The sequence below is a fragment of the Oceanicella sp. SM1341 genome (genome assembly GCF_003448965.1).
GTDB lineage: Bacteria > Pseudomonadota > Alphaproteobacteria > Rhodobacterales > Rhodobacteraceae > Paroceanicella.
In genome coordinates this window covers 57,306-113,753 of record NZ_QRGC01000015.1, presented here as the reverse complement: position 1 = coordinate 113,753, position 56,448 = coordinate 57,306, and the positions used below count along the sequence as shown (strand labels likewise).

Below are 56,448 nucleotides of genomic sequence, written 5' to 3'. Positions count from 1 at the left end.
GCGGGATCGCGGCCCTGGTCGGGCTGATCGAGCTGCTGGCCCGGCGTGGCCTGCGCGGCGACGCCCATGCCTGGATGCACTGGGCCGGCATCGTGGTGGCGCTGCTGCTCGCCCTCCTCAACAGCCTGATCCACGCCGGAGACGGCTGGAGCGCGGTCGTGCCCGGCGGCCTGGTGGTCTCGGCGCTCACCGTGGTGGTGCTGGTCTTCACCGCCTGGCTCGCCCGCCCGCCCCGCCGCTACACCGACACGGGAGCACGCATCGATGACTGACCCCGCCCTCACCCGCCCCGCGCCCGCCACGCCGCCCCGGGGCCGCGCCCCGCGGCCGGTCCTGCTCGCCGCGCTGGGGCTGCTCGCTCCGCTCGCCGCCGCGGCGCAGGAGGATTTCGACATCACCAGCCAGATCGGCCCGGACCCGGTGCTGCCGGAGCCGCAGACCTCGCTCCTCGCGGAGATGAACGTGGCCGAGGTGGTCGGCTGGCAGGAGGGCGAGGCGCCGGAGGTTGCGGAGGGACTGCAGATCTCCGCCTATGCGACCGATCTCGCCAACCCGCGCACGGTCCACACCCTGCCCAACGGCGACGTGCTGGTGGTGCAGTCGCGCGGGCCGGGCGAGCCGGTCTCGCGCCCCAAGGACTTGGTGCGCGGCTGGATCATGGCCTATGCCCACGGCCAGGGCGGCGAGAGCCGGGAGAGCAACCTCGTCACCCTGCTGCGCGACACCGACCGCGACGGCACGGTCGACGAGCGCACCGACCTGCTCACCGGGCTCGCCTCGCCCTTCGGGGTTGCCTGGACGGAGGGCACGCTCTACGTCGCGGCCACGGACGGGATCCTCGCCTACCCCTACGAGCTCGGCGACACCGAGATCGGCGGCGAGCCCCGCATGCTCACGCCGCTGCCGGGCGGCCCGATCAACCACCACTGGACCAAGGACCTCGCCCTCTCCCCCGACGGCGAAAGGCTCTTCGCCTCCGTCGGCTCGAATTCGAACGTGGCGGAAAACGGCATGGAGGCCGAGAAGGGCCGTGCCGCGATCTGGGAGATCGACCGGCAGAACGGCGCGGCGCGGGTGTACGCCTCCGGCCTGCGCAACCCCAACGGGCTCACCTTCCACCCCGAGACCGGCACGCTCTGGACCGTGGTGAACGAGCGCGACGAGCTCGGCCCGAACCTGGTGCCGGACTACATGACCTCGGTCGAGGACGGCGCCTTCTACGGCTGGCCGTGGAGCTATTTCGGCGACCACGTGGACGCGCGGGTCCACCCGCCGCGGCCCGACATGGTCGCGCGCGCGATCGCGCCCGACTACGCGCTTTCCAGCCATGTCGCGGCACTGGGGATGGTCTTCTCCCGGGGCGCGGCCATGCCGGACGCCTTTGCCGCCGGCGCCTTCGTGGGCGAGCACGGCAGCTGGAACCGCGACACGTTCAACGGCTACAAGGTGGTCTACATCCCCTTCACCGACGGCCGGCCGGACGGCATGCCGGTGGACGTGGCCACGGGCTTTCTCGGCGACGGCGTGGTGCACGGCCGGCCCGTCGGCCTCGGGATCGACGGCACCGGCGCCCTGCTGGTGGCAGATGACGCGGGCAACACGGTCTGGCGCATCTCGGCGGCGGACGGCTCCATCACCCCGCAGCCCAGAGGCACCGACGGCCAGACTCTCTCCGCCGGCGACACGGGCCCCCGCGAGGACACCGGCAGCCCCCCCGCGCCGGGCGGTGAAACGGGCGCAGCCCCCTCCCAGCCCGAGATCGCCCCGGCCACCGGCGAGTGATCGACACGCCCGCGGAGGCCCTCCCCGCGGCCGCGGACACGCGCCGCTAGCCCGGCCCCGGGGCCGGCAGCGCTCTCGGCGCGTGCCTCCCCGCGGGCACGCGCGCCTTCGTGTTCCGGCAGGACCGGGCGAGGCGGGGCCGCCTCGCCGGCGCGGCGACCGTCCGCCGAAGGCACCATGGCCGCCGGCATGTCGGGCGGCGTTCCGGCCGGGGCGGGCGCGCCAGCGGGTGCGGGGGCCTATTCGCCCCCCGCCGCGGCCCCGCCGCCGAACGGGTTGAAGGTGACGCGCCCTTGCGCGTTGGGGTCGACCAGGAGGTGGTCCGTCAGCGGCGCGCCGCGCAGCACCGAGGCGGCGCCGGCATTGTTCTCGTCGCGGTTCTGCTGGCGGCGGCTGTTGGAGTGGACGCCGACAACCGCGATCTCGCCGTCGATGGCCAGCACCGGCCCGCCGCTGTTGCCGCCCCAGGTGACGCAATTGCTGCGGAACGAGGCGTATTCGCCGACGGAAGTCACCTCGCAGCCATAGTCGAGCTGCAGGAAGAAGCCCTGGTTGAGGTCGCCCGAGTAGCCCAGGGCCATCAGCCGCTCGCCCGGGCGCACCTCCCGCGCCAGGACCGGGAGATAGCTGTCGCTCGGCTCGTTGGTGACCAGCAGGGCAAAGTCGAAGGGACTGTAGTCATGGTCGGGGCCCAGCGGCTGCCTGGCCCAGGGCTCCGGCTGAGTCTGGAGGTGAGGGGTGAACAGCTGCAGGTCATTGGTCATGAAGGCCTCGCCGTCACCCGGACGCTGGCGATAGGCGGCCATGATTTCCCCCAGCCGGAAGCAATGCGCGGCGGTCGCGATCAGGTAGGGTGCCACGAAGAAGCCGGTGCAGAGGGTGTTCCGCGTCTCGTTGTGCAGCCGCACGATGCTGCGGGCGATCCGGTGGTCGGACACCACCGGCGCGCGCCAGCGGTCGCGGTCCACCCGGCGCACGGCGGAGGAGCCGGCCTGCGCCGCGCTGATGTCGCTGTGCAGCATCTGGTTCATCGAGCGGTTCATGTCCATGAACCGGGAGAGGTTGCCGATGATGGCGTTGTTCTGCGCGGTGCTGCCCGCGCTGCTCATCGCGTTCGTGGCCGCGAGGGTGCCGGCGACGCCGAGCCCCACGGTGAGCAGGTCGGCCAGCAAGCGCTGCTCGGCCGCCCGGTCGGCTGCGTATTCCGCATGTTTCGCCACGCCCTCGACGAGGATCCCGGTGGAGGTGGCGAAGCTCTCGCGCGCGGCCTCGCCCCGGTGCGCCATCACCTCGGCAAACCCCTGGTTGCCATGGGCCATGGCGGCGCGGACATAGTCATGATCGAGGAAATACGAGCGGTCCTGCGTGGCCGCCTGCAGCGATTGCGGCGTGACCGAGCCTCCGGGCGGCACCGGCCTGTCGGCGATGCTGGCGGTCTCGCAGGCGGCAAGCGCGAGCAGCGCGAAGCCGCAGAGCCGCGGGCCGGGCCGGAAGCGCCGCCCCGGGCGGCTTCTGCAAATCACTGGCGAAATCGTTCTCAAGGCACACTCCGCAACGCTGACCGGGCGAAAAGATCGTCCCGAGGGTAGCAGCGGACGGCCCGGGGCTCATGATACGCTCGTACCACCCGGCCCCCCGGGCCCTTCGCGGGCCTCGGGGCCGGGCAGGCCCTGCCGCGCCAGCCACGCCACCAGGGCCGCTATGCTGCGGGTGCCGGTCTTCTCGCGCAGCGCGAGCACCTGGTTGCGCACCGTGTGATAGCTGGTGCCGCGCAGCGCCGCGATGGCGCGCAGGTCGAGCCCCTGCAGCAGCAGCGCGGCGACCGCCCTCTCGCCCGGGGTCAGCCCGACGGCGGCGGGGCCGCCGGGGCGCAGGCGCACCACGAAGCAGCGGCGGCGCGACAGGAGCGTTTCCCCCAGGACGGGGGTGACCTCGACGCAGGGCACGCCCGTCGTGCGCCAGGGCGCGTGCCGCAGGGGGCCGCCGGCCGCCATCGCCTCCTCCGATCCGAGCGAGCCTCCCGGCCCGGCGACGCTCCATCCCCCGTCGCGCCGGACGCGGAAGCCGGCGAGCGCCGCACGCTCCGAGGCGTGCAGCACCCGCCCCGCCTCGTCGCACAGCAGCCAGGCCGACGCCTGTCCCGGCACCTCCGCGAGCAGCGCCTCGACGAAGGGCACCCCACGCAGGGCATGGTCCCTCAGCGACAGCGCGGCGGCGAGGAACGGGTGCAGCTCGCGCGCCAGCGCCACGTCCTCCGCCTCGAGGATGCCCCGGTCGAGGCGCCGCCCCACACCGAACGCCCAGGTGGAGCCATCCCCCTCGGGCACGTGGAAGACGAGATTGTCGCAGATCCCGGCGTCGCGGGTGTACCAGTCATAGAACTCCGTCTTCCGGAAGCGGTCGCGCTGCAGGATCATGCCGTCGACCATCACCGGCAGGCCGGGGTCTGCCACCGACAGCTTGGGGTTGCAGTGGTGGAAATGCGCCAGGTAGGCGCTCTCGATCGCGGGGTCGTAGACGGAGGTCCAGTGGTCGGAGATGCTGAATTCCCCGTCGAACCGCATGATCTGGACACCGGTTCCGCCGAAGACATCGCAGAACATCTCCGAAATCGCCATGTCCCCGCACAGGGCGGAGCCGCGCGCCAGACTGAGCTTCAGCTTCTCGATCTTGTCACGCATGAACACCCGACTGCCGCACCTGCCCGAAATACACGCTCACCTTCCGCCAGCGTAGCCCGAATATCCCCGGTCCGGGCATGCTGATTGCGCCGCTCAGCCGCGCGGGGTGCAGATTCCGCCCCGCCGTGCCGGCACCGGCGCCACTTTCCCGCCGCCCGTTCCCCGAAGCGCGACACGGTTGCGCGGCTGTCGTGGCTATTCAGCCCGGGGCATCGCCGCTACCAAGCCCGGTGAGCGAACCGGAGGGCGGGGGTGAGAGATGTCCCGCGCCGGCCTCCGGCTGCGCGTCAACGCGATATCGGGAGGGCCGTCGCATGGCAGAAGCGAGCTTGGGAGAGGCGATCGGGCCGATGGTTGTCCTGATGGGGGCGGCCGTGGTGGCCGTGCCCCTGTTCCGGCGGCTCGGCCTCGGCTCGGTCCTGGGATACTTCGCCGCCGGCCTGCTGGTCGGGCCCTCGGTGTTCGGGCTGTTCGCCGATGCGCTGACCATCCTGCATTTCTCCGAGCTCGGGGTGGTGATGTTCCTGTTCGTGATCGGGCTCGAGCTGCGCCCGCACAAGCTCTGGGCCATGCGCGGGCAGATCTTCGGCCTGGGCCTGGTGCAGGTGGCGGCGGCCACGGCGGCGCTCGGCCTCGCGGGCATGCTGGTGTTCGGGCTGCCCTGGCCGGTGGCCTTCGTGGCCGGGGCGGGCTTCGTGCTGTCCTCCACCGCCGTCATCATGTCGGTGCTGCAGGAGCGCGGCGAGATCCCGACGGCGGAGGGCCAGAAATCGGTGTCGATCCTGCTGTTCGAAGACCTGATGATCGTGCCCTTCCTCGCCGTGGTCGCCTTCCTGTCGCCGCTGTCGCAGGGGCAGTCGGGCTGGGCGGAGTTCGCGCTCGCGCTCGGCGCGCTGCTGGTGCTGCTGGGCGTGTCGAAATGGGGGCTGAACCCGTTTCTCGCCCTGCTGGCGCGCGCGCGCACCCGCGAGGTGATGACCGCGGGGGCGCTGCTGGTGGTGCTCGGCGCGGCGCTGCTGATGGCGGCGGCCGGGCTTTCCATGGCCATGGGCGCCTTCCTCGCGGGGGTGATGCTGTCGAGCTCCAGCTACCGCCACCAGATCGAGAGCGACATCGAGCCGTTCCGCGGCCTGCTGATGGGCCTGTTCTTCATGGCCGTGGGCATGTCGCTCGACCTCTCGGTGGTGGCGGCGGAATGGCCGCTGCTGCTGGGCATGCTGGCCGCCTTCACGGTGGCGAAGGGGGCCGTCGTCTGGGCGGTGGCGCGGGGCTTCGGCGCCTCCGGCCGGCAGGCGCTGCACCGCACCTCGATGTTCCTGCAGGGCGGCGAATTCGCCTTCGTGCTCTATACCGCGGCCAGCGCGGGCGCGGTGATCTCGCCGCGCGAGAACGCGCTCTTCACCACCGTGGTGATCTTCTCCATGGCGCTCACCCCGCTGCTGATGCTGGCGGCGGAGCGGCTGCTGCGCGAGGAGGCCTCGATGGAGGGGGTCGACCCCGCGCACAACCTCGAGGGCCGGGTGCTCATCATCGGCTTCGGCCGCTTCGGGCAGATCGCCTCGCAGCTCCTGCTGTCGCGCGGCGTGAGCCTCTCGGTCATCGACATGAACCCCGACCGCATCCGCGAGGCCGAGCGTTTCGGCTTCAAGGTGTTCTTCGGCGACGGCACGCGGCTCGACACGCTGCGCCACTCGGGCGCGGCCACCGCCGAGGCGGTGATGCTGTGCATCGACGACCCGCGGGCGGCGCTGCAGATCGTCGAGCTGGTCCAGCACGCGTTCCCGCAGGCCCGGGTGCTGGTGCGCAGCTACGACCGGGGCCACGCGGTGGAGCTGATCCGCGCCGGGGTCGACTACCAGGTGCGCGAGACGGTGGAATCGGCCTACCTGATGGGGGCGGAGGGGCTGCGCGCCCTCGGCTTCGCCGAGCTCGATGTCGAGGAGGCCGCCGAGGACGTGCGCCGGCGCGACAACGGCCGCCTCTCCGAGCAGGTGCAGGGCGACGACATGTCCGGCCTCGGCCACCTCCACGTGCGCCCGGTGCCCGAGCCGCTGAGCCCGGTGAAACAGGCCCCGGCCCCCACGGCGGGCTGAGCCGCCGGGGCGGCGCGGCGTGCGGGCTCCGACGCCGCCCGCCGCGCGGAGCGGGCGTCAGGCGAGGCCTTCGAGCCAGTGCAGCAGGAGGGCGTTGAAGGCCTCCGGCCTGTCGATCATCACCATGTGCGCGGCCCGCGCGAAGACATGCAGGTCGGCGCCCGGCATGCGCTCGTGCAGCCGCAGCGCGCGGGCCACCGGCACCGTCTCGTCGCAGGCCGCCCAGGCTAGGAGCGCCGGCTGCGACAGCCCGCCCAGCCGCGGGAACAGGTGTTCCTCCTGCAGGCGCACGTAGTCGCGCCAGGTGCCGCCCGCCGCCGCCGCGGCGGCAAGCCGCTCGCGCTGGCCCGAGGCGATGGCCGTGCGGTAGTTGCCGCGCATCAGCGCGAGGTAGTCCGGCGGGTTGGTGAGGCTCAGCGGCGCGATGGTGCGCAGGAACCCCGCCTCGGTGTCGCAGGGGCGCAGGTCGTAGACCCGGGCGCCGGCGGCGGCCCAGGCCGCGTCCTGCGCCGCGTCTCCCGTGGCGGGGGCCGTGGCCCCGCTCGCCACCACCACCAGCGCCCGGCACAGATGCGGCGCGTCGAGCGCGAGATGCGTGGCGACGAAACCGCCCTCCGAGTGGCCCACGAGCACGCAGCCCGAGAGCCCCAGCGCCTCGAGAAAGGCCCGGACGAAGGCGCTGCGCCGCGGGCGCGACATGTGCGCACCGTCGGCCGCCGCCTCCGTGCCGCCGAAGCCGGGCATGTCGGGCGCATGCACCCGGTAGCGCGCCGCCAGCGCCGGGATGGTGCGCAGCCAGGTGGCGCGGGCGTCGATGCCCAGCGTGGTGCCGTGCAGCAGCACCAGCGGCGGCCCCTCGCCGGCCACGAGGTAGCGGGTGCGCAGCCCGTCTGCCATCACCTCGGCCACGCGGGGCGCGGCGCTCATACGGCGACCATGTGCCCCGGCCCCACCTCGCGGTAGCTGCGCGGCGGCGGCACGAAGCCCGGCGGCCGGATCGGCGAGGGCAGCTCGGTGACCGGGGCGCCGATCAGCCGGTGGCGGTCCTCGGCCGGGTCGGAGGCGGGCACCGCGCCCATCAGCCGCCGGGTGTAGGGGTGGCGCGGATTGCCGATCACCTCGGCGCGCGGCCCGATCTCGACGATCTCGCCGAGATACATCACCGCCACCCGGTGGCTCACCCGCTCCACGATCGCCATGTCGTGGCTGATGAAGAGATAGGCGAGGCCCATCTCCTCCTGCAGGCCGATCATCAGGTCGATGACCTGGCTCTTCACCGACACGTCGAGAGCGGAGACCGCCTCGTCGGCCACCACCACCTTCGGGTCGAGCATCAGCGCGCGCGCGATGCAGATGCGCTGGCGCTGGCCGCCGGAGAACTCGTGCGGCAGCCGGTCGATCATGCCGGCCTCGAGCCCCACCCGCTCCAGCAGGTGCCGCGCCTTCTCGCGCGCCTCGGCCGGGCTGACGAGCCGGTGGCACAGCAGCGGCTCGGCCAGGGTGGCGCCGATGCGCTGCCGGGGGTCGAGCGAGCCGAAGGAATCCTGGAACACCATCTGCACGTTGCGGCGCAGGTGCGAGAGATCGGCCGGGGAGCCGGGGTCGATGCGCCGGCCCTCGAGCCGGATCTCGCCGCGCTCCGGCGGGTTGAGGTAGAGCAGGCTGCGCCCGGTGGTGGACTTGCCGCAGCCCGATTCCCCGACGAAGGACAGGGTCTCGCCGGGCAGGATGTCGAAGCTCAGCCCCTCCACCGCGTGCACCCGCCCGACCCGGCGGTTGAAGTATCCGCCCCGCACGTCGAAGCGGGTGACGAGGTCGCGCACGCTCAGCACGGGGCCGGGAGCGGCGCGGGGGGCCGTGCGCGGGCCGGAGCCCTGGCCCAGTCGCGGCACCGCGTCGATGAGCATCTTCGTGTAGGCCGCCCGGGGGGCGCGGAAGATCTCCTTCACGGGGCCGGTCTCCACCGTCTCGCCGCGGCGCATCACCATCACCCGGTCGGCCATGTTGGCGACCACGCCCATGTCGTGGGTGATGAACAGGATGGCGGTGCCGGTCTCGCGCTGGACGTCGTTGAGCAGGTCGAGGATCTGCGCCTGGATGGTGACGTCGAGCGCCGTGGTCGGCTCGTCGGCGATGAGCAGCTTCGGTGCGCAGGCCAGCGCGATGGCGATCATGATGCGCTGGCGCATGCCTCCGGAGAACTGGTGGGGGTAGTCGTCGAAGCGCCGGGCCGCGTCGGGAATGCGCACGCGCTCGAACAGGCGGATGCCCTCGGCCCGGGCCTCGGCGGCGCCCGTCCTGCGGTGCTGGCGGATCATCTCGACGATCTGGGCGCCCACCCGGTGCACGGGGTTGAGGCTCATCATCGGTTCCTGGAAGATCATGCTCACCGCCGGGCCGCGCAGCCGGCGCAACCGGCTCTCCGGCGCGCCGAGGACCTGCTGGCCGTCGAGCGTGATCGACCCGCCGAGACGGGTTTCGCGCGGCAGCAGGCCCATGATGGCGAGAGAGGTCACGCTCTTGCCCGAGCCGCTCTCGCCCACCACGGCCAGCGTCTCGCCGGGCCGGATCTCCAGGTTCACGTCATGGACCACCGCATGGTCTCCGAAGGCGACGTTGAGCCCCTCGATGCGGAGCACCGGCTCTCCCGCCCCGCTCATGACGCGGGCACCGGCCGGGGGGTGAAGCCCGCCTGCGCGCGCGAGCGCTCCGAGGTCGGAGCCCAGGTGACGGTCTCGAGCGCGTAGAGCGCGGCGAGGGTTTCGGCCGAAACCGGGATGCCGCGGGCGAAGGCCTCCGCCAGCGCCGCCCCGGTGTCACGCGCGTCCTGCGGCAGGCCGAGCGCGCCGGGGGCCGCGGCGGCGAGGATCACGATCTCCGCCCCCGGCGCGGCGGCGCGCCGCGAAGCGGCCTCGCCCAGCGGGCCGGAGAGGGCCGCGGCACCGCGCCCCGTGGCGAGGCGCGTGCCGGCGGCCGCCTGCCAGCCGCCCTCCGCGAGCGCCACCACGCTCAGCCCGTGCGCGGCGCCGGCGAGCAGGGCCGCGCCCAGCAGGAAGGGCTCCGCCGCGGCCGTGAGCCGCGCCTCGACCACCGGCGCCTCCCCTGCGCGGGCGGCGAGGAAGTCCATCACCGCCGGGCCCGCCTCGAGCAGCGAGAGGCCGGCGGCATCGTAGTGCAGGCAGCCCTCCGCGAAGGTCCAGCGCGGGGTGCCGGCGGCCCGCGGCGCCGCGGTGGCGATGCGGTCGAGCAGCGCGGGGTCGACCGCCGCGGCATCGGTCACGAGGCGGGCGGCGCGGTCGGCGGTTCCGAAGGCGTAGCCGAGGGCGCGGATGGCCCAGGGCAGCACGCGGGTCAGCTCGCCATGGGCGACGGTCAGGCTCATGCTCGGACCTCCTCGGTCTGGTCGGCCGCGGCGGGGGCCGTGGCGGCGATGTCCTCCGGCAGCACCTCGCGCTGGAAGAAGGTGCCGCGCACGTAGCGGATGCTCAGCGGCACGGCGCCGCGGATGCCCAGCGAGCCGAGGAAGAAGCGGATCAGGTCCGCCGGGCGGAAGTCGCGGTGGGCGATGCTGTCGCGGATCTCGGCATAGGGCAGCCCGTCGAGGTACTGCACCCGGCTCATGGCATAGTGCAGGTCGGGGTGGGCGAGGGCGACCTCGCCGGCCCGCGCCCCGTCGGGAAACGCGGTGAGCACCGAGGCGAGGCGCTGGATCAGCCCGACATGGTCGATGAAGCTCTCGAACGCCTCGTGGGGGTCGATGATCCGGTCGCCGCGGCGCTGCTCGCCGTTGTCCACCGAGTGGTACCAGAAATGCTGGTGGGTGGCGGCGAGGCTGCGGTCGGTGGTGAGCGCCCAGCCGTAGTTGCGGCGCAGGATGTCGCGCAGCCCGGCCACGCTCATGCACGGGTCGAACCGCCGCTGCCGCCCGGCGCCGATGGCGAACCAGGGCGCCACCGCGTCGCAGAACTCCGGCACGGTGTCGAGCAGCAGGCTGTGGAACTGCTCGCGGGTCTCGCCGTCGAGCTGCTCCTCCACCCGGCGGGCAAGGCTGTCCCACGTGCCGGCGGCGGTGGCGAGCCAGCCCTCGATCCGGGTGAGCCCGGCGATGATCTGCCCGTTCGGCACCACGTAGTCCTCCACCTGCGGGTCGGAGCTGCGGTAGATGGCGATGGTCCGCGCGAGGCTTTCGGAGAGCGTGGCGCGGCCGGCCGGGGTGATTTCGCGGCTCTTCGCGTAGGCGAGGGCGAGCTCGCGCACCAGCACCCATGTCGCCACCCAGTGCGGCCAGCGCTGCAGCGCCACGCACATGCCCTGGCCGGAGGAATTGCCGATGCCCAGGGAGCGCGCCGCGTCGGGGGCGAGCCGGGCCGCCCCGGGGTTGCGCCGCCGGGCCACCGCGTTCACCAGGTCGATGGAGAACACCCGCACGAGCCAGATCGCGAAGATGTCGGCGAAGAACGGGTGGCTGAGCGGGTTGTCCTCGGAGATGCCCTGGAAGGAGATCGAGCCATTGCGCCCGCTGGCCTGGAAGCCGCCGTTGCGCATCAGGTAGGCGAGGTCCTCCTCCGGCTGGCGGCCGGCGGCGAGGGCGTCGACCGCGGCGTCGAAATGCCGGCTGCTGCGGTTTGCGGGGGTCCAGCCGATCACGTCGGCATCGGTGCGCATCACGCCCTCGGACTTCACGTCGAAGGTGGCGAACTCGCGCGCGATGCGCGCCGCGTCCGGCCGGCCGACGAAGAGCGCGCCGAACATGTCGCGCAGCGCGCCGTCCGAGCGGCGGCCCACCTTCTCCACCCCGTCCCAGGGGTAGGCGCGGGCGATGTAGGTCATCTCGTGGCCCTCGGCCTCGATCTCGTAGACGAACTGGCCCGCGCCCTCGTCGTCCACCTCGCCGGCGACGCGGCGGATCTGCCAGCCCCGCGTGGCCATCCGCCGGCAGAACATGTCGGCGAAGCTCAGCCGCGAGGCCTTGAACAGGCGCAGGGTGTCGACGCGCATCACCTCGTCTGCCGGGCGCATCAGCGCGATGACCCGGTCGTGGTCCGCCGCGTCGGCGGTGGCCTCGCGCAGGCGCTCGGCGAGGAAGTCGGGCAGCGCGGGAGAGAGTGTCGGCATGGGCCTGGCTCCGGTGTCGCAGTGAGGGTCAGTCGGCATCGTTCATGCTCGATCCGATGAGGTAGAAGGTGAAGACGGTGAGGGCGACGGCGCCGCCGGGGGCGAGGCTGAGCGCCGGGCGCAGCGGCAGGAACATCGAGCCGTCGCGCACCATGCCGCCCCAGTCCGGCGCCGGGGGCGGCACGCCGAGGCCGAGGTAGCTCAGGCTCGCCGAGGTGAAGATGGCGAGCGACACGTTGATGGCGAACTGCGCCCAGACCACGCGCATCGTGTTGGGCATGATGTGCTTGCGGATGATCCAGCCGGCGCCCGCCCCGGTGGCGCGGGCGGCCTCCACGAACAGCGTCTCGCGCACCACGAAGACCTGGCCGCGCACCAGCCGCGCCACCGTGGGCGCGGTGACGATGCCGAGCGTGACCGAGAGGTTGAGCACCGAGGTGCCGAGCATCGCGGTGATGATGAGCGCCAGCACGAGGCCGGGCAGGGCGATGAAGATGTCGATCACCTGCACCAGCACGAAGTCGACCCGGCCGCGGAAGAACCCGGCGACGAGCCCGATCGGCGCGCCGATCAGCACCGCCACCACCGCCGCGGCCGCCCCCACCTGCAGCGAGATCCGCGTGCCCCACAGGATGCGGGAGAACACGTCGCGGCCGAGCTGGTCGGTTCCGAGCCAGTTCTGGGCGCTGGGGGCGCCGAGCACGTTGGTCGAGGTCGCCACCGGCGAGTAGGGCGCGATCATCGGGGCGAAGGCGGCGCAGGCGGTGATGATCACCAGCAGCGTGAGCCCGAGGAGCATGCGGGGGGAGAGGCGTTTCATGCGTGTCTCCTCAGCCCGCTGTCCGGACCATGGGGTTGACCAGCGAATAGGTGAGATCGGCCAGGAGGTTGAGCAGCATCACGCCCACGATGATGACCATGCCCACGGCCAGCATCACCGGGAAGTCGCGCGCCGAGATGGCGGTGACCAGCAGCCGCCCCATGCCGGGCATGGAGAAGACCGTCTCGGTCACCACCGCGCCGCCCACGAGCTGGCCCAGCGACAGGCCGGCATAGGTGATGAGCGGCAGGATGCTGTTGGGCAGGATGTGGCGGTAGGAGACCCGGGCCTCGGATATGCCCTTGGCGCGGGCGGCGCGGACATAGAGGTTTCGCTCCACAGAGCGGTACTCGGCCTTGTAGACCAGGCTGAAGGAGCTGAAGTAGAAGGTCATCAGCGTGAACACCGGCAGCACGAGGTGCAGCAGGTGCCTGCCCGCCCCGCCCGACCAGGGCACCCAGCCGGTGGTGGGCAGCATGCGCAGCTGCACCGAGAAGACGTAGATCAGCAGCAGACCGAGGAAGAAGTTCGGCACGGTGATGCCGATCACGCTCACGCCGGCCACCAGCCGGTCGGTGAGCCCGCGCAGCACGGTCACCGAGTTCAGGAGCGCCGCGCCCGCGAAGGCGATGAGGATCGCCCAGAGGGCCAGCTCCAGCGTGAGCGGCAGCGCCGCCCCGATCATCTCCGCCACCGGCTGCTGGGTGGAATAGCTGCGCCCGAAATCGCCGCTCAGCGCGTCCGAGATCCAGTGCCAGTAGCGGGTGAGGAGCGGTGCGTCGAAGCCGAGCTTCGCGTTCAGCTCCGCCACCGCCTGGGGCGAGGCGTCCTCGCCCAGCATGATCGCCGCCGGGGTGCCGAGAAACGATGTCGTCGCGGCGAAGAGCAGGAAGGTGAGGATGATCACGTTGGGGACCATCATCAGGATGCGGGAGAAGATCAGGGCCAGCATGGGCGGCTCACCTCATCACGAAGGGGTCGGCGGTGGGCTTGCCGGAGAGATCGGCGAAGATCGCCTTGGTCTGGCTGTAGTCGTGGATCGCCTCGAGGCCGCCCTCGCGGCCGTAGCCGCTGTTGCCCGAGCCGCCGAAGGGCATGGCGAAATTCGTCACCCGGTAGGTGTTGATCCAGAAGCGCCCGGCGGGGATGGCCCGCGCGGTGCGGTAGGCCCGGCCGAAATCGCCGCTGAACACGCCGCCGGCGAAGGCGTAGGCGCTGTCGCGCGCCAGCGCGATCGCCTCCTCTTCGTCGCGGAAGCGCAGCACGCTCAGCACCGGGCCGAAGAGCTCGTTGCGCACCACGGGCGACATCTGGTCGGGGCAGGCGACGATGGTGGGCTCGAAGTACCAGCCCGTCTCGCGCCCGGCCCGGCCGCCGCCGGTGAGCAGCTGCGCCCCCTGCCCGAGCGACTGGGCGAGCAGCGCCTCGATGCGGTCGCGCTGGCGGCGGGTGGCGAGCGGGCCCATGTGGGTGTCCTCGGCCATCGGGTCGCCGACGACGATTTCCTTCGCCCGGGCGACGAGCCGCTCGACCACCGTGTCGTAGATGCCCTCCTGCAGGAGGAGGCGCGAGCCCGCGGCGCAGCTCTGGCCGCTGGCGGCGAAGATGGCGGCCGTGACGCCGTTGACCGCGTTGTCGATGTCCGCGTCGTCGTAGACCACCACGGGAGACTTTCCGCCGAGCTCGAGCGAGAGCTGGGCGATGTTGTTGGCCGAGGCGCCGATCACCTTGCGCGCGGTCTCCACCCCGCCGGTGAAGCTCACCCGGCGCACCAGCGGGTGGGAGACGAGGGTCTCCGCGCAGGGGCTGCCGCCGCCGGTCACCACGTTGAACACGCCCTCGGGCAGGCCGGCGGAGGCGAGCACCCGGGCGAATTCCGCCACGGCGGCCGAGGCCTCCTCCGAGGGCTTGAGCACCACGGTGTTTCCCGCCGCCAGCGCCGGGGCGATCTTGAAGGCGGCGAGGTGGAGCTGCGAGTTCCACGGCACGATGGCCGCCACCACGCCCAGCGGCTCGTAGACGATCATCGAGAGCGGGCCGTCGGGGCCCACCGGGGGCAGGCGGCCCTCGATCTTGTCGGCGAGGCCGGCATAATAGTCGTAGACCTCGGCGAGGTTGCCGGCCTGCCAGCGGGTTTCGCGCAGCAGCTTGCCGGTGTCGGTGGTCTCGGCCACGGCCATCTCCGGCCCGGCCTCGGCCAGCGCCAGGGCGATGCGGCGCAGCACCTTGCCGCGCTCGCGCGCACTCATCCGCGCCCAGGGGCCATGGGTGAAGGCGGCGTGGGCGGCGCGCACCGCGCGGTCCACGTCTGCCGCGGTGGCCTCGGGGAAGCTCGCCCAGGTCTCACCCGTGGCGGGGTTGAGGGAGGTGAAGCGTGCGCCGTCTGCCGCGTCGCAGAAGGCACCGTCGATGTACATCTGGTAGGTCTTCATGGAACGTCCGCTGAATTGCCGTGCAGGGCCCCGCCCCGGGGCCCGGAGCGGGGAAGGGCGGGCCGCCCCGGAAAGGGCCGGCCCGCTTGCCGTCAGGCGCCGTCTTTCCAGAAGTAGCGGAAGCGCGGGATCAGGTCGGGCATGGGCGTGTAGCCCTTCACCTCGGCGCGCAGGGCGCTGAACTCGCGCGAGAAGCCCACCGGCATGTAGGCGAGGTCTTCCGAGATCTGCTTCTGGATCTTGTCGTAGAGCGCCTTGCGGGCGTCCTGGTCGGTCAGCACGCGGGCCTCGTAGATCCACTCGTCGACCTGGGGGTTGCTGTATTTCGTGCTGTTCGCCGTGCCGTCGGTGGCGAAGAGATACTGGATCAGCCCGTCGGGGTCGGCGCGCTGGGTCCAGCGCATCGGGGTGAAGCGGATCTCGCCGGCCACGGTCTTGGCGTAATATTCGCTCTGCGGCACCGGCGCGAGCTCGACATCGAGGCCGATGGCGTTGAGGTCCTCGTGCGCCAGCTCGGCGAAGCGGCGCAGGGCGTCGCCGCTGGGCGCGGCGAGCTGCAGCTTCGTGCCGGTGAGCCCGGCATCCTCGAGGATCTGACGCGCCTTGTCGGGGTCGTAGCTGTAGTCGGCGAGGTCATCCGTGCTCCACCACAGCCCGTCGGGGGTGAAGCCGTTGGAGATCACCCCCTCGCCCTCCCAGAGGATCTGGTTGATGCGCTCGCGGTTCAGCCCGTAGGCCACGGCGCGGCGCAGCTCGGGATTGTCGTAGGGCGCGCTGTCCCATTTCCACTGCAGCGAATACCACTGCCCGCCCGCCGAGGGCTCCACGGAGATTTCCGGGCTGGCCGCGGCCAGCTTGGTGTCGAGCGGGGTGAGATGGCCGATGTAGTCGAGCTCGCCGATCATCATGCGCTGGATGCCGACCACGTTGGAGGGGATGTCGTTGAAGGTGATCGCGTCGAGATGCGGCATGCCCTCCTGCCAGAACTCCTCGTTGCGGGTCACGGTGAGGGTGCTGCCGCGGGTCCATTCGCCAAGCTTGAACGGGCCGGTGCCCACCGGGTGGGAGCCGATGTCCTCACCCCATTTCTCGGCCGCGGCGGGCGAGGCCATCAGGCCCGCGCGGTCGGCGAAGAGCGAGAGCAGCGGCGGGTAGGGCTCGGTGAGGGTGATGGCGACGGTGGCGTCATCCACCACCTCGACGCTCTCGATCACGCCCTCGAGCTGGCGGCGCTGCGAGGAGTTGCCGTTCGGGTCGAGCCGGGTGTCGAGGTTCCACTTCACCGCCTCGGCGTTGAAGGACGTGCCGTCGTGGAAGGTGACGCCGGTCTCGAGGTGCAGCACCAGGCGCCTGCCGTCCTCCTCGAAGTCCCAGCTTTTCGCGAGGCCGGGCTTGAGCGAGAAATCCGGGTTCAGGTCGACCAGCCGGTCGAAGATGGTGAACAGGATCTGCCGTTCGGTCCACTGGGTGGACTGCAGCGGGTCCATGGTGCGCAGGTCGCTGATGAAGCCGACGTTGAGCGTGCCGCCCTGCGTCGGGGGTGCGTCCTGCGCGAAGACGGTGGCGGGCAGGCCGGCGGCCAGCATGAGCGCGCTCACGGTGGAGAGCATTTGCCTTCTGTTCATTTTCTCTTCCTGTTGGCTTGAGAGTGTGAAGTCCGGCGTGTTCCCGCCGTTATTGGCCCCCACGGGCGGGGGCATTCCGGCTCAGGGCCTGAGCGGCCTGCCGGCCTGGTCGACGCCCATGAACTCCATGTCCCTGAAGCGATCGCCGATGCGGGCATGCACGCGGCCGCCGCTGGTGGCGCCGAGGGCGACGACGATCTCGCCCGCAGCCGGTGCGTCCGGGATGGTGAATTCCATGGTCAGGAAATGGGTTCTGGCGCCCTTGCTCTCCTGCGACTTGTGGGTCATCGGGATGGTGATGGCGGTGCCGGCGCCGGCGCGCTTGTTGGTGAAGGGCAGGAAGCTGTCGCCGCCCGCGCCGGCCCGGAAGACATTGCCGAAATGCAGGGTGTGGATGAGGCCGGCGGCGTGCTCCACCTCGCCCTCGGTGCCCACCACGGCGGCCTTGCCGAAGGCCTCGATGCCCTCCGCCCCGCCCATCAGCGCCACCAGCCGCGGCACCAGCGCCTCGCCCAGCACCGCGGCATGGGCGTGGATCTCCGGCTGCAGGTCCTCCACCCAGGCGCTGCCCCAGGGGTTGCGGATGACGGCGGCGCAGGCGGCCATGCGCAGCGGCGTGGCCGCGGGGCGGCCGCCCTCCGTGAGGATGTCCTCGACGAAATCGACCACCTTGCGGATCACCACGCCGCTCATGCCGCGAGGCCCTTCTCGGCCAGCACCTTGTTGGCGATGCGGTGGCATTCCACCCCCACCGGCACGCCGCAGTAGATGGTGACATGGGTGATGAGCGCCTTCAGCTCCTCCACCGTGACACCATTGGTGAGCGCGCCGCGGAAGTGCAGCTCCCACTCGTGCATGCGGTTGAGCGCCGCGATCATCACGATGTTGAGCATCGAGCGGGTGCGCGGGGGCAGCGTGTCGTCGCCCCAGCCCGCGCCCCAGCAATACTCGGTGATGAAGGACTGGAACTCCTTCGAGAAGGCCGTGGCATTGCCCAGGGATTTCTCCACGTATGCCGCGCCCAGGGTCGCCTTGCGCTGCTCCAGGCCCTTGTCGTAGAGCGCCTCATCCATTCTGCGTCTCCTGCGCGGTGTCGGTTTTCGTGAGGAAGGCCGCGATCCGTTCGGCGATCAGCTCCGGCGCCTCGAGCAGCACCGAGTGCTTGAGCCCCGGCAGGATCTCGAGCTCGGACTGCGGGATCAGCCGGTGCATGGTCTGCGCCATGCGCGGGTTCGAGCCCTGGTCGAATTCGCCGGTCATGATCAGTGCCGGGTGGGGGATGCGGCTGAGCGTGTCGACCAGCTCGGTCTGGCCGAAGACGCGGTAGGCCTCGAGGTAGGAGGGCACGTGGGCGGCCTCCAGCTCGGCGATGCGGGCGCGGATCGTGTCCTCGTGGTCGCGCACGAAGGCCTCGGTAAACCAGCGCTCGCGGGCCGCGCCGGTGATGGCCTTCATGCCGCCGTCGCGGATCATCTGCAGCCGGGCGACGACCTTGGCGCGCTCCTCCTCCGTGCGGCCGGCGACGGCCGAGAGGATGACGATGCGCCGGAACCGCTCCGGCCAGCCCGCGGCGAGGCGCTGCGCGATCAGCCCGCCCAGCGAGAAGCCGGCGAGATCGGCCCTCTCCACGCCCGCCGCGTCCATCACGCGGAGGATGTCCTCGGCGAAGGTGTCGATGCTGATGGGGCCGTCGATCAGCGGCGAGGCGCCGTGGCCGCGCAGATCGGAGCGGATGATCCGGAAACGGCCCGGCAGCGCGGCGCAGACCCCGTCCCAGCTCTGCAGGTTCGCGCCCACCCCGTGCACCAGCACCAGCGGCGCGCCCTCACCGCTCACCTCGTAGTGGATACGGCCTTCGGCAGTCTTCATCACGCACTCCCCTCGCGCCGATGTCGCTGTTTATGTAGGATGGTATACCAACCGACAATCATATGGTCAACTGAGTCGAACTGGTGTACTCCTTCCGCGATCCCGGCACCGGGCGCCGCGGCGGCGGCCCGGGGCGGGCGTGAGCAGGACAAGGGGGCAAGAGGCCTTGAGCGAAGGCGATACCAAGAGCGGATGGATGGTCGGCGAGACACCGACGCTGCGCGACCAGACGGTGACCGTGCTCCGCGAGGCCATCCTGAACGAGACCTTCCGGCCCGGCGACAAGCTCGTCGAGCGCACCCTCGCCGAGCAGACCGGCGTGAGCCGCACCAGCATCCGCGAGGCGCTGGCCCAGCTCGAAGCCGAGGGGCTGGTGACCCGGATGGCCGGGCGCGGCATGCGGGTGTCCGGCCTCTCGGTCGATGAGGCCCGGGCGATCTACGAGGCCCGCGCGATCCTCGAATCCGCCATGGCCCGCCTGTTCACCGAACGCGCCGGGGCGGCCGACATGGCCGCCCTCGACCGTGCCGTGCACGAAGCGGTGGAGACCGATGTCGCCGACACCGCCCGCCAGCACGCGCAGAAGCTCGACGACGTGTTCGACGTGATCACCCGCGGGGCGGCGAACCCGGTCACCTACCAGATGGCCTCGCTGCTGCGCACCCGGGTGACCTACCTGCGCACCATCACCTCGCGCGTGGCGAGCCCGGAGCGCCGCACCGAATCGATCCGCCTGCTGCGCGACATCCGCGCCGCCCTCACGGCCCGCGACGCCGACCGCTCCGAGGCGCTGATCCGGCATTACGTCGAGCGCTCCGCCGCCTTTGCCGTGCAGGTGCTCCGCGCCCAGGAAGCGGAGCGCGGCACCCAGAACAGGAAAGACTGACATGGACTACGTGAAACTGGGCCGCAGCAGCCTCAAGGTCTCCCGCATCTGCCTCGGCGCCATGGGCTTCGGCGCGACCGGCTGGCGCGGCTGGGTGCTCGATGAGGCCGCCTCCGCCGCGGTGCTGGACCGCGCGCTCGACCACGGCATCAACTTCTTCGACACCTGCGACTTCTACTCGGCGGGCGAGAGCGAGCGCATCCTGGGCGAGATCCTGGTGAAGCGGCAGCCGCGCGAGAGCTTCGTGCTGGCCACCAAGGCCGGAAACCCGATGGCGAAACACCCTAACGGCCGCGGCTACTCGCGCAAGCACCTGTTCGGCGCCATCGATGCCTCGCTCACCCGGCTGGGCACCGACCATGTCGACCTGTTCCAGACCCATGTCTGGGACCCCGAGTGCGACCTGGAGGAGCTGGTGGACGCGATGGGCGACATCGTGCGGGCCGGCAAGGCGCGCCATGTCGGGGTCACCACCATGCCGGCCTGGACGCTGGCGCTGTGCCGGGCGATGGCCGATGCCCGCGCCTCCGCGCGCTTCCTCTCGATGCAGTGCGAGTACAACGCCGCCCACCGGGAGTGCGAGCGCGAGCTCGTGCCGCTGTGCCGGCACGAGGGCATCGCGCTCATCCCCTTCAGCCCGATGGCGCGCGGCTTCCTCTCGGCCGACCGCTCCGGCGGGCGCAACGAGACCCTGCGCACCCGCACCGACGACTACACGCAGAAATACTACTACCGCGACGCCGATTTCGAGGTGCAGGCCCGCATCGCCCGCGTGGCCGGGGCGCATGGCGTGAGCCCCTCGCAGGTGGCCATGGCCTGGACCCTGTCGCGCCCGGGCGTGACCTCGCCGATATTCGGCGCTACATCCGTGGCCCAGGTGGACGAGGCGGTCGCCGCCCTCGGCCTGGCGCTGACGGCCGAGGATGTGGCGCTGATCGACGGGGCCTACGTTCCGCGCCCCTTGCAGGGTGCGGGCCACTGACGGCCCGGCCGGTGGCGCCGGCGGGCCGCGGAAGGAGCAGACAATGTTGAAGGATCTCAGGATCAACGCCTCTCCCACGCTGCGCGAGCGGGTTGCGGACATCCTGCGCGGCGCGGTGGCGAACGGCGAGCTCGCCCCCGGCGAACGGCTGGTCGAGCGCGTGCTCTGCGACCGGATGGGTGTGTCGCGTACCTCGCTGCGCGAGGCGCTGCGCGAGCTGGAGAACGAGGGGCTCGTCACCTGCCTGCCCAACCGCGGGCTCATCGTCTCGAAGATGGACCCCGCCCTGGCGAAGAACATCTTCGACCTGCGCGCGGCGCTGGAGGTGCTCGTGGGCCGGCTGTTCTGCGAGAACGCCACCGATGCGGAGATCGCCGCGCTGGACGAGGCCTTCGCCGAGGTGCGCGCGGCCTATGAGCAGGGCGGGCGCGACGCCATCGAGGCGAAGACCCGCTTCTATGCGGTGCTGATGGCCGGCGCGCGCAACCCCGAGGCGGAGCGCATGCTGCGCTCGATCCACATCCGCGCCTCGCAGCTGCGGTTGCTCTCGCTGTCGAAGCCCGAGCGCAGGGCGGTGTCGCTGGAGGAGCTGGAGGGGCTGGTGGCGGCGCTGAAGCGGCGCGACGTGCCGGCGGTGGAAACCCTCTGCCGCCAGCATATAGAGGCCGCCGCCCGCGCCGCGATGGCAGGCATCTGACGGGGCGCCCGCCCGCCCCCGGCGGGCAGGCCGGCTCCGGCGGCGCCCCGCCCCCCCCTCGCCGTTCCCCCCTTCCCGGCGCGGCCCCTGCATCCGCGGACGGGCGCGGGGCCGGGCCTCCCGCCGAGCGGCGCGCCATGGCATCATTCAACCGATAATCGGAATACTGAGTTCGCTTCTTCGGATATTCTTCCGGAACTCGATACCTCTTAAGTCTCTGTCCGCGACGAACCCCGTCGCACCGGACACCCACACAGACCAGAGAGGACCATTCCGATGCCCACCCTTTCGCAGAATGACACCGCGCCCGTCACGCTCTACCGCCATCCGAAATCCGGCCATTGCCACCGGGTCGAGCTGATGCTGTCGCTGCTCGGCCGCGCCTGCCGCACGGTCGACCTCGACATGGCGAACGGCGCGCACAAGGCGCCGGACTACCTGCGCATCAGCCCGCTGGGCCAGGTGCCCGCCATCGAGGACGGCGAGGTGACCCTCGCCGATTCCAACGCCATCATCACCTATCTCGCCGAGCGCTACGGCGATGCCGATGCCTGGCGCGGCGCCGACCCGGTGGAGAAGGCCGAGGTGCAGCGCTGGCTCTCGGTCGCGGCCGGCGAGATCGCCTCCGGCCCCTGTGCCGCGCGGCTGGTCACGCTGTTCGGCGCCGGGCTCGACCATGAGGCGGCCAAGACCCGCGCGCATGCGCTCTTCGCGGTGATGGAGGGCCATCTGGCAGGGCGCGACTGGCTGGCCGCCGGGCGCCCGACCCTCGCCGATATCGCCGCCTACAGCTACATCGCCCACGCGCCGGAAGGCGGGGTGAGCCTTGCGCCCTACCCCGGCATCCGCGCCTGGCTGGCCCGCATCGAGGCCCTGCCCGGCTTTGTCGGCATGGCCCGCTCACCGGCGCTGGCCTGAGAAACGGAGGCGGACATGACACAGGAGACGAGCCCGTTTCACCCCGGCGAGCGCGCGGCACAGGCCCGTGCCGGGGTCAGTGACCTGGCCGACCGCGCCGCCGGCTTCGTGCGCGACCACATGCCGGAGCAGCACCGCGCGTTCTTCGCGGGGCTGCCGTTCCTCGTCGTCGCGGCGGCGGGAGGCGACGGCCGTCCCTGGGTCACGCTGCTGGAAGGGCGGGATGGCTTCGTGAGCAGCCCCGACCCGCGCAGCCTGCTGGTCGACGCGGCGGTGCCGGAGGGCGACCCCCTCGCCGGCGCGCTCGGCCCGGGCAGTGCCATCGGCGTGCTGGGCATCGAGCTCGCCACCCGCCGACGCAACCGGATGAACGGCGTGCTGCGCGCGGGCGCGGCGGGCCTCTCCCTCGAGGTGCAGCAGAGCTTCGGAAACTGCCCGGCGCACATCCACCCGCGCGGCTGGTTCCGCGAGGCGGCCGCGCAGCCGGCCGCCGCCCGCACCGGCACCGGGCTGGACCCCGACCAGGCGGCGCGCATCGCGGCGGCCGACACGTTCTTCGTCGGCACCGGGGTCGCGCGGTCGCAGGACGGCCGGGCCACGGACGGCTACGACGCCTCCCATCGCGGCGGCGCGCCCGGCTTCGTGCGCGTGACCGCCGACGGGCGGCTGCGCATCCCCGACTATTCGGGCAACAACTTCTTCAACACCATCGGCAACCTGCTGCGCGACCCCCGCATCGGGCTGGTCTTTCCCGATTTCGCCACCGGGGGGCTGCTGCACGTCGCCGGCACGGCCCGTATCGAATGGGTGCCGCGCGCCAGCCACGACCCCCAGGCGCGGCGGATGATCGAGGTGACCGTCGAGGCGGTGATCGACCGGCCCGGCGCGCTCTCGCTGCGCTGGCGCGAGGAGACGGCAGACCTGCGGGCCTTCGTGCTGGCCGAGAAGACCCGCGAGAGCGCGGGCATCACCTCCTTCCGCCTCGTGCCGGCCGACGGCGGCGCCCTGCCGCCCTTCCTGCCGGGCCAGCACCTGCCGGTGGAACTGGACGTGCCGGGCCAGCCGGGGCCGGTGCGCAGGAGCTACTCGCTGTCCGGCGCGCCGGACGGCCGCTCCTACCGCATCAGTGTCAAGCGCGAGGAGCGGGGCATCGCCTCGGGCTTCCTGCACGACATCGCCGGACCCGGCACCCTGCTGCGCGCCCGCCCGCCCGCCGGCGACTTCACCCTGCCGCCGGGCACAAGCCCGCTGATGCTGGTGAGCGCGGGTGTGGGGGTGACGCCGATGCTGGCGATGCTGCAGGCGGTGGCGGAGGCGCGCAGCGGCCGGCCGGTGCGCTTCGTGCATGTCGCGCGCGACGGGCGCAGCCATGCCTTCCGCGGCGAGGTGGAGGCGCTGGTGGCCGCGACACCGGGCGTGGAGCGGCGCTACTTCTACACCGCCCCGCGGCCGGAGGACACGCAGGGCCGGACCTTCGATGCGACGGGCCGGGTGACGGCGGCCGACCTGCTGGCGCTCGCTCCCGGCCCCGGGGCCGACTACATGTTCTGCGGTCCCGCCGGCTTCATCGCCGGGCTGCGCAGCGGGCTGGAGCAGGCCGGCGTGGCGCCCGCGCGGCTGCATGCCGAGACCTTCGGCCCGGCGGGCTGAGCCGGGGCGGCACCGGGCCGTGCCCGACTGGCCTAGCCCGGCCCGGCCCGGACGGCCCGCATGACACGGCCCGGGCCCTGCGGCCCGCATACCGCCTCGCGCCAGGCGGAGGGGCTCATGTGCCGGTGGCGCGCGAAGACCCGCGCCAGAACCTGGCCGGAGGAGTAGCCCACCGCGAACGCGATGTCGACGACGGGCAGATCGGTGGTCTCCAGCAGGACGCAGGCCCGCTCCACCCGCAGCCGCTGCATGTAGGCCCGGGGCGAGACGCCGAGATTGTGCTTGAACATGCGCGAGAAGTGGAAGGGGGAGAGCTGGGCCTCGGCCGCCAGTTCGTCGAGGCTGATGTCCTCGGCGAGCCGGCTGTGCATCAGCTCCAGGCAACGGCGCTCCGCCCAGGGCGCGAGCCCGCCCTTCGCCCCGGCGAGCGGCGCGTCCGACAGCCGGCAGAGCTCGGCCAGGATCTCGCAGCCCGCCGCCTGGGCCAGCAGGCGGGAGGGCGCGCCCTCCTCGTCGGCCAGGCGCCAGAGCTTGCGGACGGCGGAGCGGATGGCGGGCGAGGCGAACATGCGGCTGCTGAGCTGTGCGCAGTCGAAGCGCCGCCCGCCTTCGGCCGCGTCCTCCAGCGCCGTCCGCCAGCGCGCGGTCGGAAACGAGATGCTGCGAATGCGGTTGGCGTCGCTGACCAGGACGGTGTTGGCGAAATCCGGCGCCGCGAGGAAGAAGTCGCCCTTGCGGCTGGTGACGTTGAAATGCCCGCCGCCGAGGTTTCCCTGCACCCGGCAGCCGCCGCTGAGGTCCTGGTAGAGCACGAGGTCGGGCACGGCGGGGTCGGACATGTCGCCGGCCGGCTGCGCCGCCTCGACGAGGTCGAGCAACCCGCCCGGCGATTTCATCGTGCGCACGTAGCTGGCCAGAGGGCCCTCGCGGTACCATTGCACAAAGGAGGAATAGGCCGAAACTGTCATCCCAGGGTCTCCCGTCGGCGGCATGCGCGCGGCAGGCGGGGCGCCGGCGGGCCCGAGGGAAGGCCGGCGGGCGGCCTCGCTGGCGGCGCGCGCGAATAATGTATCACTCGCTTCATTAAGAATGCTGTCCTGTCCTGCTGTCAACTCATGCTAAGCAGGGCGACATGCAAAGGACCGGACACATGACGCGAACCGCCCCGCCCGCAACCGGCCGGGGCAGGCCCCGGCAATTCGACCGGGATGTCGCCCTCGAGGCGGCGATGCACCTGTTCTGGAGCAAGGGCTACGAGGCGACCTCGATTCGCGACCTGACCCGGACCATGAACATCTCGCTGCCCAGCCTCTACGCCGCCTTCGGCTCGAAGGAAGCGCTCTATGCCGAGGCGCTGAGCAGATATTCCCGCACCGCCGACACGATCGGGCTCGCCCGGCTCCGGGCCCCGGACGTGCCGGTGCGGGCTGCGGTGGAGGGATACCTCATGGCCGCGGCGGCGTTTCTGAGCGCGCCGGAGGGCGACCATCCGACCGGCTGCATGGTCACGCTCGGCACCGTGAACCGGGAGGAGAGCCCGGCACTGCACGAGCGGCTGTGCGCCGAGCGCTCTGAGGCGTTCAGCCGGCTGCAGCAGCGGATCACGACGGCGGTGGAGGCGGGCGAGCTGCCCGCCACGCTCGATGCGCGGGCGCTGGCGCGCTTCGTGCACGGCCTGCTGTGCGGCATGGCGGTCCTGGCCCGCGACGGCATCGACCGGGAGGAGCTGGAGCGCATCGTGCACATCGCCATGCACGGCTGGGACGCCCATGTCGGTGCCGCGTGAGGCGCCGCCTCACCGCGCCGCGGAAAGCCCCTCGAGCCAGCGGGTGAACATCACGGTGGCCGCGCGCTCGAGCGACGCGCCGTGACGGGCGGTGTCCTCGCGCAGCACGACCGGGCTGACCCCGGCGCCCGCCAGCTCGTTCGCGTGGCCCATGGTCCAGCGCTCGAGCCGCGCGGCGACGAGCTCGGGGTGGAACTGCAGCCCGAGGATGTTGGGCCCGCGCGAGAAGGCCTGGTTGGCGCAGAGCGGCGTGGAGGCGAGGCGGGCGCAGCCCTCCGGCAGGTCGAAGGTGTCGCCGTGCCAGTGCAGCACGGGCGTGCCGCGCAGCGGCGCCAGCGGGTTGGTGCCGTCCCCGTCCTCGAGGTCGAGCGCCGCCCAGCCGATCTCCTTCGCCCGCGCGGGCCGCACCCCCGCCCCCAGCGCGAGGGCCATGAGCTGGGCACCGAGGCAGATGCCCAGGGTCGGCCGGTCGGCTTCGAGGCGCGCGCGCAGCAGCGCCGTTTCGCTGGCCATGACCGGGTAGCCCTGCGTGTCGGTGGCGCTCGCCGGGCCGCCCAGCACCACGAGCAGGTCCGGCGCCAGCGGATCGAGCGCGCCGGGGTCGGTGTCGGTCACGTCGACATAGGCGATGTCGTACCCGGCCCGCTCGAGCACCGGCGCGAAGCTGCCCAGGTCCTCGAAGGCGACATGGCGCAGGGCCGTGAGGGTGAGTCGGGTCATGCCGGGTCCTTTCCCGCGTCGGACGGCGCGGCCCGCCCGGCCGCGAGGAGATGTTCGAGGTCCTTCAGCGCCGCGGCGGCGGTGGCCAGCGGCTCGGCGGCATGGCCGATGGCCACGGTCTCGCCCATCGCCTCCGTGACGATGCGGATCGCCTTGGCCTTGCCGCGCACCCCGGCGAAGGGATCGTCGGACGGGTAGGTCCGGATGCCCACCTCGCCGCGGAGCCCGCCCTCGCTGCGCGACAGGCTGCCCACGAGCCGCGGGCTCAGGCCACGGGCCGTCCAGTCGGCGATCATGCCGGGGGTGACGTCCTGGATGCCCTGGACGGCGATGTCGCGCATCTCCAGCGCGCCGTCGAGGCCGAAATTGGCGATGAGCAGCAGCTTGCAGGCCGTGTCCCAGCCCTCGGTGTCGTTGCGCGGATCGGCCTCCGCGAAGCCGCCTGCCCGGGCCTCGTCCAGCGCCGCCTCGAAGCCGAGACCGCGGCTCATCATCGCGTCGAGCAGGTAGTTGGTGGTGGCATTGAGAATGCCCTCGAGCGAGACCACCTCGTTTCCCGCGAGACTGTGGCGCACCAGGTCGAGCGTGGGGAGGGCTGCGGCCGCCGCGCCGCTGAGCCGGATCCGCGCGCCGGAACGCCCGGCGATGTCGCGCAGCCGCGGGCCGCTGTGCACCAGCGCGCCCTTGGAGATCACGATCGTGTCCATGCCGGCGGCGAGCGCCGCCTCGAGATAGCCCAGGCCCGGGCCGCCGGTGCGAAAATCGCTCGGGCCGGCCTCGATGAGCACATCCGCGCCGCTGCCGGTGATGAAGCCGGGGCCGCTCAGCCCCGCCTCGAGCCGCTCCAGCCGGCCGGGTTCGAGCCCGGCCGGGTCCGCCAGCCCGGCGCGCGAGCCGCAGACCGCCACGAGGCGCACCTGCGTGTCATGGAGGCGCTGGTAGCGGGCCCGGCGCGACAGCAGCAGCGCCGCCGTGGTCCGCCCGACGCCGCCGAAGCCGGCGATGGCGATGTTCAGTGTCTTCAAGCTTGCGGTTCCTCTCTCATGCGCAGGACCGGTGGTCGTCACACTCTGCCAGTTTCGGGGCGGCTTCGTCACGGACTGTTGTCGGGGGGCGGAAACCCCACGCCACCGGCCGCGCGGCCGGACCGGCCCGCCGATGCGGGAGACGAGACAGGCGGGAAGGCCATGTCGGGGGTCAGGCCCAGGCGAGAAGCGGCTGCGGCGATGCCGGGGTGCCGGTGTCGGCGGCCGGCGTTCCCGCCCCGCGCCGGCCGGCCAGCGCCGCGATCAGCGAGGCCATGTCCGCCGGTGTCTCGAGGCAGCGCGCGGGGCAGACCTCGCGCAGCGTGCCGCCGCCCAGGCTGGTGTCGACGGTCATGTTGCCCGGCAACACCCCGGCCCGCACCACGTTGACCGTGACCCCCCGCGGGCGCATCTCGCGCGCGACGCTGTCGGCGTGATCGGCGATGGCGACCCGGCTCACCTCGTATTCGGCGAGGCCGCGGGCCGGGTTGCGGATGCTGTCGAACCCGGCGGTGAAGATGATGCGCCCGCCCTCGGCCATCAGAGGCATCGCCGCGCAGGTGGTCACGACGGCGCTCATCACGCTCAGCGCCCAGTCCGGGTCGTGGCAGTTCGCCTCCCCGGCGCTGTGCACGAGGATGTCGAGCGGGCCGAGGCGCGAGACCACGCGCTCGACCAGTCGCCGGGCGGCGGCGGGGTCGGCCGGGTCGCAGCACAGGCCGTGCACGCCCCTTGCCTCCAGCGCGGCGAGGCGGGCGCGCGCGCGGGGCGTGACGGCGGTGCAGCCGATGGCCACTTCCGCGCCGCGGGCGGCCAGCGCCTCGGCCACCGCCGCGCCCAGCCCGGAGAGACCGCCATTGACCAGGGCAACCCTGCCCTTGAGCGTCTGGGACATCGGCGCGCGTTCCTTTCCTCGCTCCGGCAGCCGGAGTGCGGGGCCCCGGCAGCGGGGCCGGGCGGTTTCGGGAGGAGCGAGGACAGGGCAGGGACGAATCCCGCCTCCGGCGCTCTGCTCCGGACCCACTCTAGCCCCGATGGCCGGGCGGCCGCGTATCGGGATCTGCTGCCGCGGTGCCGATCTTGCGCCAAAACCGCGCCGGAGCGGCACCCGGCCCCCTCACCGGAAAGGCGCGTTCGGGCGTTCGGGGAAGCCGGCCCCGATGTCGCAGAACCGGAGCCGGGCCAAGCGCGCCGGCATTGTGGTGCGGGCGGCGGCGATCGTGCCGGCCAGCGTGGCGGTCACCGCCCGGGCCCGGCAGCCCCTGCGCAGGCGGCACGTTCCGCGCGGCGGCGCCGGGGGGCGCGGCGAGCGGCCGGGCCTAGTTGCCCAGCACGAAGAGCAGGATCTCGGTCCCGCCCGGCCCGCCGCTCAGCACGTGGCGCCTGTGGCCGGGAAACTCCAGGAAATCCCCGGTATCGAGCGCGATCTCGCGGCTCTGCTCCAGTCGCACCGTCAGGGTGCCGCGCAGCACGAAGATCGCCTCGCAGCCGGAATGGAACGCCTCGGGGCTGTGGGCGATGCCCTCGGGGCAGGTGACCACGAAGGCGGCATAGTCGGGCCGGCCGGGCATGGAGCCGTTGAGCGACTGCATCACGAGCCCGCCGTCCTCCGCCTCGGCCACGAGCCGGGTGCGCTCGGCCCGGCGCACGACATGGATGTCATCCGCGCCCTGGTCCTCGCCCAGCAGGGCCGCGACACTCATGCGCAGCGCCTCCGTGAGCCGCAGCATCGCCGCCATGCTCAGCGATTTCTCGCCACGCTCGAACCGCGACAGGTGCCCCTTGCTCAGCGCGGCGGCGGCGGAGAGCTCGTCGAGCGTCATGTCGCGCCGCCGGCGCATGTCCCGGGCGCGCAGCCCGATCTGGATGAGGGATTCGTTCGTGTCCATGGTGCCCCGATAATTTTTCCCCATGGTAAAGGTGTTGTCTGACCCCGGGCAACGCAAAAGACCAAAAATGAGGCATTCAGGGGCGGAATGACGTGAAAAATCTCCCGAACGTGCAAAATTTGTTTGCCCTTGGGGCAACATGTTGTCCTCCTGTCAGTGTCAGAGAGCAAACCAGCGCCCCGGCCCCGGAGGCGAAGCCCGACAGGAGAGGTCGAATGAAACGCAGAGAGTTCATCGGGCGCGCGGCGCTCGTGCCCGCCGCACTTGCCACCCCCGCCATCGCCCGTGCCCAGACCGGCGTGCGCTGGCGCATGCCCACCAGCTTTCCCAGCAGCCTCGCCACCATCCAGGGCGGCGCCGTGCGGCTGGCGGAGAAGGTGGCCGAGCTCACCGACGGCGGGTTCCGGATCCAGGCCTATGCCGCGGGCGAGCTGGTGCCGCCGCTCGGCGTGCTCGAGGCGGTGCAGACCGGCACCACCGAGGCGGGCTACTCCCCCGGCTTCTTCTATGTCGGCAAGAAGCCCGCGCTCGCCTTCGACGCCGGCGTGCCCTTCGGCATGACCCCGCGCCAGCATTTCGCCTGGTTCCACCATGGCGGCGGCGGCGAGCTGATGGCCGAGGTCTTCGCGCCCTTCAACATCGTCACCATCCCGGCGGGCAACACCGGGGCGCAGATGGGCGGCTGGTTCCGCAAGCCCATCGACAGCGTGGCCGACCTGCAGGGGCTGCGCATCCGCGCCGCGGGCTACCTGGGCTACATCTTCGCCGATCTCGGCGCCGTGCCGCAGCAGATCGCCATCGGCGACCTCTACCCGGCGATGGAGCGCGGAACGCTCGACGCGGTGGAATTCACCAGCCCGGTCGATGACGAGACCCTCGGCCTCAACAAGGTGGCGCAATACTACTACGCCCCGGGCATTCTCGAGCTCGGTGCCTCGCTGGGCCTGATGGTCAACAAGGATGCCCTCGCCGCCCTGCCGCCCGCCTATGCCGCCGCCCTGCGCACCGCCTGCGCCTGGAGCTACTCCGACATGCTGGCGCGCTACGACAGTCTCAACGTGGCGGCCCTGCGCCGGCTGATCGCGAGCGGCACCGAGCTGCGCGCCTGGTCGCCCGAGATCATGGCGGCGATGCGCGGCAGCGCCGAGAAGCTGTTCTCCGAACAGGCCGAGGCGGACCCGGATTTCGGCCGCATCCACACCCATTGGCGCGCCTTCCTCGACGACCAGCTGCGCTGGATGTCGGTGAACGACGTGGCGGCCGAAAACGTGCTGATCCGGGGCTGAGGCGGCGTGGCCCTGCTCGACCTCATCGACCGGGTGAACCGGGGCATCGGCCGGGCCTGCGCCTGGGCGGTGCTGGCCGCCACGCTGCTGAGCGCCGGCAACGCGCTGATGCGCAAGCTCTTCGCGGTGAGTTCGAACGCGATGCTGGAGGCGCAGTGGTACCTCGTCGGCATCGCGGTGATGCTCGGCGCCGCCTGGGTGCTGCAGGAGAACGGCCATGTGCGCATCGAGCTCGTCTCGGCGCGTTTCCCGCCCCGGCTCAGGCGCGGGGTGGAGATCTTCGGCCACCTGGTGCTGCTGCTGCCCTGCGCGGCGCTGATGTTCTGGCTGAGCTGGCCCTACTTCCTGCGCTCCTGGGCCCAGAACGAGACCTCGATCAACACCGGGGGGCTGCTGGTCTGGCCGATGCGCGGGGTGATCGCGGCGGGCTTCCTTCTCCTGTGCCTGCAATCGCTCTGCGCCCTGCTGCGGCTGCTCGCCGGCGCGCCCGCCCCGGCGCCCGGCGGCGACGACGCCCTGCCCCCCGAATGACCCCGAGGCCCTGACCCCGTGCTGCACCTCATCGCCCAGAACCTCGCGCCGATCATGTTCGTCACCATCATGGGGCTGCTGATGCTCGGCTTCCCCGTGGCCTTCACGCTGGCGGCGGGGGGGCTCGGCTTCTTCGCCCTCGGCACGGCACTCTCCGAACTCGCGCCGGGGGATGTCTCGCTCGCCTGGCCGCTGCTGCAGGCCCAGCCCGACCGCATCTTCGGCATCATCAGCAACGACGTGCTGCTCGCCGTGCCCTTCTTCACCCTGATGGGGGCCATCTTCGAGAAGACCGGCATCGCCGAGGAGCTGCTCGCCGTGGTCGCCCGGCTGTTCGGGCGGCTGCGCGGCGGGCTCTGCTACGCGGTGATCCTGGTGGGGGCGCTGCTCGCGGCCACCACCGGCGTCGTCTCCGCCTCGGTGATGACGATGGGGCTCATCGCCCTGCCGATCATGCTCAGGAGCGGCTACAACCCCAGGCTCGCCGCCGGCACCATCACCGCCGCGGGCACCCTGTCGCAGATCGTGCCGCCCTCGCTGGTGCTCATCGTGATGGCCGACCAGGTGATGGTGCCGGTGGGCGAAATCTACCGCGGGGCGATGGTGCCCTCGGCGCTGATGATCGGCGCCTACCTGCTGGCCATCCTCGCGATCTCGCTCCTCTTCCCACGGCTGCTGCCCGCCTCGGCCGAGGAAGCCCCCGCCCCGCGCTGCTATCTCGGCCTCGCCACCTTCGCGCTGATCGGGCTCGCGGCCGGCTGGGCGGGACATCTCGCCTTCGGCGGGCTCGAGCCCGCGCCGCGGCGCATCGCGGCCATCGCGCTCGGCGGGGCCGTGGCGCTTGCCGCCGCCTGGGCCGACGGGCGCCGCGCCCGGCCGCGCGCCAGCCCCTTCGCCCGCGGCGCGGTGCTGGCCGTGGTGCCCACGCTCGGGCTCATCTTCCTCGTGCTCGGCACCATCTTCCTCGGCGTCGCCACCCCCACCGAGAGCGGCGCGCTCGGCGCCACCGGGGCGCTGGCGCTCGCCCTCTCCCGGGGCCGGCTGTCCCGCGCCGACCTGCGCGAGGCGGTGGAGCGCACCGCCCGGCTCACGGTCTTCGTGTTCTTCATCCTGATCGGCGCGAAGATGTTCAGCCTCACCTTCTACGGGCTCGGGGGCGATGCCTGGCTGCACCGGCTGCTCACCTCGCTGCCCGGCGGGCATACCGGCTTCATCATCTTCTCGATGCTGCTGATCTTCGTGCTCGGCTGCTTTCTCGACTTCTTCGAGATCGCCTTCATCGTGATCCCGCTGCTGCTGCCGGCGGCTCAGGCGCTGGAGATCGACCCGCTGTGGTTTGCGCTGGTCATCTCGATCAACCTGCAGACCTCCTTCCTCACCCCGCCCTTCGGCTTCGCGCTGTTCTACCTGCGCTCAGTGGCGCCCGCGCGCGGGGCGGGGCGGCTCTCCAACGAGGCGATCTACTACGGCGCCTTCGGTTTCATCGCCATCGACGCCGCGGTGATGGCACTGCTCATCGCCTTCCCGGAGCTGATCTCGCGCCCGGGGCCGGAGTTTGCCCCCGGTGCGGAAAACGCGGTCGAGTTCGGCACCTCCGGGGCGGATTTCGGCGCGCCCGCGCCCGGCGGCGCCACGCAGAACCTCAACGACCTTTTCAAGTAGGACATCATGCCAGACCTTCTCCTCCATGACTTCCCGCTCTCGGGAAACTGCCACAAGATCCACCTGCTCTGCGCCATGAACGGGCTGCCGCTCGAAAGCCGCCGGGTGGAGGTGCTCGACGGCGCCACCCGCACCGAGGAGTTCGCCCGCCTCAACCCCGTGCAGCAGATCCCGGTGCTGCAGGACGGCGAGACCATCGTGCAGGACAGCCAGGCGATCCTGCTCTACCTCGCGCTGAAATACGCCCCGCACTGGGCCGACCCCACGCCCGAGGGCATGGCCGCGATCATGGAATGGCTCTCCTACGCGGCCAAGGAGGTCTCCAACGGCCCGCAGATGGCGCGGCTGCATTTCCTCGACCCCCACGAGGACATCGACATCGCCCGCGCCCAGGCCATGGGCCGCAAGGTGCTCGCCCTGCTCGAGCGGGTGCTCTCGGAGCGCGACTGGCTCTGCCTCGGCCGGCCCACCATCGCCGATCTCGCGGTGTTTCCCTATGTCGGCCTCGCGCGGCAGGGCGAATTGCCGCTCGACGACCATCCGGCCGTGCTCGCCTGGATCGACCGCATCCGCGCCCTGCCCGGCTACCACCCGATGCCCGGCCTGCCGGAGGCGCTGTGATGGGCGGCTGGAACGGCACGGTCGAGCACCTGCACATCGCCCCGCGTTCCTTCCTGCCGATGCGGGAGATGGAGCGCATCGCGCTCGTGGCCGGCCGCGGCATCACCGGGGACCGCTATTCCACCGGCGACGGCTTCTATTCCGACCGCCCGGAGGAGGGCCGGCAGGTGACGCTCTTCGAGGCCGAGACCCTCGAGGCGCTGCTGCGAGACCACAGGATCACCCTCGCCCCGGCCGAGCACCGGCGCAACATCACCGTGCGCGGCGTGCCGCTCAACCACCTCGTGGGGCGTCGCTTCCGGGTGGGGCCGGTGCTGCTGGAGGGCACGCGCCTCTCCACCCCCTGCCGGCACATCGAGCAGATCACCGGCCAGGAGATCTTCACCGTGCTGCTGCACCGCTCGGGCCTGCATGCCCGCATCCTTGAAGGCGGCGAGGTGACGCCCGGCGCCGCCGTGACCCCGGAGTAAGTCGATGGCCAAGGCAATTCACCGCGTCTCCGTCGTGCTGCGCAGCGTCGAGACCCTGCCGGGCGACATCCGCCTGCTCGAGCTCGCCGACCGCGACGACTGGCCCCTGCCGCCCTTCACCGCCGGCGCGCATGTCGACCTGCACCTGCCCAGCGGGCGCATCCGGCAATACTCGCTCTGCGGCGATCCGGCCGAAAACACCCGCTACCGCATCGCCGTGGCGCGCGAGGCTGCGGGCCGCGGCGGTTCGGCGGAGGTGCACGCCGCGCTGCGCCCGGGGCAGGAGCTGCTCCTGTCGCTGCCGCGCAACAACTTCCCGCTGGTGCCAAGCGGGCGGGTGGTGATGGTGGCGGGGGGCATCGGCCTCACGCCCTTCCTGTCCATGCTGCCCGACCTCACGCGCACGGGGCGCGATTTCGTGCTGCATGTCTGCGCGAAGGCGCCGGAGCGCCACGGTTTCACCGCCGCACTGGGCGGCCTCGCCCCCGGGCGCCTCGCGCTGCATTTCAGCCGGGACGGCACGCGGCTCGACCTCGCGGCGCTGGTGGCGGGTCTGGGCCCGGAAGATCACCTCTACGTCTGCGGCCCGGCCGGGATGATGGCCGAGGCCCGCCGGCTCGGCGCCGGGCTGGGCGCACGGCTGCATCTCGAGCTCTTCGGCGCCGGCGAGGCCACGGGCCACACGGCCTACGAGGTCGAGCTCGCGCGCAGCGGCGCGGTCATCCCCGTGGCGGCCGGCGAAACGATGCTGGAGGCACTGCGCGGCGCGGGGCTCGACATCCCCTCCTCCTGCGAGGCGGGGGTCTGCCTGGAATGCCGCACGCGCTATCTCGCCGGCACGCCGGAGCACCGCGACCTGGCGATGCCGGCAGCCGACCGCCACGCCTGGCTCACGCCCTGCGTCTCGGGCTGCGCCGGCGGACGCATCGTGCTCGACCTTCCGAACCCGGACGCCCCCGCCGCCGGCTGACGCGGGACGCCCCCTGCCCCGCCGCCTCCGTCTTCGCTTCCGTCTTCGCCGCGGCGACAGGCTGCCGTGCCCCCCTTCCGGCCCGGGCGCCGGAGGCGCAGCCGGGCGCGCCGCCTCGCCCGCGGCGGATCATCGGCACCCGCGGGCACGGTTCCCGGTCGTGGCGGGCGCGGCGCGCGCCTGCGTCCCGCGCCCGCTCAGGGGGCAGGTTGCTCGCGCAGCGCTTCGGGCAGGACGGTCCAGGCCCGGATGAGGCCGCCGACGCCAGCCACCTCCATCTTGCGCATCACGTTGGCGCGATGCAGCTTCACCGTCACTTCGCTGATGCCGAGGTCGTAGGCGATCTGCTTGTTCAGCCGGCCGCGCGCCACCTCGCAGAACACCTCGCGCTCGCGCGGGGTGAGGGCGCGGAAGCGCTCCACCGTGGCCTGCAGCAGCGCCGCCTCCCGGCGGCGGGCGGCGTCGGTGGCGATGCCGGTGCTCACCGCGTCGAGCAGGGTCTGGTCACGCACCGGCTTGGTGAGAAAGTCGATGGCTCCGGCCTTCATCGCCTGCACGCTCATCGGGATGTCGCCGTGGCCGGTGAGGAATATGATGGACTTCTCCTCGCCCCGGCGGGCCAGTTCGCGCTGCAGGTCGAGGCCGCTGGTGCCGGGCATGCGCACGTCGAGGATCAGGCAGCCCGGCCGGCCCAGCGTGGCACTGGCCAGCAGCTCCGCGGTGGACGCGAAGCACGCGACCTCGAACCCCACGCTCATCAGCAACTCGGCCAGCGCCTCGCGCAGGCAGGCGTCGTCGTCCACGATCATCACCACGGGGGCTGCCGGCCCGTCCTCCTGCGCGGGCGGGCTGTACTGCGGCGCCGATTTCCGCTGGAACGGCGAGTCAATCTTCACTGTCACCCTCCATCTTTCCGGTCGTTCAATGCCTCCTCGATGGCTGCGAGCAGCAGCCTTCCGTCGAAGGGCTTGCGAAAGAAGCCCCGGATGCTGCCCGCCCGGGGCTGCTCCGCGATCTCGTGCCGCCCCGTGATGAGGAACACCGGCAGCCCGGGGCGCATGCGCCGCACCCGCGCCAGCAATTCGAACCCGTCCATCCCCGCCATGCCCACATCGCTGATCAGCACGTCGACATCCGCCAGCCCGCCGGCCAGGAGCCCGCCCGCGGTCGAGAAGCAGCGGGGCGTGAAGGCGGCGGATTCCAGCAGGTCCTCGAGGGATTCGAGCATCCTCGAATCGTCGTCCACCACCGCGACCACCCCTCGCGCCGCGGTCATTGGCGCTCTCCGTGCCGCGAGTGGGTGAGCGGGATCTCCAGCCGCTCGGCGATGCGCACCAGGTCGGCGAGCGAGGGCGCCGCGAGCTTGCGCATCACGTGGCGGCGGTGGATCTGCAGCGTGGTCTCGGAAATGCCGAGCTCGGCGGCGGCCTGCTTGTTCAGCAGGCCGCTCACCACCAGCGGCAGCACCTGCCGCTCGCGCGGGGTGAGGGCGGCGTAGCGCAGGCGCAGCGCCTCGAGCCCGGCCCGCTCGGCCAGGCGCGCCCGGTCCTGCGCCAGCGCGGTGCGAATGGCCGCCATCAGCTCCGTGTCGCCGAACGGCTTGGTGAGCAGGTCCACCGCGCCGTGGCGGATGGCCCGGACGGTGGAGGGAATGTCGCCATGCCCGGTGATGAACACGATGGGCGGATGCTCCCCCCCCGCGATGAGGCCCTGCAGGTCGAGTCCGTTGATGTCCGGCAGCTCGATGTCGAGCACGAGGCAGGCGGGCGCCCCCGGCTTCTGCGCCGCCATGTAGGCCCCTGCCGAGCCGAAGGCCGTCACCTGCATGCCATGCGAGGCCACCAGTTCGCACAGCGCCTCGCGGATGCGCGGGTCGTCGTCGACGATGTAGACCATGTGCTCGTCGGTGCTCATTCGGTTGCCTTCGCATCGAGGGGAAGTGTGAAGATGAAGCGCGCGCCCCGCGGGCACGCGTTCTCGGCCCAGAGCCGGCCGCCATGCGCCTCGACGATCGAACGGCAGATCGCGAGCCCCATGCCCATCCCGCGGTCCTTGGTGGAGACGAAGGGCTGGAAGATCCGCTCGGTGGAGGCGAGGCCGGGGCCGTGGTCGCGCACCTCGGCGCGCAGGCCCGTGCCGTCCGCGCGGGTGAGCCGGACCTCCAGCACCTGTTCCGCGTCGCCTCCGGCCATGGCTTCCATGCCGTTCGACATCAGGTTCACCAGCACCTGCTGCACCTGGACACGGTCGAGCGAGACCGGTGGCAGCCCCTCCTCGAGCGCGAGCACGATGCGCACGCCCCGGCGCAGCGCCTCGCCGGCCATCACGTCGCGCGCCTCCGCGATCACGCCCGCCAGCGACAGCCGCTCGCGCGCCTGGCCGGCCTGGCTGAACAGCGCGCGGATGCGGCTTACCACCTCGGCGGCCGAGTTCGCGTCGCGGGTGATGCGGCCGGCGGTGATCTTGGCGCGCTCGAGATTCGGCGGCTCGGCGGTGAGCCAGCGGTAGCAGGCATGCGAATTGGCCACGATGGCGGCCAGCGGCTGGTTCACCTCGTGGGCGATGGAGGCCGACAGCTCGGCCAGGCTGGCGGCGCGGGCGGCGCGCGCCAGGCTGTCCTGGGCGGTGCGCAGGTTCTCCTGCCCGCGCAGCAGGTCCTCGATGTCGAAACACACGCCGTACCATTGCGCGATGTTGCCGCCGGCGTCGCGCATCGCCTCGGCCCGCGTCTCCACCCAGAGCCAGGTGCCGTCATGCCGGCGCAGCCGGTGGCGCATGGCATAGGGCTCGCCAGTGGCGAGGCTGCGGGCATAGCGCGCCCGCACCTCGTCGAGATCGTCGGGGTGGATGATCTCCTCCAGGGTGGCGCCCAGCCGCTCGGGTCCGGTGAGGGGGTCGCCGCCCTCGCCCAGCGTGAGGCCGAGAAACGCGCTCAGCCGCCTGCTGCGGTAGATGGGCCGGCCGTCCGGCTCGGCGCAGTAGATCATCGCCGGCAGCGTCTCCACGATGCGGCGGTGCAGCCGCTCGCTGGAGCGCAACGCCTGCTCGGCCTGCATCTGGTCCTCGATGTCGGTGCAGACGCCGAACCATTCGAGCACGCGGCCCTCCTCGTCGCGCGTGGGCTCGGCCCGCCCCGCCACCCAGCGGTACACGCCGTCGGCCCGGCGAAGCCGATAGCGCCAGGAAAAGCCGCCGCCGGCCTCCATGCATTGGCTCAGCACCTGCAGCATTGGGCCCACGTCGTCGGGATGGACGAGCGAGCGCAGGAAGCCTTCCAGCGGCGGCAGGCCGGGGATCTGCGCCTCCGAGGCCTCAAGCCCGTGGAACTCCGCCATGCGGCGGTTGAAGAACAGCGGCGTGCCGTCCGGGGCGAGGCGGCAGAGATGGCCGGGCACCATGTCGACGAGATGCGAGATCTCGCGCTCGCGGGCCAGCAGGTTCTCCATCGTCTTGCGATAGACATCGATGTCGACCGAGGTGCCGTACCAGCCGAGAATACGCCCGCCCGCGTCGCGCAGCGGGTGGGCGGTGCTGCGCGCCCAGGCGTAGCTGCCGGAGGCTCGCCGTATACGGAACTGGTCCTTCCAGGGCTCCCCGGTGCGCAGGCTGTGGCGCCAGCGCAGGGCCACGCGCTCGTATTCCTCGGGGTGCACCAGCTTGTGCCAGGCCACCTCGCCCTCGGCCAGCGACGCGTTCAGGTCATGCGGGCTGAGGCCCGGGCCGGTGCCCGCGAACCGGGGCGGGCAGATCCAGCGCCCGTCCGGCGCCAAGGCCCAGGCATTGCCGAAGAGCGCCTCGACCACCCTCGCGGCCCGCACCACCTCGGGGTTCTCCGCCGGTTCGTCCGACCCCCCGGCCCCGATGTTGCCCTTCGGCGCCAGCGCCTCGCCCTCCGTGCCGGCGGGACACCCGGGGTCACTGCGGATCCCCGCCCGCTGGTCGCCGCCCTCCGCGGCCGACAGGCGATGGCGCAGCCCCCGGGGCACGCAGGTCCGGAACGCGCGTGCTGCGGCCAGGGCCGCGGCAGGCCTTTCCCCGGGGTCCCGCCCGCCGGCGCCGGCATGGGAGCGCGGCGGCGGCAGCCCCGCCGCCATCACCGCCAGCCCGACACAGAGCGCGGTGACGAAGAAGATGCACCAGTGCCCGGCGGGTGCGCCGACGAGCTCTCCGCCGGTGTGGAGCCCGGCCAGTGCCGCGACCAGCGCCGCCAGCCCGAGCCCGGCCACCAGCATCGCCCCGCCCCGTGGCCCAGCGAGCAGGCCCAGCCCCGCGACCGGCGCGAGCAGCCCGATGGGTGTCCAGGTGAGCGCGTACACCGCGAGGCCGGTCACGCAGATGCCCGCCGCGAGGGCGAGGCGCAGATGGGGGATCGCTGCCGTCATCGCGACCGCTGCTGCCCGGCAGGGCCACGGCGAAACCCCGCGCGCCTCCCGCCCGGCACCTTTCCTGGCTGCCCGGGCCGGATGGCCCGGAGGGTGATGTCCTTCCGCTATCCTAGACCGCAGCCTGTGGCGGCGCACCTCACGGAAAACCGTGTAACGGAGATCCGGAAGGTGGCAGCTTACGATCCGGAAAAGAAGTGACTTCCTCTCACCTTCGGGCTTGTGGCGCGCATTATATGGCCATTATGCGCAGCACCCGACGGGTTCAAAGACCCCGGAAGAGTGCCGCCACGCGTTCGGCGAGCCTGTCGAGCTCCTCGCCGCGCACATCGGCGCCGCTCACCTTCAGCACGAGCCCCCTGCCCGACGCCTTCGCCTCGACCTTCAATCGCCCGGCCGCGAAGCGACCGGTGGCAGTCTCGGGTTCCGGGCCGGCGGCCGGAGCCGCCATGGCCTCTCCCCGCCGCAACCGGGGAATGATGGCGCGATAGGCCCGCTTCGGCGTGGCCGCCACGTCGATCTCGGCAAGGATGCGCTCGCGCAGCTCCACGCAGGACAGCCCCAGCGAAACGTCGTTCTGCGATACGCCGAGGCGCGCCGCGATCTCTTCCTGCGACAGGTCGCGCAGGCTCTCGGCGATGAGCCCGATCGACATCAGCTCCTCGAAGCCGCTGAGGTTCTCGCGCATCGTGTTCTCGTGGAACCGTTCCTCCAGGTCGGCCAGGGCGGCATCGCCCGTGTCGGTCGAGAGGATGGCGAGCACCTTGCGGCCCAGCCGCCGGCAGGCCTCGATGCGCCGGCGGCCGGATTGCACGATGAACACGGCATCGGTCTTGAGCGGGGCCTCCGACCCCGGCGTCCAGTCCGCATCCTTCGGGCGCACCCGCACCGGCTGGGTCTGGCCGCGACGGCGGATGTTGGCGACCAGCGCCTCGAAGGCCTCGTCGCCCTCCCAGTCCCCGACCCGATCGCTGCCCGCGACATCCTCGATCTGCGACGGGTCGAGCTCCAGCGCCACCGTGCCGTTGAGAATCCCCTGCACGAGCGATCCGTGCGTGCTCTCGATGCGCTTCTGCAGCAGGTTCATCGCCGAGCCGGCCCACATTCCGCCCATGGCGCCGCGCGGCGCCTCGTCCGGCGCAGCGCCTGCGATGTCCTCGGGAATGCTCGCGTCCAGCTTTCTCTTTCTCGGCATGTCAGCCCCAACGCTCCTCGATGAATGCCCTGGCGAAGTCCCGCGGCGGAAGCTCCGGGCAGACGCGCTGCACCAGCGCGTCGTTGACCGCATTCGCATTCGCCATGAAGGCCTTCGCCGACACCCGCCGCGTCTTGGGCGGCAGGTACTCGTAGATGCTCTTGTACTCCTCCGAGGCGTTCGCGATCGCGTCGGAGCGATTGTACCAGACCTGCAGGATCTCGCGCGGCGCCCTCCGGTAGAGGTCAAGGATCTGGTCGGTGTCCTGGGTGTTCTGCTCCTGCACGATCGTGGGAAGCACCACGTGCTCGCCACGCCCGATCTCGATGTCCGCCTCGAAGCCCATGATGAATTCGAGATATTCGCCGATATTCGAGACATAGGTGGCGAGCGTGGCGAGGTCGAATCCCTTCATCGTCTGCGGGATGATCACGCTGTCGGCGGCGATGAGCCCGTTGAGCTGCATGAGGGTGAGCGAGGGCTGCTGGTCGATCACGATGATGTCCACCGTCTCGTTCAGCGCGGTGAGGTAGGCTTCGGTGTCGAAGGCTCCGGAGGCGGTGCGCAGGTCCTCCAGCCGGGTGCGCGGGCCGTTGCCGGCGTCCCAGTCGCGGATCGCCTGCTTGAGGATGCGGTACACCGGCACCTGTGAGGTGCGCGACATGAAGAACAGGCTGATGTCGCCGTTCTGGATGTTCGCGCCGCCGGGAATGAGCTTGATGCCGGGCCAGGGGGTGGGCAGCCAGATGGCGTCCAGTTCGGCCGGCGTGCGAGGGGTGAGCTCCTGTGCGCCGGGGTCGTCCACCCCCATGAAATCGGCCAGCGTCGCGGTGTCCGGCTTGAAGAGGGGCAGGGCCTGGTCGGCGAAATAGAGGCTCACGGTGGCCTGCGGGTCCGCGTCGATCACGCCTACCCGAAGCCCGTAGAACAGGTTCACGTACTGCGCGAAATGCGCCGCGCTGAGCGACTTCCCGGTGCCGCCCTTCTGCGCGCCGAACGTGACAACACGCACCGGGTCGCCGGGCTTGCGCCAGTAGGAGTGCTGGCGCTTCGCGCCGGGGTTGGAGCCGATGAGCGCCCGGATGAGCATGATTTCCGACGGGGAGAAGGTGCGCTCACGCCCGCTTCGCTCACCTTCCGGAAACACCGGCTCGTCGGAGGAGACGCGCGCCAGGTAGGTGACGTCGACGTTCAGCAGTTCCGCCACCTCGGTCATGGAGAACCGCCTGGCGACCCGGGTGCGCAGGGTGAGGTCGCGCTGCAGGCGCGTGTTCACCGCCCCCATCACGCGGCTCATATTCCGGATGAACTGCTCGAATTGCCCGTATGCCATGTTTATATCCGCGGATATGAGGGCGACTCCATGCCGCCCGTCTTGTCCAAGGCTATGCTGCCTCTCTTCGACAAACTGTTGGACAATGCCCCCTTTGGCAACCCGAATTGCGTGCGATTCCACCGTTCGAGGTGGATTTCGATGAGCCGAAGCCGAGATTTGACCGGATCCTGAGCCCGCGCGGCCTCGATGTAGCCGGTGAACTGGCGCGGGGCAGGGGGGCGGCGCCAGTGCGACTTCCAGGCCCGGGAGATGCTGTCGACCAGCGCTGAAAGCTGGGGATCGGTGCAGCGCGCCTCGGCGATTTCGCGCACCTGGGCGGAGAGCTCATCGGACCCGTGTTCGACCCGAAGACGCTTCCAGAGCGCGGCCAGCCGCTTCGATATATCCGCGGATATGGCTGGCGCGCGTTCCGTGTCGTCCGCCGTGCTCACCAGTGCTGCGCTGCGCCTGAGCAGGTCTGGAGATGCGGGTTCCCGGAAGGTCCCAAAGGGCTGGCCACGCGTCAGCTCCGTCCATTCGGAAAGAACTTCCTCCACCTCGCCGGCGGCCGGAACGGGCGCGAGAGAGTGGTTTTCCTGACTCTGGTTTTTAGAGTTTACTCGGCGTTCGGCGGGCTGCACGCTGCGTTCAGCCGGCTCCGGCGTCGCGGAAGCCGCGGCGTCAGCGGTGCGTTTCCGGATGCTGAGGGAAGCGCGCCAGTCCGCCCAGAAGGTGACGAGGAATTTCAGGCGGTAGTTGTAGCCATTGGCCATCTTCTGGGTGAGCGTGTCGATCAGCCCCAGGCCGCGAAGCTCCTTCACATAGCCGGAGATTGCCGAGCGCGAGCGGGCGAGCCGGGCGCTCAGCTGCTCGAGCGATGGCCAGCAATAGCCCTCGGCATTGGCCATGCGGCAGAGCTCGGTGAGCGTGCGGAAGGCGCCGGGCGACATCTCGATCTCGAGTACGCGCACCGGCAGGGCGACGAACCCGTCTGCCGGGTCGAAGTGCAGGCTGTTGGTCATGACTTCCCTGTTCCCCGCAGGCTCTCGGGCTTGCGGCAGCAAAGGCATCCTGCTATCGTCGGGGTGAAAGACGCGGACGGCAGGGATGCAGTTCGTTTGTTCAGAAGCCGTGTGGTTGCAGCCACGCGGCTTCTTTCGTTCAGGGGGGAGGGGATCAGTTCATCTCGGTCTCCGCTCGTTCGCTCCGGGGCGCACGTGTCCCCCCCGCACGGGTATGCGGGAGCCTCGGGCCGGTGCCTGACCGACACGAAGGAACGCTTGCCTGTCTGCCTCTGGGGTCGACAAACCCCGCTTATGCATTGTTTTCGAGGCGATAGTGCATCGAATACCATGTCTAAGGCAAGAAATTCCGTGCTTTTGCACGTAGGCCCATCCGGCCGCTCCCCTCTCAAGATGAGACGGCGTTGCAGAAGCGGCGCATAAGTATCTGAAAAATAAATGAATTGCATCGAAGGGGCTTCGCCGTGAGCCGGTGCGCGCGCGTTTGCACGTCTCGGCGCGGTCCGTCGCTGCGGGACATGGTTCGGCGCCGGGTCGATTCGGGCTGGCAGGGCAGGGGCCTGCCGTCTGCTATGGGTTGATGCGCGGGGGTGCTGCGTGTATTTCGCCCAACGAAACCGTGTTTCGGGCTGGCGAAGCCTATCGAGGGAGGATCACTGTGGACTACACGATCTCGGCGGTCGACCGTGCGATCGGCCTTCTGGAGGCGCTGGTGGACCTGCCGGGCGCGGGTGTCTCGGACCTCGCGGAGCGCACGGGCAACACCAAAAGTCTTACCTTCCGGTTGCTCTATACCCTGGAGCAGCGCGGCTTCGTGGCGAAGGATGCGGAGCGGCGCACCTATTCGCTGGGCCATCGGGCGATGTTGCTGGGCGACCAGGCGCGCCGGCAGTCGCGCCTCGTGACCTCGGCGCAGCCCTTCATGCGCGAGCTCGGCGAGAAGACCGAGCAGAACGTGCTGCTGCTGATCCGCGACGGTCTGTGCAGCATCTGCGTGTCGCTGCGCAGCGCGCCGAACCCGCAGCGCATCTTCGCCGAGGTGGGCCGGCGCGGGCCGCTCTATGCCGGCGGCGGGCCCAAGGTGCTGCTCGCCTTCGCGCCCGAGGAGGTGATCGACCAGGTCGCCGCCGGGCCGATGACCGGCTTCACCACCAACACGCTGAAGGACGGCGACAGCCTGCGCGCGGCCCTCGCCACCATCCGCCGCGATGGCTGGACCGTGTCGGAGAGCGAGCTCGACTACAACACCTGCTCCGCCGCTGCCCCGGTGCGCAACCAGTCCGGCGAGGTGGTGGCGGCGCTCTCCGTCACCGGCTCGAGCGACCGGATGAGCGGCGAGGCGCAGCGCGAGGTGCTCGACGCGGTGGTGAGCGCCTCGCACCGTCTTTCGGCCATGCTCGGCTGGGGGGGCGCGCCGTTCATGGCAAGCTGAGCTCCCCGGGGTGCAGTTTTTCCTTGAGTCTCATTCGAAACACGGTTTCAACTGATGAAATAGTGGTTTGAAACGAGAGACAGCATGTGCCCGAGCCGACCCCCGCGCCCCCGCCACCTCCGCAGCCGGTCATGAGCGGGCGGGCCGGGGCCGTTGCCGGTGCGGCGGAGCTGGTGGACGACGGCCGCTTCCTCGAGATCCTGCGCCGCCGCGTGGCGATCCCGACCGAGAGCCAGGAGCCCTCGCGCCTGCCCGACCTGCAGCGCTACCTGGAGGAAGAGATCGCCCCGGCGCTCAGCGCCCTTGGCTTCTCCTGCCGCATCCTGCCCAATCCGGTGCCCGGCGGCGGGCCCTTCCTGATCGCCGAGCGGCACGAGGGCCACCACCTGCCCACGCTGCTCACCTACGGCCACGGCGACGTGGTGCGCGGCATCCCCGAGCAGTGGCGCGCGGGGCTCGACCCCTGGCGCATCACCGTGGAGGGCGAGCGCTGGTACGGCCGCGGCACCGCCGACAACAAGGGCCAGCATGCCATCGTGATAGAGGCGCTCGGCGCGGTGATTGCGGCGCGCGGGGCGCTGGGGTTCAACGCGAAGATGCTGATCGAGACCAGCGAGGAGATCGGCTCCGTCGGCCTCGACGCCCTGCTGGAGACCGAGGCGGCGGCTCTCTCCTGCGACCTGCTGCTCGCCTCCGACGGCCCGCGCCTCGAGCGCGACAAGGTGGACGTGAAGCTGGGAAACCGCGGCGCCGTGGCCTTCGACCTCACCATCTCGCTGCGCGAGGGCAGCCGCCATTCCGGCCATTGGGGCGGCGTGCTGGAAGACCCCGGGGTGATCCTGGCGCAGGCGCTCGCCTCCATCACCTCGCCGCGCGGGCAGATCCTCATCCCTCAATGGCTGCCGAAGGCCATCCCGCCGAAGGTGAAGGCGGCGCTGGCCGGCATCACGGTCGACCCCTCCGACCCGAGCCTGAAGATGCCCGACGACTGGGGCGAGCCCGGGCTCACCGTGGCCGAGAAGATGTATGGCTGGACCAGTTTCATCGTGCTTGCCTTTCTCACCGGCCGGCCGGAAAACCCGGTGAACGGCGTGCAGCCCGACGCCCGCGCCACCTGCCAGATCCGCCACACCGCGGATGTGGATGCGGAAGGCTTCCTGCCCGCCCTGCGCGCGCATCTCGACGCCCGCGGCTTCCACCAGGTCGAGATCACCGACCGGCGGGCAAACCGCTTCCCTGCCTGGCGCACCGACCCCGAAAACCCCTGGGTGGAGCGCGTGCTCGCCAGCGTCACCCGCACCATGGGCACGCGCCCCACGCTGATGCCCAATTCCTCGGGCGGGCTGCCGAGCGAGATCTTCGCCCGCCACCTCGGCTGCCCGGTGATCTGGATCCCGCATTCCTACGGCGGCTGCCGCCAGCACGGGCCGGACGAGCACGTGCTGGTGCCGATCCTGCGCGAGGGCCTGTCGATCATGGCCGGGCTGTTCTGGGACATTGGCGAGAGCGAAGGAGAGACCGCATGAGCCGCAAGAAGACCGCCGCCGAGCTGCTGGAGGGCATCCGCGCCTGGGTGGAGATCGAGAGCCACACCGCCGATGCCGCCGGGGTGAACGCACTCGCGGACCGCATCACCGCCGATTACACCGCCATCGGGGCGGAGGTGGAGCGCGTGCCCGGCCGCGACGGGCTGGGCGATCATCTCGTGGTCCGCGCGCCCTGGGGCCGGCAGGAGAACGCGCCGGGCATCCTCGTGCTCAGCCACATGGACACGGTGCACCCGCGCGGCACGCTGGCGCGCTTTCCCTTCCGCACCGAGGGCGATCTCGCCTTCGGCCCCGGCATCTACGACATGAAGGGCGGTGCCTATCTCGCCATGCAGGCGGTGGCCGAGCTCGCGCAGGGCGGGGCGGGCCTGCCGGTCACCCATCTCTTCGTGTCCGACGAGGAGATCGGCAGCCCCACCTCCGAGGCGCTGATCACCAGCCTGGCGCGGGCCTCGAAATACGTGCTGGTCACCGAGCCCGCGCGCGAGGGCGGCAAGATCGTCATCGCCCGCAAGGGGGTGATGCGCTACGAGATCCGCACCTTCGGCCGCGCCGCCCATTCCGGCGCGCGCCACGAGGACGGCCGCAGCGCCATTGCCGAGATCGCCCGGCTGGCGCTGCGCTTCCACGCCCTCACCGACTACGCGCGCGGCATCACCGCCAACGTCGGCATGATCTCCGGCGGCAGCGGGGTGAACGTGGTCGCCGCCGAGGCCTGGATGGCGGTGGACGTGCGCGTGCCCGACCTCGAGGCGCAGGAGGAGGTGGAGGCCTTCGTCGCCGCCCTCGCCCCGGAAGACGCCGACGTGACCATGGAGGTGACCGGGGGCATCAACCGCCCCGCCTACGAGACCACCCCCGAGATCGCCGCCCTGTTCGAGACCGCGAAGGGCCTTGCCGCCGGCATCGGCTTCGCGCTGGAGGGGCTCAAGACCGGCGGCGGCAGCGACGGCAATTTCACCGCCATGCTCGCCCCCACGCTCGACGGGCTGGGGGTCGACGGGCTCGGCGGCCACACCGATTACGAGCAGCTCTTCATCTCCTCGCTCGAGCCGCGCCGCGACCTGCTGCGCCGGCTGCTCGAGACGCTGGAATGAGCCTGTTGCGGCTGGGCTGCGATGTCGGCGGCTCCTTCACCGATTTCATCCTCTACGATGGCGATACGGGTGCCGTGACCATGCGCAAGGTGCCCACCACCCCCCGCGCGCCCGAGCGCGGGGTGCTGGAGGGGATCGCGGCGCTGGAGGCCGAGCGGCCCGGCCTGCTCGACGGGCTGGAGGCGCTCATCCACGGCACCACGCTGGTGATCAACGCCATCATCGAGCGCAAGGGCGCCCCCACGGCGCTGATCACCAACGAAGGCTTCCGCGACGTGCTCGAGACCCGCCGCGAGATCCGCTACGACATCTACGACATCCGCCAGGTGTTTCCCGCGCCGCTCGTGCCGCGCCACCTGCGCCGCGAGATTGCCGGCCGCCTGCGCCAGGACGGGGCGGAGCATGCCCCGCTCGACCCCGCCGAAATCCGCCGCGTGCTGTCCGAACTCGCCGCCGAGGGCGTGCGCTCGGTGGCGGTCTGCCTGCTGCATTCCTACGCCAACCCCGCGCATGAGCAGGCCGTGGCGGCGGAGGCCCGGGCCCTCGGGCTCGACATGGAGGTCTCGCTCTCCTCCGACGTGCTGCCCGAGATCCAGGAATACGAGCGTTTCTCCACCACCGCGATCAACGCCTACGTCCGCCCGCCGGTCGACCGCTACCTCGGCCGGCTGGAGGAGGGGCTGGCGGAGCGCGCCTACCGCCGCGCCTTCCTGCTGATGCAGTCGAGCGGCGGGGTGATCACCGCGCGCACCGCCCGCGCCGCACCGGTGCGGCTGGCCGAATCCGGCCCGGTGGGCGGCGTGCTCGCGGCCCGCGCACTGGCGGCGGAGGCCGGGCTCGACAGCGTGCTCGCCTTCGACATGGGCGGCACCACGGCGAAGACCTGCCTCATCGAGGGCGGCGAGCTGCCGGTCACCCGCGCCTACGAGGTCGACCGGGTGCACCGTTTCAAGCGCGGCAGTGGCACGCCGCTCGCGGTGCCCACGGTCGACCTGATCGAGATCGGCGCCGGCGGCGGCTCGGTGGCGGGGGTGAGCGCGCTCGGCTTCCTTACCATCGGCCCCGAGAGTGCCGCGGCCGACCCCGGGCCCGCCTGCTACGGCCGCGGCGGCACCCGCGCCACCGTGACCGACGCGAACCTGCTGCTGGGCTATCTCGACCCGGCCGAGTTCGGCGCCGGCGGCATCCGGCTCGACGCGGAGGCCGCCCGCGCCGCCATCCTGCGCGACGTGGGCGAACCGCTCGGCCTCACCGCCACGGAGGCTGCCGTCGCCATCCTCGGCGTGGTGAACGAGAACATGGCCCGCGCCGCGCGCATGTACGTGGCCGAGCGCGGCGGCGACATCGCCCGCGCCGCCCTCGTGGCCTTCGGCGGCGGCGGCCCGCTGCACGCGGTGGAGGTGGCCCGCCGCCTGCATGTGCCGAAAGTGCTGGTGCCCGCCGCGGCCGGGGCCTTCTCCGCCCTCGGCTTCCTCATGGCCCCGCCCACCTTCGAAGTGTCGCGCAGCCGGCCCGCCCGCCTCGCCGCACTCGACGCGGAGACTCTCGCACGCGAGTTTGCCGAGCTCGCCGCCGAGGCCGATGCCGTGGTCTCCCTCGCCGCGCCGGGTGCTGCCCTTTCGCACCGGCTCTATGCCGAGATGCGCTATGTCGGCCAGGGCCACCAGCTGCGCGTGCGGCTGGAGGACACCGCGCCCGCCGCCGTGTCCCGCGCCTTCGCCGCCGCCTACCGCGCCGCCTACGGCTATGCCTATGACGACCTCGAGCCCGAGCTGGTCACCCTGCGCCTCGTCTCCGAGGCCGCCCGGCCCGGCCCGCGCTTCGCCGCCCGCCCGGCCCGCGCCGCGCCCGCGCGCGAGCGCCTCGCCTGGGACAGTGCCTCCGGCGGTTTCGTGCCGCACCGGGTGGTGGATTTCGACGGGCCGGAGGCCGAGGTCGCCGGCCCCGCCCTTCTCGTGCAGGACGGCGCCACGGTGCATCTCGGCACCGGCGCCACCGCCCGCCGCAACCCCCGCGGCTGGGTGGAAATCGACCCCGGGAGCATGGAATGAACGAGATCCGCAGCGCCGGTTTCGACAGCGGCATGGACGCCGTGGCCTTCCAGGTCATCTGGTCGCGCCTCGTCTCGGTGGCCGACGAGATCGCCACCACGCTGGTGAAGACCGCCTTCTCCCTCGTGGTGCGCGACAACCACGACTATGCCTGCAGCCTCTACGACGCCCGCGGCCGCATGCTGGCGCAATCCACCCAGTGCACGCCGGGGCAGGCGGGCTCCACCCCCACCGTGCTGCAGGACATGCTGCGCGTCTACCCGGCCGGCACCCTCGCCGAGGGCGACGTGCTGATCTGCAACGACCCCTGGATCGGCGCCGGCCACGCGCCGGACGTGTTCATCGCAACCCCGGTGTTCCTCGACGGCCGGCTCAGCGGTTTCGCCTGCACCTGCGCCCATCATGCCGACATGGGCGGCCGCCTCGGCGCCACCGACGCGCGCGACGTCTACGAGGAAGGCCTCATCATCCCGGTGAGCAAGCTGGTGGAGGCGGGCCGCGAGAACGAGGCGCTCTACCGGCTCATCGTGCGCAACGTGCGCATGCCCGAGAAGATCATCGGCGACATCCGCGCCCAGATCGCGGCCAACCACGTGGGCGCCGAGGGGCTCAAACGGATGATGCGCGACTTCGGCCTCGACGCGCTGGAGCCGCTGGCCGACCGGGTCTCGGCCCATTCCGAGGCCGCCCTGCGCGCCGCCATCGCCCGGCTGCCGGAGGGCGAGGTGGTGAATGAGGTGCGCCACGAGCTCACCGACGACGCCGGCGAGCGCCTGCGCATCCGCGTGCGTCTCACCCTGAAGGACGGCGAGGCCCGGCTCGACTTCGCCGGCACCTCGCCCCAGGTGATGAAGCCGATCAACGCGGTGCTCAACATCACCCGGGCCTATTGCGTGTTTCCCTTCATCGCCACGCTCTGCCCCGACCTGCCGATCAACGCCGGCGCCTTCCGGCCCGTGGTGGTCGACGTGCCGGAGGGCACGGTGCTCAACCCCGTCTACCCCGCGCCGGGCATGTACCGTAGCCTCGTCTCCTACTTCACGGTGGAGGCGATCATGGGCGCGCTGCACCGCATCGCGCCCGAGCGGGTGATGGCGCCCTCGGGCACCTACCCGCTGTGGATCCAGAAGCTCTCCGGCGAGCGGGAGGACGGCACGGCCTTCGTGACCATCTTCAACGCGCAGGGCGGGCAGGGCGCCTTCGCCGACCGCGACGGGGTGAGCGCGGTGGTGTTTCCGGGCAATATCGCCTCCACCTCGGTGGAGCTGTTCGAGCACGAGGCGCCCTTCCTTGTGGAGCGGCGCGGCCTGCTGGCGGACAGCGGCGGCCCCGGCCGCCAGCGCGGCGGGCTGGGGCAGGAGAGCGTGCTGCGCTGCCTCTCCGGGCGCCCGATGCGCGCCGCGCTGAGCGGCGGGCGGCTTGTGGAGCCGGCGGCCGGCCTCTCCGGCGGCGGGCCCGGCGCCTGCGGCGCGATCTCGGTGAACGACGGCCCCGGCTTTGTCCGCGCCGGCCAGACCGACCTGCGCGAGGGCGATCTCGTGCGCCTCGCCCAGCCCGGCGGCGGCGGCTTCGGCCCCGCACATGAGCGCGCGCCCGAGGCCGTGGCCCGCGACCTGCGCGCGGGCTACATCACGCGCGAAGCCGCGGAGCGGGACTACGCCGTTGCCCTGCGCCCCGGCACGCTGGAGATCGACGAGAGCCGCACCGAAGCCCTGCGCCGCGCCTTGGCGGGCTGAGCCCCGCCGGCACCGGCTCACCGTGCAGCTTGCTGTCCGGGGGGCGAAGGCAGTGTCGGTCAAGCCGAACGCCAAGGGCTTCCGCCCGGCGCGGGGTTGCGCACCCCGGGCCTCCTCCGGCCCCGATGGTCTTGGTCTTGGTCTTGGTCTTGGTCTTGGTCTTGGTCTTGGTCTTGGTCTTGGTCTGCCGGCTGGCGCGAGGGCGTGCGCCGCCGGCCTTCCCCCGCACCGATAGCCTTCGCCTTTGGCCGCGCCGGTGACGGCGCGGCCGGAACCTGTCAGGCGGTTGCCGCCTCCACCAGCCGGGTGGCGGCGCGCAGGGCGGCGACGGTGCGGTTGCGCCCGCGCAGCGCCTGGGTGAGGGCGAAGCCGCGCCGCTCGCCGGTGAACTCGTCGAGGCGCGTGACGATCTCGATCGCCGGCAGCGGGTGGCTCGTCACCGCCGGGTCATGCGCGAAGCGCGGCGCCGAGGTGTAGTTGAGCGGCACCAGGATCCGGGCGAGCCCGGTGGTCACCGCATTCGCCTGCACCGGCGCCAGCCGGCCCCCGGCCACCGCGGCCTCGAAGGCCTCGAGCGCCGCGTCGAGCCCGGCCACGGCCTCGGCCGCGGGCCCGAGGTCGAGCTCGGCCCCCGCGGCCTCCGCGTAGCGCGCCACCGTGGCGGCGAATTCCGCGGTGATGCCGCGCCAGGCCACCGGCAGGTAGGGCTCGGTCGCCAGCGTCCAGATGCACAGCAGGTAGATGCCGATGTCGGTCTTCAGCACGTCGCGGTCGGCGATCTCCAGCGTGTCGTTCTCGGTGTGCCAGGCGATGTTGCCGCCGCAACCGGACACGGCGTAGTAGCCTTTCTCCTCGCGCAGCGCGTCGGGCATGGTGGAGGAGAGCATGAAGAAGCTCGACAGGCCGATGTTGTTGAACGAGTAGTCGCCCGCCTGGTTGGGCCGCTTGAACACCGGGGTCTGGCCGGCCACGGTCTCGATCACCTCGCGCACGAGGGGGAAGGTTTCGGCCATCGCCGTGGTCTGGTGGTAGGAGGTGGCCCAGCGGCAGCCGGGGCTGTCGCAGTTCACCTGCATCACGCAGTTCTCGTCGAGGTCGATGGCGAAGGCGTCGGCAAACCAGGTGGAGCCGGCGTAGCGGCCGGTGGAATGGCCCGGCCACCAGGCGATTCGCACCGAGCGATGCAGGCTGTCGCGGTTTTCCCACAGCAGGCGGGCGCATTCGAGCATGGTGGCGTCGCCCGTGGCATTGTCGCCCACGCCCACGTCCCACGAATCGTAATGCCCGTGCAGCAGCACGAATTTCTCCGGCTCCGCGGCGCCGCGGATCTCGGCCACCGGGATCGCCTGCTCGAACCAGCCCTCCTGCATCTCGGTGCGCAGGGTGGCCTCGGCGCCCTCCGCGGCCGCCGCGATCAGGCGCGCGCCGGTCTCGTGGTTCACCGCAGCCACCGGGATGCGCGGCTTGCGGGAGATGTCGTCGAGGTCGGGCGAGCCCCAGATGGTGGTGCAGGTGCCCCAGTGGATGTCGGTGCCGGGGTTGATGGCGATGAGCCCGGCCGCACCCCAGTCCTCCGCGATGGCGGTGAGGGCGGGGTTGCCGAACCCGTCGGTCACGAGGATGCAGCCCTCGAGCCGGGCGCGCATTTCCCCATCTGTCCCCGCGGCCTCACCGAAGAAGGCGGAGGCGCGCTTGTTGTAGGAGCGCAGGCTCGATTTCTGCGCCGGCAGGTAGACGAGCTTTGCCGTCACCCCCTCCGGGCAGCTCAGCGCCGAGGAGGGCGGCTTGGCGCGGAAACGCTCGCCCGCGAGCGTGACCGAGGCGTCGAGCGGCACGCTCAGCCACAGTTTCGGCCGGTGCACCGTGACCGGGATGCCGAGCGCCTCGAGCCGCGCCGCGATCATCTCGCCGGCGGAATTCACGTCTTCCGGGCGCCAGCGCGGCATCCCGGAAAAGGTGGTGATCAAATCCCATGCGTCATCGAGACGAATCTGCTTAAGAATTTCGCATTTTCCCGCGTCGAGCATGAACCTTCCTCCCTGGCTGACGAAATTTGTTTACCTCATGCCGGAGCCGGCGCATAGTTAATAAAACATCGTTTCACACAATGAAAAACAAATGCAGAGCGGGCGCGCAAGACGCCTCGCCGTGATCCCAACCAGGAGGTTGCCATGACCATCAGAAGACGCGATCTGCTCCGCCTTGCGGGGACAACGGCCCTCTCCAGTGTGGCCTTCGGCGCGCTGCCGTTCCGCGCCGCCCGCGCGGCGGAGGGCGGCCCGGTGCGGAGCCTCACGCTCTACAGCCGCACCCAGGCGGCGAACCCGCAGCAATACCAGGCCGCCGAGCTGATCGCCCAGATCTGGGGCGAGCTCGGCCTGAAGGTGACCGTGCAGGCCCTGCCCAACACCCAGCTCTCCGACGTGATCTGGTACAAGCGCGACGAATGGGACCTCACCATGTGGCAGATGGTCGGCCGGCCCGAGCGTTCGGACCCCGACGAGTTCGTCTACAACCTCTTCCACTCCACCACCGCCGAGACCGGCTACAACTTCGTGGGCTACCAGAACCCCGAGTATGACAAGGCTGCCGAGGAGCAGCGCGTCACCGCTGATCGCGACGCCCGCCGCGAGCTGATCTACCGCGCCCAGCAGATCATCAACGAGGACCAGCCCTACGCCTTCCTCGTCTACCCGGAGAAATTCTACGCCTATTCCGGCGCGGTGTTCGACCCCGCCACCGTGACCGACCAGCCCGGCCTCGGGGTGAAGAACTTCTGGACCTTCATCGAGATCACCCCGAAGGGCGACCAGAAGGACCTGGTGATGAACTCGTCCAACGAGCTCAACGCCTGCAACCCGTTCTACATCTCCGGCGCGCAGGACTCTTGGGTGACCGAGCTGATCTGGGACCGGGTGATGCGCATCGGCAAGGACGGCCTGCCGCAGCCCTGGGCGGCGGAGAGCGTGGTGTGGAACGACGCCGCCACCGAATGCACCATCACCCTGCGCGAGGGCATGGCCTGGCATGACGGCAAGCCGGTGACGGCCGAGGACGTGGTGTTCTCCTTCACCGCGCCGAGCCAGGACAACACGGCGCCGATGTACAAGCCCTTCACCGACATCATCACCGGCATCGAGGCGCCCGACGCGCGCACCGTGGTGATGACGCTGGACCAGCCCAACGCCGCTTTCGAGACCTCGACGCTCGCCAAGCTCAACATCGTGCCCAAGCACGTCTGGGAGCCGCTGCTGGCCACGCTCAAGCCAGGCGAGACCGCGGAGTCGATCACCGAGGAGAGCCGCATCGGCTCCGGGCCGTTCAGGTTCGTGCGCTGGCTGCCGCAGCAGGAGATCGTGCTCGAGGCCAACCCCGAGCACTGGGCGCCGCCGAAGATCGACCGCTGGATCATGCGCATCGTGCTCAACGTGGCCGCGGGCCTGGGCATGATGAAATCCGGCGAGATGAACTTCATGTCGGACTACACGGGCGACCCCGAGCTGCTCAAGCAGGCCGCGGAGGAGGACAAGGACCTGGTGATCGCCGAGGCGGTGGACATCGGCTTCCAGTATGCCGCCTTCAACTGCCGCCGCCCGCCCTTCGACGACAAGGTCTTCCGCCGCGCGCTCTCCTTCGCCATCCCGCGCAAGCTCATCCAGAACGCCGCCTGGAACGGCTTCGCCGCACTGGCCAACAGCCATGTCTCCGAGGCGCTGCCCTTCTGGCACGACCCGGAGACCGACACGCTCGAGACCGGGGTGAAGATCGCCAAGGCGATGCTGGAGGAGGCGGGCTACGTGATCTCCGACGGCACGCTCTACTACCCCGAAGGCAAGACCGACCCGTTCTCCGACTGACACGGCGGCCCGAGGGGGGCCTGACATGAGATACTTATTCAACCGCCTGGTTCACATGATTCTGGTGCTCTGGGTGGTCGGAACGGTGCTGTTCTTCATGTTCCGCATCATGCCGGGCACCCCGCTGGCCGCCTTCATCGACCAGACGACCACGGCCGAGCAGCAGCAGGCGCTCATCGCCCAGTTCGGTCTCGACAAGTCTCTGGGCGAGCAATACTGGCTGTTCCTGGTCAACCTCTCGCAGGGCGACCTGGGGCAGTCGTTCTTCTTCAAGAAGCCGGTGGTGGACATCGTGCTGGAGGTGCTGCCCAACACGCTCATCCTCACCCTCGCCTCGCTGGTCATCGCCTATGTCTTCGGCATTCTCGCCGGGGCCTGGCTGGCCTGGAAGCGCGGCTCCTGGATCGAGGGGGTGGGCATTCCGCTGGCCCTCACCACCCGGGCCGCGCCGGAATTCTGGCTCGGCATGGTGATGCTGGCGGTCTTCGCCTTCCAGTTCGGCTGGTTTCCGGCGGGGGGCGCCAATGCCTCCGGTGCGGCCTGGGACAGCGAGTGGCAGCGCATCTTCTCGCTCGACTACCTCAGCCATCTCGCGCTGCCCACGCTCACGCTCGCCATCTACCTGCAGGGCCTGCCGCTGTTGCTGATGCGCTCCAACATGCTCGAGGTGCTGCAGGAGGAATTCATCACCATGGGCAAGATGAAGGGCCTCTCCACCCGCACCATCGTGCTGCGCCACGCGGCGCGCAACGCGCTCCTGCCGGTGGCCACGGCCTTCGCGCTCGGCGTGGGCTCGGCGGTGGGCGGCAACGTGGTGGTGGAGACGGTGTTCTCCTGGCCCGGCATCGGGCGGCTGCTGGTGAACGCGGTCTCGGCCTCGGACTACCCGCTGGCGCAGGGCGCCTTCCTCATCATCACCGCCGTGCTCATCGTGATGAACTTCATCGCCGACATCACCTACCAGCTGCTAGACCCGAGGGTTCGCGTTGCAACGACCGCCTGACACCGCCGCCGCCGCCACCCTGCCGCTGCGCCCGCGCCGCAGGCTGCTGCCCGCCACCGGCCGCGTGCTGAGCGCCGTCATCGAGGTGCCGCGGCGCGACCGCTACGCCCTCGCCGGGGTGATCATCTACGCGATCTTCATCCTCGTGGCGGTGTTCGCCGACCGGCTGGTGACGCATGACCCGCTGGAGATGCTCTTCACCCCCGATTACGAGCTGGCGCGAAACCTCGCCCCCGACGGCACCTTCTGGCTCGGCACCACCTATTCCGGGCGGGACATCTTCTCCCAGCTCGTCATGGGCAGCCGCAGCGCGCTGATCGTGGGGCTCACAGCGGCGCTCTCGGTGGTGAGCATCGGCACGGTGGTGGGGCTGGTCTCCGGCTTCTTCGGCGGCTGGGCCGACACCATCCTGATGCGGCTGGCCGATATCGCGCTCGGCATCCCCTTCCTGCCCTTCGTGATCGTGCTGGCGGCCTTCCTCGAGCCCTCGCAGTGGAACGTGGTGTTCGGCATCGCGCTGCTGCTCTGGCCCAACACCGCGCGGGTGATCCGCGCGCAGGTGATGTCGCTGCGCGAGCGCGCCTTCGTGGAGGCCGCCCGCGTCACCGGGGCCGGGCCCTGGCACATCCTCTTCGTGCATATCGCGCCCAACGTGCTGGCGCTGTCCTTCCTCTACGCCTCCGTGGCGGTGGGCTGGGCCATCCTCACCGAGGCCTCGATCAGCTTCCTCGGCTTCGGCCCCTCCGATACCGTGTCCTGGGGCTACATGCTGCAGGACGCCTATGCCAGCCAGGCGCTGGGGCGCGGCCAGTTCTACTGGTTCGTGCCGCCGGGCCTGTGCATCGTCGCCGTGGTGGTGGCGGGCTTCCTCATCAGCCGCGGCTACGAGGAAGTCATGTTCCCCAAGCTGAAGGGCTGAGCCATGCTGCTGAGTGTGCGCAACCTCGCGATCGACTATGCCTCCCCCCGCGGGCGGGTGCGCGCGGTCGACGGGATCAGCTTCGACGTGCCCGCCGGCAAGGTGGTGGGCGTGGTGGGCGAGAGCGGCTGCGGCAAGACCACCGCCGTGCGCGCCCTCACCCGGGTGATGCCGGCCGCCGCCTCCTTCGCCGGGGGCGAGATCCTGTTCGAGGGCCGCGACATCGTCACCCTCCCGCGCCGCGAGATGCGCGCCCTGCAGTGGCGCGACATCGCCTATGTGCCACAGAGTGCGATGAACGCGCTCGACCCGGTGTGGAAGGTGGGCCGGCAGATCGAGGAGGTGCTGCGCAAGCGCGGCGGCATGGGCCGGCGCGCCGCCC

General features: G+C 71.4%; 50 protein-coding genes (2 of these 50 running past the window's edge). 24 read left to right on the top strand and 26 right to left on the bottom strand.

Features of this window, described 5'->3' with window-relative positions:
* Both D3P35_RS14835 and D3P35_RS14830 read left to right on the top strand, forming a co-directional pair.
* On the top strand, positions 1-272 hold the 3' portion of the coding sequence (locus tag D3P35_RS14835) for a DUF2231 domain-containing protein (RefSeq protein WP_118135519.1). The gene continues 187 nt to the left of window position 1, outside the view; 272 of the gene's 459 nt are visible here — the last part of the coding sequence; its start codon lies beyond the left edge, outside the window; the stop codon is at positions 270-272.
* Positions 265-1,782: a sorbosone dehydrogenase family protein gene (locus D3P35_RS14830; protein ID WP_118135518.1), complete on the top strand. Its 1,518-nt coding sequence runs from the start codon at positions 265-267 to the stop codon at positions 1,780-1,782. The genes D3P35_RS14835 and D3P35_RS14830 overlap by 8 nt, the downstream gene beginning before the upstream one ends.
* Before the next feature lie 239 nt (positions 1,783-2,021).
* Here D3P35_RS14830 and D3P35_RS14825 read toward each other — a convergent pair whose 3' ends face one another.
* Positions 2,022-3,305, bottom strand: coding sequence for a serine protease (locus D3P35_RS14825; protein ID WP_118135517.1), 1,284 nt, complete (start codon positions 3,303-3,305; stop codon positions 2,022-2,024).
* Between the two features lie 84 nt (positions 3,306-3,389).
* Entirely contained in the window at positions 3,390-4,463 is a 1,074-nt protein-coding gene (locus D3P35_RS14820; RefSeq protein ID WP_157982163.1) for a helix-turn-helix transcriptional regulator, read from the bottom strand.
* A 314-nt stretch (positions 4,464-4,777) separates the two neighbouring features.
* Between D3P35_RS14820 and D3P35_RS14815 the strand changes: the two genes are divergently transcribed.
* The gene (locus tag D3P35_RS14815; protein ID WP_118135515.1) at positions 4,778-6,556 is read left to right on the top strand and encodes a monovalent cation:proton antiporter-2 (CPA2) family protein; all 1,779 of its coding nucleotides are present in this window, start codon (positions 4,778-4,780) and stop codon (positions 6,554-6,556) included.
* 57 nt (positions 6,557-6,613) lie between these two features.
* On the opposite strand, the gene D3P35_RS14810 is transcribed toward D3P35_RS14815, so the two are convergent.
* The 11 genes from D3P35_RS14810 to D3P35_RS14760 all read right to left on the bottom strand — a co-directional run bounded on the left by D3P35_RS14810 (position 6,614) and on the right by D3P35_RS14760 (position 18,417).
* Positions 6,614-7,483, bottom strand: a complete 870-nt coding sequence (locus D3P35_RS14810; protein WP_118135514.1) for an alpha/beta fold hydrolase — start codon at positions 7,481-7,483, stop codon at positions 6,614-6,616.
* The gene (locus D3P35_RS14805; protein ID WP_118135513.1) at positions 7,480-9,216 is read right to left on the bottom strand and encodes an ABC transporter ATP-binding protein; all 1,737 of its coding nucleotides are present in this window, start codon (positions 9,214-9,216) and stop codon (positions 7,480-7,482) included. The genes D3P35_RS14810 and D3P35_RS14805 overlap by 4 nt, the downstream gene beginning before the upstream one ends.
* On the bottom strand, positions 9,213-9,938 hold the full coding sequence (locus tag D3P35_RS26200; RefSeq protein WP_157982162.1) for a hypothetical protein: 726 nt from the start codon (positions 9,936-9,938) through the stop codon (positions 9,213-9,215). Before D3P35_RS26200 ends, D3P35_RS14805 begins: the two co-directional genes overlap by 4 nt.
* Positions 9,935-11,671: a hypothetical protein gene (locus tag D3P35_RS14795; protein WP_118135512.1), complete on the bottom strand. Its 1,737-nt coding sequence runs from the start codon at positions 11,669-11,671 to the stop codon at positions 9,935-9,937. The genes D3P35_RS26200 and D3P35_RS14795 overlap by 4 nt, the downstream gene beginning before the upstream one ends.
* 28 nt (positions 11,672-11,699) lie before the next feature.
* Complete coding sequence (locus D3P35_RS14790; protein WP_118135538.1) at positions 11,700-12,491, bottom strand: ABC transporter permease; 792 nt, start codon at positions 12,489-12,491, stop codon at positions 11,700-11,702.
* 10 nt (positions 12,492-12,501) lie between these two features.
* Positions 12,502-13,443 (bottom strand): ABC transporter permease, encoded by a 942-nt coding sequence (locus tag D3P35_RS14785; RefSeq protein ID WP_118135511.1) that lies wholly within the window; start codon positions 13,441-13,443, stop codon positions 12,502-12,504.
* 7 nt (positions 13,444-13,450) lie between these two features.
* Positions 13,451-14,923, bottom strand: a complete 1,473-nt coding sequence (locus D3P35_RS14780) for an aldehyde dehydrogenase (protein ID WP_118135510.1) — start codon at positions 14,921-14,923, stop codon at positions 13,451-13,453.
* A 92-nt stretch (positions 14,924-15,015) separates the two neighbouring features.
* Positions 15,016-16,548 carry an ABC transporter substrate-binding protein gene (locus D3P35_RS14775; protein WP_157982161.1) on the bottom strand — a complete coding sequence of 511 codons (1,533 nt, stop codon included), beginning with the start codon at positions 16,546-16,548 and terminating at the stop codon, positions 15,016-15,018.
* 81 nt (positions 16,549-16,629) lie between these two features.
* Positions 16,630-17,241 carry an amino acid synthesis family protein gene (locus tag D3P35_RS14770; RefSeq protein ID WP_118135508.1) on the bottom strand — a complete coding sequence of 204 codons (612 nt, stop codon included), beginning with the start codon at positions 17,239-17,241 and terminating at the stop codon, positions 16,630-16,632.
* Positions 17,238-17,621: a carboxymuconolactone decarboxylase family protein gene (locus D3P35_RS14765; RefSeq protein WP_118135507.1), complete on the bottom strand. Its 384-nt coding sequence runs from the start codon at positions 17,619-17,621 to the stop codon at positions 17,238-17,240. The genes D3P35_RS14770 and D3P35_RS14765 overlap by 4 nt, the downstream gene beginning before the upstream one ends.
* Positions 17,614-18,417, bottom strand: a complete 804-nt coding sequence (locus D3P35_RS14760; protein ID WP_118135506.1) for an alpha/beta fold hydrolase — start codon at positions 18,415-18,417, stop codon at positions 17,614-17,616. The genes D3P35_RS14765 and D3P35_RS14760 overlap by 8 nt, the downstream gene beginning before the upstream one ends.
* Before the next feature lie 166 nt (positions 18,418-18,583).
* Between D3P35_RS14760 and D3P35_RS14755 the strand changes: the two genes are divergently transcribed.
* The 5 genes from D3P35_RS14755 to D3P35_RS14735 all read left to right on the top strand — a co-directional run bounded on the left by D3P35_RS14755 (position 18,584) and on the right by D3P35_RS14735 (position 23,550).
* Positions 18,584-19,303, top strand: coding sequence for a GntR family transcriptional regulator (locus D3P35_RS14755; RefSeq protein WP_157982160.1), 720 nt, complete (start codon positions 18,584-18,586; stop codon positions 19,301-19,303).
* Between the two features lies 1 nt (position 19,304).
* Positions 19,305-20,285, top strand: coding sequence for an aldo/keto reductase (locus tag D3P35_RS14750; RefSeq protein WP_118135504.1), 981 nt, complete (start codon positions 19,305-19,307; stop codon positions 20,283-20,285).
* 43 nt (positions 20,286-20,328) lie between these two features.
* Positions 20,329-20,982 (top strand): GntR family transcriptional regulator, encoded by a 654-nt coding sequence (locus tag D3P35_RS14745; RefSeq protein ID WP_118135503.1) that lies wholly within the window; start codon positions 20,329-20,331, stop codon positions 20,980-20,982.
* A gap of 276 nt (positions 20,983-21,258) precedes the next feature.
* Entirely contained in the window at positions 21,259-21,900 is a 642-nt protein-coding gene (locus D3P35_RS14740; protein ID WP_118135502.1) for a glutathione S-transferase, read from the top strand.
* 15 nt (positions 21,901-21,915) lie between these two features.
* Positions 21,916-23,550: a pyridoxamine 5'-phosphate oxidase family protein gene (locus D3P35_RS14735; RefSeq protein ID WP_118135501.1), complete on the top strand. Its 1,635-nt coding sequence runs from the start codon at positions 21,916-21,918 to the stop codon at positions 23,548-23,550.
* A gap of 32 nt (positions 23,551-23,582) precedes the next feature.
* Here the strand turns inward: D3P35_RS14735 and D3P35_RS14730 are convergent, their stop codons facing one another.
* The gene (locus D3P35_RS14730) at positions 23,583-24,518 is read right to left on the bottom strand and encodes an AraC family transcriptional regulator (protein ID WP_118135500.1); all 936 of its coding nucleotides are present in this window, start codon (positions 24,516-24,518) and stop codon (positions 23,583-23,585) included.
* 182 nt (positions 24,519-24,700) lie between these two features.
* Between D3P35_RS14730 and D3P35_RS14725 the strand changes: the two genes are divergently transcribed.
* Positions 24,701-25,336 (top strand): TetR/AcrR family transcriptional regulator, encoded by a 636-nt coding sequence (locus D3P35_RS14725; protein ID WP_118135499.1) that lies wholly within the window; start codon positions 24,701-24,703, stop codon positions 25,334-25,336.
* A gap of 9 nt (positions 25,337-25,345) precedes the next feature.
* On the opposite strand, the gene D3P35_RS14720 is transcribed toward D3P35_RS14725, so the two are convergent.
* The 4 genes from D3P35_RS14720 to D3P35_RS14705 form a co-directional block, all read right to left on the bottom strand.
* The gene (locus D3P35_RS14720) at positions 25,346-26,056 is read right to left on the bottom strand and encodes a glutamine amidotransferase (RefSeq protein ID WP_118135498.1); all 711 of its coding nucleotides are present in this window, start codon (positions 26,054-26,056) and stop codon (positions 25,346-25,348) included.
* Positions 26,053-27,081, bottom strand: coding sequence for a homoserine dehydrogenase (locus tag D3P35_RS14715; RefSeq protein ID WP_118135497.1), 1,029 nt, complete (start codon positions 27,079-27,081; stop codon positions 26,053-26,055). Before D3P35_RS14715 ends, D3P35_RS14720 begins: the two co-directional genes overlap by 4 nt.
* Positions 27,082-27,253: 172 nt before the next feature.
* Positions 27,254-27,976, bottom strand: coding sequence for an SDR family NAD(P)-dependent oxidoreductase (locus D3P35_RS14710; RefSeq protein WP_118135496.1), 723 nt, complete (start codon positions 27,974-27,976; stop codon positions 27,254-27,256).
* A 424-nt stretch (positions 27,977-28,400) separates the two neighbouring features.
* The gene (locus tag D3P35_RS14705; RefSeq protein ID WP_198670627.1) at positions 28,401-28,970 is read right to left on the bottom strand and encodes a helix-turn-helix transcriptional regulator; all 570 of its coding nucleotides are present in this window, start codon (positions 28,968-28,970) and stop codon (positions 28,401-28,403) included.
* A gap of 215 nt (positions 28,971-29,185) precedes the next feature.
* Here D3P35_RS14705 and D3P35_RS14700 point away from each other — a divergent pair, with 215 nt between their 5' ends.
* The 6 genes from D3P35_RS14700 to D3P35_RS14675 are packed head-to-tail and all read left to right on the top strand — an operon-like array spanning position 29,186 to position 34,510.
* Positions 29,186-30,256, top strand: coding sequence for a TRAP transporter substrate-binding protein (locus tag D3P35_RS14700; RefSeq protein WP_118135494.1), 1,071 nt, complete (start codon positions 29,186-29,188; stop codon positions 30,254-30,256).
* 6 nt (positions 30,257-30,262) lie between these two features.
* Positions 30,263-30,787: a TRAP transporter small permease subunit gene (locus tag D3P35_RS14695; RefSeq protein WP_118135493.1), complete on the top strand. Its 525-nt coding sequence runs from the start codon at positions 30,263-30,265 to the stop codon at positions 30,785-30,787.
* An 18-nt stretch (positions 30,788-30,805) separates the two neighbouring features.
* Positions 30,806-32,449, top strand: coding sequence for an SLC13 family permease (locus tag D3P35_RS14690; protein ID WP_118135492.1), 1,644 nt, complete (start codon positions 30,806-30,808; stop codon positions 32,447-32,449).
* Between the two features lie 6 nt (positions 32,450-32,455).
* A complete protein-coding gene (locus D3P35_RS14685) occupies positions 32,456-33,070 on the top strand; it encodes a glutathione S-transferase family protein (RefSeq protein ID WP_118135491.1) in 615 nt (204 codons plus the stop codon).
* Complete coding sequence (locus D3P35_RS14680; RefSeq protein WP_118135490.1) at positions 33,070-33,540, top strand: MOSC domain-containing protein; 471 nt, start codon at positions 33,070-33,072, stop codon at positions 33,538-33,540. Before D3P35_RS14685 ends, D3P35_RS14680 begins: the two co-directional genes overlap by 1 nt.
* Before the next feature lie 4 nt (positions 33,541-33,544).
* Positions 33,545-34,510 carry a PDR/VanB family oxidoreductase gene (locus D3P35_RS14675; protein WP_118135489.1) on the top strand — a complete coding sequence of 322 codons (966 nt, stop codon included), beginning with the start codon at positions 33,545-33,547 and terminating at the stop codon, positions 34,508-34,510.
* Positions 34,511-34,707: 197 nt separating this feature from the next.
* Here D3P35_RS14675 and D3P35_RS14670 read toward each other — a convergent pair whose 3' ends face one another.
* The 7 genes from D3P35_RS14670 to D3P35_RS14640 form a co-directional block, all read right to left on the bottom strand.
* Positions 34,708-35,406, bottom strand: a complete 699-nt coding sequence (locus D3P35_RS14670; RefSeq protein ID WP_118135488.1) for a response regulator transcription factor — start codon at positions 35,404-35,406, stop codon at positions 34,708-34,710.
* A 2-nt stretch (positions 35,407-35,408) separates the two neighbouring features.
* A complete protein-coding gene (locus tag D3P35_RS14665) occupies positions 35,409-35,786 on the bottom strand; it encodes a response regulator (protein WP_118135487.1) in 378 nt (125 codons plus the stop codon).
* The gene (locus D3P35_RS14660) at positions 35,783-36,424 is read right to left on the bottom strand and encodes a response regulator transcription factor (protein WP_118135486.1); all 642 of its coding nucleotides are present in this window, start codon (positions 36,422-36,424) and stop codon (positions 35,783-35,785) included. Before D3P35_RS14660 ends, D3P35_RS14665 begins: the two co-directional genes overlap by 4 nt.
* Positions 36,421-38,892, bottom strand: coding sequence for a PAS domain-containing protein (locus D3P35_RS14655; protein ID WP_118135485.1), 2,472 nt, complete (start codon positions 38,890-38,892; stop codon positions 36,421-36,423). The genes D3P35_RS14660 and D3P35_RS14655 overlap by 4 nt, the downstream gene beginning before the upstream one ends.
* A gap of 265 nt (positions 38,893-39,157) precedes the next feature.
* Positions 39,158-40,087 carry a ParB N-terminal domain-containing protein gene (locus D3P35_RS14650; RefSeq protein ID WP_157982159.1) on the bottom strand — a complete coding sequence of 310 codons (930 nt, stop codon included), beginning with the start codon at positions 40,085-40,087 and terminating at the stop codon, positions 39,158-39,160.
* A gap of 1 nt (position 40,088) precedes the next feature.
* Positions 40,089-41,420 (bottom strand): ParA family protein, encoded by a 1,332-nt coding sequence (locus D3P35_RS14645; RefSeq protein ID WP_118135483.1) that lies wholly within the window; start codon positions 41,418-41,420, stop codon positions 40,089-40,091.
* A gap of 2 nt (positions 41,421-41,422) precedes the next feature.
* Positions 41,423-42,424, bottom strand: a complete 1,002-nt coding sequence (locus D3P35_RS14640; RefSeq protein WP_157982158.1) for a helix-turn-helix domain-containing protein — start codon at positions 42,422-42,424, stop codon at positions 41,423-41,425.
* Positions 42,425-43,082: 658 nt separating this feature from the next.
* Here D3P35_RS14640 and D3P35_RS14635 point away from each other — a divergent pair.
* The 5 genes from D3P35_RS14635 (at position 43,083) to D3P35_RS14615 (ending at position 50,287) form a co-directional block, all read left to right on the top strand.
* Positions 43,083-43,856, top strand: a complete 774-nt coding sequence (locus D3P35_RS14635) for an IclR family transcriptional regulator (RefSeq protein WP_118135481.1) — start codon at positions 43,083-43,085, stop codon at positions 43,854-43,856.
* Positions 43,857-43,987: 131 nt separating this feature from the next.
* Positions 43,988-45,382 carry a M20 family metallopeptidase gene (locus D3P35_RS14630; RefSeq protein ID WP_118135480.1) on the top strand — a complete coding sequence of 465 codons (1,395 nt, stop codon included), beginning with the start codon at positions 43,988-43,990 and terminating at the stop codon, positions 45,380-45,382.
* Entirely contained in the window at positions 45,379-46,500 is a 1,122-nt protein-coding gene (locus D3P35_RS14625; RefSeq protein ID WP_118135479.1) for a M20 family metallopeptidase, read from the top strand. The genes D3P35_RS14630 and D3P35_RS14625 overlap by 4 nt, the downstream gene beginning before the upstream one ends.
* Entirely contained in the window at positions 46,497-48,551 is a 2,055-nt protein-coding gene (locus D3P35_RS14620) for a hydantoinase/oxoprolinase family protein (protein ID WP_118135478.1), read from the top strand. The genes D3P35_RS14625 and D3P35_RS14620 overlap by 4 nt, the downstream gene beginning before the upstream one ends.
* Positions 48,548-50,287, top strand: coding sequence for a hydantoinase B/oxoprolinase family protein (locus D3P35_RS14615; RefSeq protein ID WP_232830516.1), 1,740 nt, complete (start codon positions 48,548-48,550; stop codon positions 50,285-50,287). The genes D3P35_RS14620 and D3P35_RS14615 overlap by 4 nt, the downstream gene beginning before the upstream one ends.
* A gap of 278 nt (positions 50,288-50,565) precedes the next feature.
* On the opposite strand, the gene D3P35_RS14610 is transcribed toward D3P35_RS14615, so the two are convergent.
* Positions 50,566-52,254 (bottom strand): M28 family peptidase, encoded by a 1,689-nt coding sequence (locus D3P35_RS14610; protein ID WP_232830515.1) that lies wholly within the window; start codon positions 52,252-52,254, stop codon positions 50,566-50,568.
* Between the two features lie 204 nt (positions 52,255-52,458).
* Between D3P35_RS14610 and D3P35_RS14605 the strand changes: the two genes are divergently transcribed.
* The 4 genes in view from D3P35_RS14605 to D3P35_RS14590 are tightly spaced (at most 25 nt apart) and all read left to right on the top strand, a layout consistent with a single transcriptional unit that may run on beyond the window.
* Positions 52,459-54,144, top strand: coding sequence for an ABC transporter substrate-binding protein (locus tag D3P35_RS14605; RefSeq protein ID WP_118135476.1), 1,686 nt, complete (start codon positions 52,459-52,461; stop codon positions 54,142-54,144).
* A gap of 25 nt (positions 54,145-54,169) precedes the next feature.
* Complete coding sequence (locus tag D3P35_RS14600) at positions 54,170-55,147, top strand: ABC transporter permease (protein WP_118135475.1); 978 nt, start codon at positions 54,170-54,172, stop codon at positions 55,145-55,147.
* Entirely contained in the window at positions 55,131-56,066 is a 936-nt protein-coding gene (locus tag D3P35_RS14595; RefSeq protein WP_118135474.1) for an ABC transporter permease, read from the top strand. Before D3P35_RS14600 ends, D3P35_RS14595 begins: the two co-directional genes overlap by 17 nt.
* Positions 56,067-56,069: 3 nt before the next feature.
* Positions 56,070-56,448 carry the start of an ABC transporter ATP-binding protein gene (locus D3P35_RS14590; protein ID WP_118135473.1) on the top strand. Its footprint extends 632 nt past the window's final position, so 379 of the gene's 1,011 nt are visible here — the first part of the coding sequence; its start codon is at positions 56,070-56,072; its stop codon lies beyond the right edge, outside the window.

Coding starts and splice junctions, on each gene's coding strand:
- D3P35_RS14830 (WP_118135518.1), top strand. CDS start 265: ATGACTGACCCCGCCCTCACCCGCCCCGCGCCCGCCACGCCGCCCCGG.
- D3P35_RS14820 (WP_157982163.1), bottom strand. CDS start 4,463: ATGCGTGACAAGATCGAGAAGCTGAAGCTCAGTCTGGCGCGCGGCTCC.
- D3P35_RS14815 (WP_118135515.1), top strand. CDS start 4,778: ATGGCAGAAGCGAGCTTGGGAGAGGCGATCGGGCCGATGGTTGTCCTG.
- D3P35_RS14810 (WP_118135514.1), bottom strand. CDS start 7,483: ATGAGCGCCGCGCCCCGCGTGGCCGAGGTGATGGCAGACGGGCTGCGC.
- D3P35_RS14805 (WP_118135513.1), bottom strand. CDS start 9,216: ATGAGCGGGGCGGGAGAGCCGGTGCTCCGCATCGAGGGGCTCAACGTC.
- D3P35_RS26200 (WP_157982162.1), bottom strand. CDS start 9,938: ATGAGCCTGACCGTCGCCCATGGCGAGCTGACCCGCGTGCTGCCCTGG.
- D3P35_RS14795 (WP_118135512.1), bottom strand. CDS start 11,671: ATGCCGACACTCTCTCCCGCGCTGCCCGACTTCCTCGCCGAGCGCCTG.
- D3P35_RS14790 (WP_118135538.1), bottom strand. CDS start 12,491: ATGAAACGCCTCTCCCCCCGCATGCTCCTCGGGCTCACGCTGCTGGTG.
- D3P35_RS14785 (WP_118135511.1), bottom strand. CDS start 13,443: ATGCTGGCCCTGATCTTCTCCCGCATCCTGATGATGGTCCCCAACGTG.
- D3P35_RS14780 (WP_118135510.1), bottom strand. CDS start 14,923: ATGAAGACCTACCAGATGTACATCGACGGTGCCTTCTGCGACGCGGCA.
- D3P35_RS14775 (WP_157982161.1), bottom strand. CDS start 16,548: ATGAACAGAAGGCAAATGCTCTCCACCGTGAGCGCGCTCATGCTGGCC.
- D3P35_RS14770 (WP_118135508.1), bottom strand. CDS start 17,241: ATGAGCGGCGTGGTGATCCGCAAGGTGGTCGATTTCGTCGAGGACATC.
- D3P35_RS14765 (WP_118135507.1), bottom strand. CDS start 17,621: ATGGATGAGGCGCTCTACGACAAGGGCCTGGAGCAGCGCAAGGCGACC.
- D3P35_RS14760 (WP_118135506.1), bottom strand. CDS start 18,417: ATGAAGACTGCCGAAGGCCGTATCCACTACGAGGTGAGCGGTGAGGGC.
- D3P35_RS14750 (WP_118135504.1), top strand. CDS start 19,305: ATGGACTACGTGAAACTGGGCCGCAGCAGCCTCAAGGTCTCCCGCATC.
- D3P35_RS14745 (WP_118135503.1), top strand. CDS start 20,329: ATGTTGAAGGATCTCAGGATCAACGCCTCTCCCACGCTGCGCGAGCGG.
- D3P35_RS14740 (WP_118135502.1), top strand. CDS start 21,259: ATGCCCACCCTTTCGCAGAATGACACCGCGCCCGTCACGCTCTACCGC.
- D3P35_RS14735 (WP_118135501.1), top strand. CDS start 21,916: ATGACACAGGAGACGAGCCCGTTTCACCCCGGCGAGCGCGCGGCACAG.
- D3P35_RS14730 (WP_118135500.1), bottom strand. CDS start 24,518: ATGACAGTTTCGGCCTATTCCTCCTTTGTGCAATGGTACCGCGAGGGC.
- D3P35_RS14725 (WP_118135499.1), top strand. CDS start 24,701: ATGACGCGAACCGCCCCGCCCGCAACCGGCCGGGGCAGGCCCCGGCAA.
- D3P35_RS14720 (WP_118135498.1), bottom strand. CDS start 26,056: ATGACCCGACTCACCCTCACGGCCCTGCGCCATGTCGCCTTCGAGGAC.
- D3P35_RS14710 (WP_118135496.1), bottom strand. CDS start 27,976: ATGTCCCAGACGCTCAAGGGCAGGGTTGCCCTGGTCAATGGCGGTCTC.
- D3P35_RS14705 (WP_198670627.1), bottom strand. CDS start 28,970: ATGGACACGAACGAATCCCTCATCCAGATCGGGCTGCGCGCCCGGGAC.
- D3P35_RS14700 (WP_118135494.1), top strand. CDS start 29,186: ATGAAACGCAGAGAGTTCATCGGGCGCGCGGCGCTCGTGCCCGCCGCA.
- D3P35_RS14685 (WP_118135491.1), top strand. CDS start 32,456: ATGCCAGACCTTCTCCTCCATGACTTCCCGCTCTCGGGAAACTGCCAC.
- D3P35_RS14680 (WP_118135490.1), top strand. CDS start 33,070: ATGGGCGGCTGGAACGGCACGGTCGAGCACCTGCACATCGCCCCGCGT.
- D3P35_RS14675 (WP_118135489.1), top strand. CDS start 33,545: ATGGCCAAGGCAATTCACCGCGTCTCCGTCGTGCTGCGCAGCGTCGAG.
- D3P35_RS14665 (WP_118135487.1), bottom strand. CDS start 35,786: ATGACCGCGGCGCGAGGGGTGGTCGCGGTGGTGGACGACGATTCGAGG.
- D3P35_RS14660 (WP_118135486.1), bottom strand. CDS start 36,424: ATGAGCACCGACGAGCACATGGTCTACATCGTCGACGACGACCCGCGC.
- D3P35_RS14655 (WP_118135485.1), bottom strand. CDS start 38,892: ATGACGGCAGCGATCCCCCATCTGCGCCTCGCCCTCGCGGCGGGCATC.
- D3P35_RS14650 (WP_157982159.1), bottom strand. CDS start 40,087: ATGCCGAGAAAGAGAAAGCTGGACGCGAGCATTCCCGAGGACATCGCA.
- D3P35_RS14645 (WP_118135483.1), bottom strand. CDS start 41,420: ATGGCATACGGGCAATTCGAGCAGTTCATCCGGAATATGAGCCGCGTG.
- D3P35_RS14640 (WP_157982158.1), bottom strand. CDS start 42,424: ATGACCAACAGCCTGCACTTCGACCCGGCAGACGGGTTCGTCGCCCTG.
- D3P35_RS14630 (WP_118135480.1), top strand. CDS start 43,988: ATGAGCGGGCGGGCCGGGGCCGTTGCCGGTGCGGCGGAGCTGGTGGAC.
- D3P35_RS14625 (WP_118135479.1), top strand. CDS start 45,379: ATGAGCCGCAAGAAGACCGCCGCCGAGCTGCTGGAGGGCATCCGCGCC.
- D3P35_RS14620 (WP_118135478.1), top strand. CDS start 46,497: ATGAGCCTGTTGCGGCTGGGCTGCGATGTCGGCGGCTCCTTCACCGAT.
- D3P35_RS14615 (WP_232830516.1), top strand. CDS start 48,548: ATGAACGAGATCCGCAGCGCCGGTTTCGACAGCGGCATGGACGCCGTG.
- D3P35_RS14605 (WP_118135476.1), top strand. CDS start 52,459: ATGACCATCAGAAGACGCGATCTGCTCCGCCTTGCGGGGACAACGGCC.
- D3P35_RS14600 (WP_118135475.1), top strand. CDS start 54,170: ATGAGATACTTATTCAACCGCCTGGTTCACATGATTCTGGTGCTCTGG.